Raw genomic sequence first — 56,851 nt, forward strand, 5'->3', positions numbered from 1 at the left:
GGTAGAGGTGGCCACAATATCAAATTAGCAGGACTATTGACAGGATACGAATTAGATGTTATCCGTGAAGGTAATATTGCAGAAGAAGAGGATGATGTTGAGTTGACTGAATTTTCTGATGAAATAGAAGCTTGGGTAATCGAAGAATTTGCAAAAATAGGTTTAGATACCGCAAGAAGCATCTTAAAGCAGGATGTGAATGACTTAGTAAGAAGAACAGATCTTGAAGAAGAAACGATCCTTGATGTGATCAGAATTTTAAAAGACGAATTCGAAGACTAAGCACAGCCACAACAACACAACAAAAAAGGTAATAATAAAAAGGTTATATGTCTGAAGAGAGAGTAATAAGAATAAACAAGGTTTTAAGGGAATTGAATATTTCGTTAGATAGAGCCGTTGATTATCTAAAAGATAAGGGAATTGCTATTGATGCAAATCCAAACGCAAAAATATCTGAGAATGAATTCAGTATCCTGCAAAGTCAATTTGCTGGCGATAAGGGTAAAAAAGAGGCTTCCATAGAGGTTGGGGAAGAAAAAAGAAAAGAGAAAGAAGCGTTGCGTTTAGAAAGAGAAAAAGAAATTGAAGAAAAACGCAAACAAGACGAGGAACGTCAACGTCAAGAAGTAATCAAAGCGAAGGCCACGTTAGCGGGTCCTAAGCAAGTTGGTAAAATCGATTTAGAGTCAAAAGCTCCAGCGGTTGCTCCAACGCCTAAAGCTGTTGAACCGACTCCGACTCCAAAAAAACCTGAAGAAAAACCAGTTGTTGAACCGGTGAAGGAAGTTCCAGTTGCAAAAGTGGAAGCTCCGAAAGTGGAAGAAACAAAACCAACGGAAGCTCCTGTAGTAAAAGCAGAAGCGCCAAAAACAGAAACTCCGAAAGTGGAAGCTCCGAAAGTAGTTGCGCCAAAAGCGGAAGCTAAGCCTGTTGTGGCTCCAGTTGCGAAACAAGAAGAAAAGAAAGAGGAGAAAAAAGAAACTCCTGCTCCAGTTGCAAATGCTCCAGAAGGTGAACAGCCGGCTGACGAAGCAATTACAACACAATATCAAAAATTATCTGGTACTACTTTTACGGGACAGACTATTGACTTGTCACAATTCAATAAGCCTAAGAAGAAAAAAGAAGAGCCAAAAATTGTTCCAAACAAGCCGGGAACTCCTGGTGCTGCAAATGCGAACAATAATAACAAAAACAAGAGAAAGAGAATTCCAGGAAAACCAGGCACTCCAGGTCAAGGTGGCGGTGTGGCGACTCCCGGGAATATCATTCGTCCAAATACTCAAGGTGGTGGAAACAATGCAAACAGAAGTGCAAGACCTGGTTTCGTAAAAGGGAACAGGCCGGCAATTGTTGCAAAAGTAGAGCCTACAGAAGAAGAAGTTAAAAATCAAATTAGAGAGACTTTAGAAAAGCTTCAAGGTAAAGGAAGCAAATCTAAAGCGGCTAAATATAGAAGAGACAAAAGAGATACGCACCGTCAAAAATCAGATGATGAGCAAAGAGCTATCGAAGAAGGAAGCAAAACAATCAAGGTAACAGAATTCGTTACAGTTGGGGAAGTTGCAACCATGATGGATGTGCCGATTACTAAAGTTATCGGAACGTGTATGTCACTTGGAATCATGGTTACCATGAACCAGCGTCTTGACGCAGAAACATTGTCTATCGTTGCTGATGAATTTGGATATGAAGTAGAATTTATTACTACTGATATTGAAGAAAACCAAGAAATCATCGAAGACAGAGAAGAAGATTTAGTATCAAGAGCTCCAATCGTTACCGTAATGGGTCACGTCGATCACGGTAAAACATCTCTTTTGGATTACATCCGTAAAGAAAATGTTATCGCTGGGGAATCTGGAGGAATCACGCAGCACATTGGTGCTTATGCAGTGACTCTTGATAACGGTCAAAAAATCACGTTCTTAGATACTCCTGGCCACGAAGCGTTTACCGCGATGCGTGCCCGTGGAGCTCAAGTAACAGATATCGCAATTATTGTGGCTGCAGCGGATGATGATATCATGCCTCAGACTAAGGAAGCAATCAGCCACGCACAGGCGGCGAATGTTCCGATGATTTTTGCAATCAACAAGGTAGATAAGCCAGCTGCTAATCCTGAGAAAATCAAGGAACAATTGGCAGGTATGAATTTGCTTGTTGAAGATTGGGGTGGAAAATACCAATCGCATGATATTTCTGCAAAAGTAGGAACGGGTATGAAAGAGCTTCTGGAGAAAATTTTATTAGAAGCGGAATTATTAGACTTAAAAGCAAATCCAACAAAACCTGCTGTGGGAACTGTAGTGGAAGCGCAATTAGATAAAGGTAGAGGTTATGTAACTACAATTTTAGTTCTAGCCGGTACCTTAAGAGTTGGGGATTATGTATTGGCAGGAAAAAATCATGGTAAAATTAAGGCCATGTATGACGAAAGAGGAAATGCGGTTAAAGAAGCAGGACCTTCAACTCCAATTTCAATCCTTGGATTGGACGGAGCGCCAACTGCCGGTGATAAATTCAATGTTTTTGAAGAAGAGAGAGAAGCGAAACAAATTGCTGCAAAACGTACGCAGTTGATTCGTGAGCAATCTGCAAGAACTAAGAAACATACAACGCTTGCTGAACTTGGACGTAGAATTGCTCTAGGTCAATTTAAAGAATTGAACATCATTATTAAAGGTGACGTGGATGGTTCGGTAGAAGCATTGGCAGATTCATTCTCTAAATTATCTACTGAGGAAATCGAAATCAAGATTATCCACAAAGGGGTGGGTGCAATTACAGAAACTGATGTCAACTTGGCGTCTGCTTCTGATGCAATCATCATTGGATTTAACGTTCGTCCTGCAGGGAATGCGAAGCAATTGGCAGATAAAGAAGAAATAGATATCCGTAATTACTCGATCATCTATGATGCAATTGACGACTTGAAAGATGCAATGGAAGGAATGCTTTCTCCTGAAATGAAGGAAGAAATTTCTGGAACTGCTGAAATTCGCGAGATTTTCAAAATTTCTAAAGTGGGTTCTATTGCTGGTTGTATGGTTATGGATGGAAAAATCCTTAGAAGTTCAAGAATCCGCTTAATTCGTGAAGGAGTCGTAATCCATACTGGAGAATTGATCGCCCTGAAACGTTTCAAAGATGATGTGAAAGAAGTGGCTAAAGGATATGACTGCGGTATGCAGATCAAGGGATACAATGATATTCAAGAATATGATGTTATTGAATCATTCCAAGAAGTTGCAGTGAAGAAAAAATTGAAATAATCAATTTATATAAATAAAAAAATCCCGAGCAATCGGGATTTTTTTTTGCCTGTTTTGAATTAAAAAAGACCTTCTGGATAGAAGGTCTTTTTTTTATTTGGTAGGCTTAATTACGATCGCATTTGGATATTTCTTCCGCAGATCATTAAGGTTCTTTTCGGCTTCAATTTTTGTTTTGAAGTTTCCGATCCATACTTTATAGGTTGGTGTATTAAAAACGATTGTACCATCTAAATTTCTAAACTCTTTCCTGAATTCAGCAAGTGTTTTCTTTGCGTTTTCACTATCGCCATTATAAACTTGAATTTTATAGCGTTCGTTTACGGTTAATGAGCCATTAATTTTTCTTTTTTCGGCTAGTAATTGCTCAAATTTTGGGTCTTGAGTAACTTTTATATTCTTTTCTTGTGAGTAAGCAGAAATTGATAAAAGTGCTATAAAAGAAACATTTAGCAGTGCTGATTTTGGACTTAAAATTCTCATAATGAAGTTAGTTTTGTGCAAATATAATATTTACCATTTGATTGAAATTTAAAAAAATTATTTAGAATTAGTATAAATTGGTATTAAGGCTTCTTTAGGTTTTTGATAATAGTTCTTTAGTCGTATTTTTGTGCAAAGTTTTAAATAAGGTATGCAATTTTTTAATATTCTTTAAATAGAAAAAACCATATCAAATTTAGTCGATAATCATTTTTAAATATGAAAAAGGTGGGTAATCCTAATTCGATTTCACGAATACTACTGTTCAGTTTAGCGTTAATGCTAACATTTTCCGTTTCGTCTTTTGCTCAAGAAACAGCTGCTATGCCAGCTGCCGAAACTGCGGCTCCTGCTGCTGGTGCCGGTGATGTTGCTGCGGGAAAAGCTCTTTTTAATTCCAATTGTGCTGCGTGTCACAAATTAGATGGCGCGATGACTGGTCCTGCTTTAAGAGGAGTGACCGAAAGACATGATACAAAATGGCTTCATGATTGGATTAAAGATAGTCAAAAGATGATCAAAGCAGGTGATCCTGCTGCGGTAAAAGTTTTTAATGAGTATAACAAGTCAGTGATGACTGCATTTCCTCAGTTGTCAGATGCGGATATTGATAATATCTTAGCGTATACTTCTGAGCCGAAAGCAGAAAAACCTGCTCCTGCTCCTGGTGAGTCTGCGGGTGCTGGAGGTGGAGAAGGAAGTGGAGTTTCTAACAATATTATTCTTGGTGCCTTGGCATTGGTAATGATGATGTTGGTTGTGATGCTTGTTCTTGTGAATAAAGTATTAGGTAAAGTGGCGAAAGCTAACGGTATCGAGCCTGCTCACAAAGAGCCTGTAACTCCGATTTGGGTTGCATTTGCAAGAAACCAATTTTTAGTTCTGGTAACTTCAATTGTTTTATTGCTGGCAAGTGGTTACTTTGTCTATGGTTATTTTATGCAGGTGGGTGTGGATCAAGGTTATCAGCCGATTCAGCCAATCCACTATTCTCATAAAATCCATGCTGGTGATAATGGTATTGATTGTAAATACTGCCACTCTTCGGCTAGATCAAGTAAAAGTGCAGGTATTCCTTCTTTGAATGTTTGTATGAACTGCCATAAGAATATTTCTGAGGTTGCTGAAGAAACAGCAACGCCAGAACACAGCAAGGCGTTTTACGACGGAGAGATCCAGAAGTTGTACAATGCAGTAGGTTGGGATAAGGCAACTCAAAAATACACAGGAAAAACGGAGCCGGTTAAATGGGTTAGGATTCATAATCTTCCAGATTTTGTTTACTTTAATCACTCGCAGCACGTAATTGTTGGAGGTATTGAATGCCAGACATGTCACGGTCCGGTTGAGACGATGGAAGTTATGGAGCAGCATTCGTCCTTGACAATGGGTTGGTGTATTGACTGCCACCGCAAGACTGATGTGAAAATGGAAGGCAATGCTTATTATGACAAAATTCACGCAGAACTTGCTAAAAAATATGGCAAAGAAAAGCTTACTGCTGCAGAAATGGGTGGTTTAGAGTGTGGAAAATGCCACTATTAATCAAATTTATTAAGATAATTTATATATAATATACATGTCATCAAACAAAAAATACTGGAAAAGTGTTGAAGAACTAAACGATAATAGTTCTATTGTTGAGACGCTCAGAAATAACGAATTCGCGGAGCCTATTCCGGTGGAAGAGTTTTTAGGAGATAAAGAATCATTATCAGCATCGTCAACATCACGTCGTGATTTCTTAAAATATGTTGGATTTAGTACAGCTGCTGCTTCTTTGGTAGCTTGCGAAGGTCCGGTTATTAAATCGATACCTTATGTAGTGCAGCCGGAAGAAATTATTCCTGGGGTTGCGGATTATTACGCTACAACTATTGCTGATGGTTTTGATTTTGCAAATATCTTGATCAAAACACGTGAAGGCCGTCCTATTAAAGTGGAAAACAATACGCTTGATGGCGTAAAGCTTAGTGCTAACGCAAGAGTTCACGCTTCTGTTCTTTCTTTATATGACAGCACTCGTTTAAAACAGCCAAAAATTGCAAAAAAATCAGCTTCTTGGTCTGATGTTGATGCAAAAGTTAAGGCGAGCTTGAATGAGGCAAGAACTGCAGGAAGCCAAGTTGTTTTGCTTACAAATACAATGGCGAGTCCATCTACTGATAAATTAATTGCTGAATTCATTGCTAAAAACCCATCTGCAAAACATGTAGTTTATGATGCGGTTTCTGAATCAAATGCTTTGGATGCTTTCCAGATGGCTTATGGTGAAAGAGCTTTAGCTAATTATGATTTTGCAAAAGCAAATACAATCGTTTCTGTTGGTGCAGATTTCTTAGGAGATTGGCAAGGTGGTGGATTCGACTCAGGATATGCAAAAGGACGTGTTCCAAGAAACGGAGTGATGTCTAAGCATATTCAAATAGAAGCAAATATGTCTATGTCAGGTGCAAATGCTGACAAACGTATTCCTTTGACTATTACTGACCAAAAGCATGCTTTGGTTAAAATATATAATGTAATTACAGGTGCTTCGGTTGGTACTCAAAAAGTAGCAAGGGAAGAAGAAGTGATGAAAGCGGCACAGCAATTAAAAGCAGCTGGTTCAAAAGGAGTTTTGGTTTCTGGTTTAGATGATGTAAATGCGCAGTTGCTTGTTTTTGCAATCAACAATGTATTGCAATCTCAAGCCTTCAATCCTTCAGAGGCTAGATTGACTAGAAAAGGTGATGCCAAAGCGGTTGCTAAATTAGTAGCTGATATGAAAGCGGGAAGTGTTCATACATTAATTATGAGCGGTGTGAACCCAGTTTACACGCTTGCTGCTTCAAAAGATTTTGCTGAAGGATTGAAAAAAGTAAAATTATCTGTTGCTTTTTCTTTGAAAGAAGATGAGACTGCAGTTCTTTCTTCAATCGCAGCGCCAGCTCCACACTACTTGGAGTCTTGGGGAGATGTTGCAATTTCTAAAGGAAACTTGAGCATCACGCAGCCGACTATCCGTCCTTTATTTGATACGAGACAGTTCCAGGAAGCTTTATTGCTTTGGTCTGATAATTCAACTGCTTATTATGATTACTTAAAAGCAGCTGTAACTTCTTCGGTAAGCGGTATTACTTGGAATAAATTAGTTCATGATGGTTTTTATACTACGCCGGTAACTTCTGTGGCTTCTGGATCTGCTGATTATGCAGCAGCGGCTTCTACTTTGGCGCAAGCTAAAAAAGCAGGAGATTTTGAATTAGTACTGTATACTAAAACAGGAATGGGAGATGGCCAGCAGGCAAACAATCCTTGGTTGCAAGAATTCCCTGATCCGATCACTCGTGTATCTTGGGATAACTATGTAACTATTTCAAAAGCGGATGCTGCGAAACTAGACCTTGAAAACTTTAATGTTGCAAACGGTGGTTTGAATGGTAGCTATATTACTATTGAAGTTGGTGGAGTAAAACTGGAAAAAGTTCCGGTTATCATCCAGCCAGGTCAAGCTGTTGGAACAATTGGTGTTGCTCTTGGATACGGACGTAAAGAATCTATGAAACAAGAAATGCAGGTGGGTGTAAATGCATATACATTGTATGCTAACTCAAATGCAAACCAAACTGCAAAAATCACAAAAGAAAGCGGAGATCACGAATTTGCTTGCGTGCAGCTGCAAAGAACGTTGATGGGCAGGGGTGATATTATTAAGGAAACTACTTTAGATGTTTTTGAAAAAGAAGATGCTGAAGTTTGGAATCCTTCTCCAATGGTTTCATTGGATCACAATCCTGTTAAGGCCAATACGGTTGACTTATGGACTTCATTTGACCGTTCAGTCGGGCACCACTTTAAATTGTCAATTGACTTAAATTCATGTACAGGATGTGGCGCTTGCGTTATTGCTTGTCATGCTGAAAATAACGTTCCTGTTGTTGGAAAATCTGAGATTAGAAGAAGCCGTGATATGCACTGGTTGCGTATTGACAGGTATTATTCTTCTGAAGAGACTTTTGCAAAAGACGACGAGAAAAAAGAAAATTTTGATGGTTTGTTCGGAGACAAAGGTTCTTTAGGAGGTTTTGGACAATTAGAACATCCATCAGATAATCCACAAGTAGCATTCCAGCCGGTAATGTGCCAACACTGTAACCACGCTCCGTGTGAAACAGTTTGTCCAGTTGCGGCAACATCTCACGGCCGCCAAGGTCAAAACCACATGGCGTATAACAGATGTGTTGGAACGCGTTACTGTGCGAATAACTGTCCTTATAAAGTACGTCGTTTTAACTGGTTCTTATACAGCAAAAACTCAGAATTTGATTACCACATGAATGACGATTTAGGTCGTATGGTGTTGAATCCAGACGTAGTTGTTCGTTCAAGAGGAGTTATGGAAAAATGCTCAATGTGTATTCAAATGACACAGGCGGTTATTTTGAAAGCGAAACGTGAAGGAAAAGCAGTTGATACAAATGCATTTGAAACAGCTTGTTCTGCTGCATGTACATCAGGATCAATGGTGTTTGGAGATGTTAATAATAAAGCAGATGAAATTGCTAAATTAGAAGAAGATCCAAGAATGTATCATTTATTAGAGCATGTTGGAACAAAACCTAATGTTTTCTATCACGTAAAAGTTAGAAATACCTAGAAATAAATAATTAATCAGAAACAAGATAAAGGATTATGTCGTCTCACTACGAAGCACCCATTAGAAAACCTTTAGTTATAGGTGATAAAACTTATCACGATGTAACAGTAGATGTAGCTGCACCTGTAGAAGGTAGAGCCAACAAACAATGGTGGATTGTATTTTCAATCGCATTAGCAGCTTTCCTTTGGGGAGTAGGCTGTATTATATACACCGTCTCTACTGGTATTGGTACATGGGGATTAAATAAAACAGTTGGCTGGGCTTGGGATATCACGAACTTCGTTTGGTGGGTTGGTATCGGGCACGCAGGAACATTAATTTCAGCAGTACTTTTGTTATTCCGCCAGAAATGGAGAATGGCAATTAACAGATCTGCAGAAGCAATGACCATTTTCTCTGTAGTTCAAGCAGGTTTGTTCCCAATTATCCACATGGGCCGTCCATGGTTGGCATACTGGGTTTTACCAATTCCGAATCAATTTGGTTCTTTATGGGTAAACTTTAACTCACCATTGCTTTGGGACGTATTCGCAATTTCAACGTATCTTTCTGTATCATTGGTTTTCTGGTGGACAGGTTTGCTTCCAGATTTCGCAATGCTTAGAGATAGAGCGGTAACGCCTTTTACAAAAAGAGTGTATTCAATCTTAAGCTTCGGTTGGAGCGGTAGAGCAAAAGACTGGCAACGTTTTGAAGAAGTATCTTTGGTTCTTGCAGGTTTAGCTACGCCCCTTGTACTTTCAGTACACACGATTGTATCTTTTGACTTTGCTACTTCTGTAATCCCAGGATGGCATACTACAATTTTCCCTCCGTACTTCGTTGCTGGAGCGGTATTCTCAGGATTTGCGATGGTAAACACCTTGCTGATCATTATGAGGAAAGTTTCAAACTTAGAAGCTTATATTACAGTACAGCACATCGAATTGATGAACATTGTAATCATGATTACCGGTTCTATCGTAGGTGTAGCTTATATCACAGAGTTATTCGTAGCTTGGTATTCAGGAGTAGAGTATGAACAATATGCTTTCCTGAACAGGGCAACAGGGCCATACGCTTGGGCTTACTGGGCGATGATGACTTGTAACGTTTTCTCTCCGCAATTCATGTGGTTCAAAAAATTAAGAACAAGTATCATGTTCTCTTTCGTTATCTCGATCGTAGTAAATATCGGTATGTGGTTTGAGCGTTTCGTAATTATCGTAACTTCGCTTCACAGAGATTACCTTCCGTCTTCTTGGACAATGTTCTCACCAACATTTGTTGATATCGGAATCTACATTGGAACAATTGGTTTCTTCTTTGTATTATTCTTATTATATGCTAGATCTTTCCCAGTGATTGCTCAAGCAGAGGTTAAGACAATCTTGAAATCTTCAGGAGATAATTATAAAAAATTAAGAGAAGAAAATAAACATTCACACCATGAGTAATAAAGTTATATACGCTATTTATAATGATGATGATGTGCTTATGGATGCCGTTAAACAAACACGTGCTGCTCATCACCATATTGAAGAAATTTTCACTCCATTTCCAGTTCACGGATTGGACAAAGCAATGGGAATCGCGCCGACAAGATTAGCAATTTGTGCTTTTATTTATGGAGTTTGCGGTTTGGCTTTTGCAACCTGGATGATGAATAACATCATGATTGCTGACTGGCCACAAGATATTGGTGGAAAGCCAAGTTTCAGTTATATTGAAAACATGCCTGCTTTTGTGCCGGTAATGTTTGAAATGACCGTATTCTTTGCGGCGCACTTAATGGTGCTTACTTTTTATATGAGAAGCAGGTTATGGCCGTTTAAATCAGCAGAAAATCCAGATGTAAGAACTACGGATGACCATTTTTTAATGGAAGTTGCGGTTCACGGAGACGAAAATGAAATGATTTCATTTTTTCAAAATACTGGAGCAGTAGAAGTTAAAGTAATAGAAAAGCATTAATACTAGATATGAAAAGTTTATATAAAATAACACTTTTGGTAGGAATCGCGATAACAGCAGTTTCTTGTCACAACAAGAAAAAGCCTAACTATCAATACATGCCAAATATGTATGAATCAGTAGGATATGAAACCTATTCTGAATCTAATGCTTTCGCAAATGGTAAAGAAGGACAGCTTCCTGCAGAAGGTTCTATCCCAAGAGGTTTTGAGCCTTATGACTATGAAAATTCTACCGCTGGTTATGAATTAGCAAAAGCTAACTTAAAATCGCCTTTAGATTCTGTTGCAAAACACTCTGATAAAGGTGCACAGCTTTATGGAATTTATTGTGCAGTGTGCCATGGTGAAAAAGGTGACGGAAAAGGGAATTTGGTTAAGAGAGAGAAATTTCTTGGTGTACCAAGTTATGCTGATAGAGTTATCACTGAAGGAAGTGTCTTTCACGTAGAAACATATGGGTTAAACGCAATGGGTTCTCATGCTAACCAATTGACTCAGCAAGAGCGTTGGATGGTTGCAGCTTATGTGATGAAACTAAAGAGTGAATTATAATTGTAGAACAAACTGATCTTAATAGATATGTACACATTTTCAAGCAAATTAAAAACTGTCGCGATCTTCTTTATGATTTTAGGAATCTTAGGGATAGGTTACGGTTTTTTAACTGCACCAAAAAATACTGCTGAAGTAGAAGAAATCTTAAAGAAAGAAGCTGAAGAACACGGAGGCCATCACACAGCAGCTGGACATGATGCTCACGCACATCCTGTTAAAGAAGCGCATACGACTGAAACTCATGATAACCATGATGCAGTTGCAGCTACAGAGGCAAAACCAGAAGCAAGTATGGCTGATTCGGTTCATATAGATACTATTTCTACCACAGAAGATACAGCTCACGCTGCAATTTCAGCTGAAGAAAGCCACAAGAATCATGCAGCTGTTGCGGCTCATGAGGAACACGAGGCTCATGCGGCACACACAAAACATGTGGAGCACGTTTTGCACCAATTGCAAAACAAGCCATGGGCAGCAGTCTATGTGGCGGCGTTATTTTTTATGTTTATTTCATTAGGGGTTTTAGCATTTTATGCAATCCAACAAGTGGCGCAAGCAGGTTGGTCTCCAGTTTTATTTAGAGTTATGCAAGGAATCACGGCTTATTTGCCTTGGGGTTCTGTGTTTGTATTTATTCTTTTAGCTTTGGGAGCTTTCCATTTCCACCATTTATTTGTTTGGATGGATCCAGAATTGTTAGATCCAGCCAGTCCTAAATTTGATAAATTAGTTTCTAATAAATCAGGATACTTAAACGAATATTTCTGGTTGCTCAGAGCTGCGATATTCATCATTGGATGGAACTTATACAGACATTTTTCTAGAAAAAATTGTTTGGCTCAAGATGAGGCTACCGATAATAGTTTCTACAAAAAGAACTTTAAATTATCTGCTGCATTCTTAGTATTCTTTATCGTTACTGAGTCTATCATGTCTTGGGATTGGATTATGTCTGTTGACCCTCACTGGTACAGTACATTGTTTGGATGGTATGTATTAATGAGTTTCCTTGTAAGTGGTGTTACAGTAATTGCTTTAACAACTTTATACTTAAAATCAAAAGGATATTTAGAATATGTAAATAAAAGCCATATCCACGATTTAGCTAAATTCATGTTTGGATTCAGTATCTTCTGGACTTACTTATGGTTCTCTCAATTTATGTTGATCTGGTATGCAAATATCCCTGAAGAGGTTACTTATTTCATTACAAGAATAGAGCAATACAACTTGCCTTTCTTCGGAATGCTTGTTTTGAATTTTGTTTTCCCAATCTTGATTTTGATCAATACAGATTTCAAACGTCTTACGTGGATTATCGTTATGGCTGGAGTTGTAATTTTAGCCGGTCATTATGTTGATTTCTATGTTATGATTATGCCAGCAACTGTTGGTGACCGTTGGTTCATCGGATTTGCAGAAATCGGTTCTGTACTTTTCTTCCTTGGATTATTTATTTTGGTGGTATTTACTGCTCTTACTAAATCTCCTTTATTGGCAAAAAGAAATCCATTTATTGAAGAAAGTAAACATTTTCATTATTAATATTTAAAGAAAGAACAGATGACAAGTTTGTTGGTAATAATAGTTTTAGTTTTATTAGCTGTTGCAATTTGGCAATTAACTAAAATCTTCGATTTGACTCAAGTTGGCGCAAAACGTGATGATTCACAAATTGCCAATGATAAGGATAATAATGTAAATGGATATTTGATGTATGCTTTTTTGGTATTCATCTACTTAACCACGATTTACTGTGTAGTTGAATTTGGACACTTTCCATTGATGAGCAATTCTGCTTCCGTTCACGGAGCTGATGTAGATAACTTAATGTGGATTTCGATGATCTTGATTTTTGTAGTTCAAACGATTACTCAAGCATTATTGCACTATTTCTCATTCAAATACAGAGGTAGAGAAGGACAAAAAGCATTGTATTTTGCAGATAACGACAGATTAGAGTTTATCTGGACAATTATTCCGGTAATCGTTTTAGCAGGTTTGATCCTTTACGGATTATATGCTTGGACAAACATTATGTTTGTTGACGAAGATGAAGATGTTATTGTTGTTGAACTATATGCAAAACAATTCTCTTGGGAAGCTAGATATTCTGGAGAAGATAATGTTCTTGGAAAAGCGAACGTTCGTTACATTGAAGGTGTAAATACATTAGGTGTTGATGTTACTGATCCAAATGCACAAGATGATAAAGTTGTAAATGAATTGCATTTGCCAATAGGTAAAAAAGTAGTTTTCAAAATGCGTTCTCAAGACGTTTTGCACTCGGCTTACATGCCTCACTTTAGAGCACAGATGAACTGTGTTCCAGGTATGGTAACTCAATTTGCATTTACTCCAAATAAAACGACAGCAGAAATGCGTCAAACTCCAGAAATGGTTGAAAAAGTAGCTGCAATTAATGAAATTAGAGCTAAAAAGAGCATTGAACTTGCTAAAAAAGGGGAGCCTGGATTAGATCCTTATACTTTTGACTTCTTATTGCTTTGTAACAAAATTTGTGGAGCATCTCACTATAACATGCAAATGAAAATTGTGGTTGAAAGTGAAGAAGACTACAAAAAATGGTTAAGCGAAAAGCCAACTTTGGTTTCTGTAGTAAAAGCTGAAAAAGAACCAAAAGCAGAAGAAGGTGCACCTGCTCCAGCAGATTCTGCTAAAGTAGCTGTTGATACTGCTAAAGTGGTAGCGGCTAAGTAATAATAAGTATATCTTTTATAATAAAATTTAAATTATAATATATGTCAGCAATAGCTCACGATATCGATCACGGACACGATCACGAACACGAACATCACCACAAAGATACTTTCATTACGAAATATATCTTTAGTATTGATCATAAGATGATTGCAAAGCAATACTTGATTACAGGTATTATTATGGGAATCATTGGAGTGGGGATGTCTTTGCTTTTCAGAATGCAATTGGCTTGGCCTGAAGAATCATTTGGAGTTTTCAAATTTTTCTTAGGTGAGAAATTTGCTCCAGGAGGAGTTATGAAAAATGATGCTTATCTTGCATTAGTTACCATTCACGGTACAATCATGGTATTCTTTGTATTAACGGCAGGTTTGAGCGGAACGTTCAGTAACTTGCTTATTCCATTGCAAATTGGTGCCCGAGATATGGCATCTGGTTTCATGAATATGGTTTCTTACTGGTTGTTTTTCCTTTCAAGTGTTGTGATGATCTCGTCACTATTTGTTGAATCTGGACCCGCTTCTGCAGGTTGGACAATTTATCCGCCATTATCAGCATTGCCACAGTCAATTCCAGGTTCTGGAACGGGTATGACACTTTGGTTGATATCTATGGCAATTTTCATCGCTTCCTCTTTGATGGGATCTTTAAATTACGTGGTAACAGTGATCAACTTAAGAACTAAAGGAATGTCAATGACAAGGTTGCCACTTACAATTTGGACCTTTTTTATCACGGCAGTAATTGGTATCGTATCTTTCCCAGTTCTTTTATCGGCAGCGTTGTTGTTGATTATGGACAGAAGTTTGGGAACTTCATTCTTCCTTTCTGATATATATATCGCTGGAGAAGTATTGCATTATCAAGGTGGTTCGCCAGTTTTGTTTGAGCACTTATTCTGGTTCTTAGGTCACCCTGAGGTTTATATTGTAATTTTGCCTGCAATGGGGCTTGTTTCTGAAATTATGGCAACAAGTTCTCGTAAACCTATTTTTGGTTACAGAGCGATGATTACTTCAATTCTTGCAATCGCTTTCTTATCAACAATCGTTTGGGGTCACCACATGTTTATCTCAGGAATGAATCCATTCTTAGGTTCTGTGTTTACATTCACCACTTTGTTGATCGCGATTCCTTCTGCAGTAAAAGCATTCAACTGGATTACCACTCTTTGGAAAGGTAACATACAGATGAATCCTGCAATGTTGTTTTCAATCGGTTTCGTTTCAACTTTCATCACTGGAGGTTTAACAGGAATCATTCTTGGAGACAGTACACTTGATATCAACGTTCACGATACTTACTTCGTTGTAGCTCACTTCCACTTAGTAATGGGTATTTCTGCTCTTTACGGAATGTTTGCTGGGGTTTACCACTGGTTCCCAAGAATGTTTGGAAGAATGTTGAACAAAAATTTAGGTTATATTCACTTTTGGGTAACTGCAATTTGTGCTTATGGAGTTTTCTTCCCAATGCACTTCATCGGTATGGCAGGTCTTCCAAGACGTTATTATACAAACACAGCATTCCCATTATTTGATGACTTGCAAAACGTAAACGTTTTGATCACGGTTTTCGCTTTAGTGGGTGGTGTATTCCAAATCGTTTTCATCTGGAACTTCTTCCACAGTATTTTCTTCGGAAAGAAATCAGTAATGAATCCTTGGAATGCAACAACTCTAGAATGGACTGCTCCAGTAGAGCACATCCACGGAAACTGGCCAGGAGAAATTCCAGAAGTCCACAGATGGCCTTATGATTACAGTAAGCCAGGTTTCGAAGAAGATTTTATTCCTCAAAACGTTCCTTTTAAAGAAGGAGAAGAGGAACTTCATCACTAAGATTTAAATATAAAAAAGACCGCTTTCCATAAGAAAGCGGTCTTTTTTTATGCAGTTTTAAATTTATTTAAAGCTATTCTTTTATAAATTTTAAAGTGGCTTTTGAACCATCTTCCATATTTAATTTAATCAAATAAACTCCTGTAGCGATATCATCAGTTTGAATTTTATTTGCTACTATTTTAGGACTTTTAACGAATTGCCCTGTTAAGGTATAAATGCTAGCTGAAATAGCATTGCCCGTTGAAGTAAGGTGTAAATTATCTTTTACCGGATTTGGATATACTGAAATTGTACTTGCCATGGATTGTTCTTTTATACCCAATGACAATCCATTTAATACAATTTGAGGTCTTGTAGTTTTAGCTTGGACAGATGTTGCGGGTGTTGATCCAGTATAGTTCAATGGTGGATTTAATGGATTGGCATTATCAGCAGCATTATCTGTTCTAATCATTAAGCACATTATATTGGCTGTCCCGGGAATTTGGTAAAATAAAGTGGAACTTCCATCATCATCAGGTTTATTAGCATCAACAGTTATTACCAAATTGTCTGTGCCGTTATACTCAAAAGGAGTTGTGAATGTAAATTTTAATGTAGTTCCTGTTTGAGTAAATGTACCGTTTGCCATCACTTGTTGGTGTGCAGCAACGCTTATCCAATCTGCACCTGTTGAGCTTACAACTGGATTATATGAAGCTCTGGTGGTATGGCCTATCCAGACATCAATCATTCCATTCGTATTTGTCAATGCATTGGTGTTGTTTACTTTAAAGTCAATGGAAGTTATTGTTCCAGCAACACCTATTTCTGAAGACAAATAAATAAATTGCGAGAGTGACGTAGAATAAAAGATGGAAATTGGTGTTGACAAACCTGCATTGCTGTCCACTGTTGTGCCTGTGCCTATAGTTACCTGCCCGAAGGTAACAGCAGTAGTCATAAAAGCAAATAAAAATAAAGTTTTTCTCATAATTTTAAATTTTTAAGATTAATTATGAGTAAATATATGTAAAATTTATTTTTTATTGTAATATTAGTAGTTTAAGAAAGAAAAGAGCCTCAGTTATGAAGCTCTTTTTTACAATGCCAATATAGGAATTAGGCAGTCGCATCTCTCAATGCTTTCACTCTATCATGGTCAGCTCTTAAAGCCGTTTTTTGTTGCGAAACCAATTGCGTTTGTTCTGCTGTCAAATCAGAACTATCGTTAAGTACAGCTTCATAGGTTTCTAATGCTTTGTCTTCACCAAATTCACAAGAATCTAAGATTGTGTGGCGGTCGTTTCCGGTAAATGCTGCTTTAACGTCCATCCAGGCTCTAAAGAATTTTCCGGTAACTCTTGTTCCTTCTTCAGGTGTGCCGCCAAGGCGTTTTACTTCTGAGCGAAGCTCAGATAAATTCTTATGGCTAGTTGCGGCCAATTCTCCAAAAAGGCTTTTTAAGTCTGATTCGTTTGCTTCTTTTGAAGCCGTTTCATAACCTTCGACTCTGTCGTTATTGATTTCAATTAACTTGTTTAATGCGCTGATGTTTTTTGAATTTTCCATGCTTAATTGGTTTTATAATTTAGTAGTATAAAGTTCTAAATTATTTAACGGAATATTTTATAGGATTAAAATGCAGAGTTACAAGTTTAGTCCTATTTCAAAGTTTGTGGTTTTTCTAAAATGAAAAAATGAAATTGCGCATCAGTAGTTGATCTTTTAAAATTTAATTTTTCCAATATTTTGACGGAACCTTCATTTGCGATCAAACATTTCGCAGTGATTTTTTTTACTTCTGATTGAGAAAAACCCCACTTTACTAAGGCTTCCGAAGCTTCCAAGGCATAACCATTTCTTCTCTCGCTGGCAATGATTCCGTATCCCAAATCAATTTCTCCAGCCAGATTCGGAATTCCCTTAAAACCGGCATCGCCAATAATTTTCATTTCGGCTTTTTTGATAATAACCCAAGATTCAAATCCGGTTGGACCATTTGAAGCTTCAATATTGGCTACAATTTTTGGCAGTGTTTCTAAAGTTTCCTGATCAGGATATCCTGCAGCAGTATTCGGGCCTTTGTTTTGTAAGGCTATGAAATTTTTGTCATTGATTAAATGGGTCAGCTGTTTTGTAAACGGAATAAGGAGCAATCGTTCCGTTTCTATTTTTTTACTATTCATTTGTTATCGATTATCCCAATCGCTCTTTTTAATTTTTTTCTTTCCCCAAGCTATAACTTTTACGCCTTCAGAATAATTAACCAAATCAGGTTTTCTTGCAATTAATTTTTCAAATCTTGGATAATGCAATTCGATATTTTCAATAATAGCTTCCCTAATTGGCCATTCTTGATGATGGATTTCATATTCGTTGATGAAGTTTTTGGTGTCTTGAAATAAAGCATATCTTTCGGTTAACCAAAGGTCAATTTCCGTTTTTTGTATCGCTTGACCGATTTTAAATTTGATGTCTAAAGCATCTCCAAATTCTGAGTTTGACGAACGATAATATTCCATTTCACGTTTGATACTTGAATAACGATACGGTAATTCAGAAATTAGTTTGGCAACCTTACATGACAAATCTTTTCCGCCTTCCATACTTAAAAAGTAAACGCCAGTTTTACTTTTTGTTTTCACATAAGTACGAACATTTATCTCAAAGAAATTAGAAATAGGAGCAATGGCAGGTAAAAACCTCGGACGAATTTCTTCCATTGCAAAAGCGACAACGGAAACCCAAGGTTTTCCTTCGAATAAATCAATTTCCAATTCCTTTGGAACAAATTTTTTTAATTCTTCGAGTTCGACTTCCCAATGCAAAAAAATCGCATCGTTCCATTCTTGATAAAAACGCCAGCGATCTTTCGGAATTTCCCAAGGTCGATGTCCATTTTGTTCTAAAATTTTCCGAATCATCGCAAGTTAAATTTCTTTTGGTTTTGTAAAATAATAAACCGGAATTCCGGCCAGCATGATCAAAACGCCCCAACCGCAAGTTTCAAATCTTGTGATTAATAAGGAAACGCACAATGCCGAAGCTGCTACAATATAAATCATCGGTAAAAACGGATAACCAAATGCTTTGTAAGGTCTTTCAATGTTTGGCATTTTTCTACGCAAGATGAAAATTCCGTAAATGGTTAAGATGTAAAAAATGATTACGATTATCATGACAAAATCTAGCAAAGCACCGTATTTTCCGGTCAAGCACAATGCCGAAGCCCAAATGCATTGTGCCCATAAAGCCCAAGCCGGAACACTTGCCGAATTTAAAACAGCGGCTTTCTTGAAAAACAATCCGTCTTTTGCCATCGTATAATAAACTCTTGCGCCAGCCATAATCAATCCGTTATTACAAGCAAATGTGGAAATCATAATCATGATGGCGATAATCAAAGTTCCGATGTTTCCGAAGATATAGTTGGCTGCAACAACCGCAACACGGTCTGATTTGGCAGTAGCAATTTCCTCAAATGGAACCACTGCCAAATACATTAAATTTGCTAAAATGTAAATGACGGTCACGATCAAAGTTCCTAAAAACAAACTCAAGCCCACATTTCGCTTTGGGTTTTTAATTTCACCAGCAATAAAAGTCACGCCATTCCAAGCATCGCTTGAAAATAAAGAACCCACCATAGCTGCAGAAATTGCGGTGATTAACGCCGAACCGCTGATTGGCAGCCAAGAACCTTCTTCTGTATTAAAAGATCTCGTATTCCAGGCATCAGCCCAATTGGCATCCCAAATTTCGGCTTTGGCGCCTAATGTAAATCCGAAAATTATTAATCCTAATAAAGACAAAATTTTAATCAGCGTCATCACCGTTTGGAGCATCTTGCTGTTTTTTACGCCCCTGCTGTTGATATATGTAAGAAGGATAATTGTAAATATCGAAACAATTTGCGACGCATTTAATTTGAAAAAACCGAGTTCAAAAAGAATGTTCTCATCGCTCAAAGGTTCATATAAATACGCGGCGAATTTTGAAAAAGCAACGCCAACGGCCGCAATAGTTCCGGTTTGGATGACCGCGAAAAAACTCCAGCCATATAAAAAAGCAACTAATTTATTATACGCTTCTTTTAGATACACATACTGGCCACCCGCTTTTGGAAACATCGAACTCAATTCTCCGTAACTCACAGCGGCAATCATTGTGATCAAACCAGAAATTATCCAAATCAAAGTCAGCCAACCAGCAGATCCTACTTGGCGCGCAATATCAGCACTGACAATGAAAATTCCCGAACCAATCATGGATCCAACGACAAGCATTGTTCCGTCTAATAATCCGAGTTCTCTTTTTAAATTGTCGTCTTCGTGGTGGTTTTCCATAAAAATTGGTTTGGATGAGTTGTTAATTTCTGTTAAAGGTATTAAAAAATCTGAATTTTGATGCAACTTGATTTTTAAGTATCTTTAGGCTTGACAATTTAAAAATTAAACTATGGGCGATAAATATTTAGACCTAAACTTGGTTAAAAACGAAGAAAAAAAGCGATTTGAAATGGTGGTTGAAAACCATACGGCCTTTGTAGAATATATCTTGACGAACGATAATGTGATGTTTCTGACGCATACCGAAGTCCCAAAATCATTGGAAGGAAAAGGAGTGGGCGGAAGCATTGTCAAAAAAGCATTAGAATATATTAAAGAAAATAATCACACTTTGGCACCGCTTTGCCCTTTTGTTGCTTCTTATGTAAGAAAGCATCCTGAATATAAGACACTTTTGGCAAAAGGGTATAATGTGGATTAATTTATAAAGTTTAAAATTTCAATTTTTAAATCTTGCAATCTTAATAGTATCTTTGCCACATGAATGAAAATTTAGATCCCACAAACCAAAACTACAATCACGAGGAACTTGATTTAGAAAAAAAATTAAGGCCGCTGTCTTTTGATGATTTCACGGGACAAGATCAGGTTTTGGAAAATTTGCAAGTATTTGTACAGGCGGCAAACCAAAGAAATGAAGCTTTGGACCACACGCTTTTTCACGGACCTCCGGGTTTGGGGAAAACGACGCTTGCCAATATTTTAGCTAATGAATTGGGTGTTGGAATTAAAATTACGTCAGGTCCGGTTTTAGATAAACCTGGAGATTTGGCGGGTCTGCTGACTAATCTTGAAGAACGTGATGTTTTGTTTATTGACGAAATTCATCGTTTGAGTCCGATTGTGGAAGAATATTTATATTCTGCGATGGAGGATTTCAAGATTGATATTATGATTGAATCGGGGCCAAATGCCAGGACGGTGCAATTAAATTTGAATCCGTTTACATTGGTGGGAGCCACCACGCGTTCTGGATTGTTGACCGCGCCGATGCGAGCCCGTTTCGGAATCCAAAGCCGACTGCAATATTACACGACAGAACTTTTGACTTCCATTGTAGAAAGAAGTTCGGCTATTTTAAAAATGCCAATAACGATGGAAGCTGCGATCGAAATTGCGGGAAGAAGCCGCGGAACGCCAAGGATTGCAAATGCTTTGTTAAGACGCGTTCGTGATTTTGCCCAAATAAAAGGAAACGGAAGCATCGATATTGAGATTGCGCAATTTTCATTAAAAGCACTTCACGTCGATGCGCACGGATTAGATGAAATGGACAATAAAATTTTGACCACAATCATCGATAAATTTAAAGGAGGTCCGGTTGGATTATCCACTTTGGCAACTGCCGTTTCTGAAAGCAGCGAAACGATCGAAGAAGTGTATGAACCCTTTTTAATTCAAGAAGGTTTCCTTATGAGAACGCCAAGAGGAAGAGAAGTTACTGAAAAAGCCTACAAACACTTGGGAAAAGTTAAAATGAACGTGCAAGGAGGGCTTTTTTAGAATTTAAGATTTATGCCGAAATGTATTGTGTAAGTTTTTAAAATCTGTGTCATCTGTGTTCCTACTTTATATAAAAATCTAAAATGATTTCCAATAAAGAAAAATATACCAAATTCATTAAATCCGAAGCCGTACGCCTCGGATTTTTGTCTTGTGGCATATCCCAAGCTGGGTTTTTAGAACAAGAAGCGCCTCGTTTGGAAGCTTGGCTGAAAAATAATGCACACGGTCAAATGGCGTATATGGAAAATCATTTTGACAAAAGATTAGACCCGACGCTTTTGGTTGAGGATTCAAAAAGCGTCATTTCGTTGCTGTTAAATTATTATCCCGAAGAAACACAGGCGGGATTATTGGGAGACGATACTTTTAAAATCTCCAAATATGCTTACGGACAAGATTATCATTTTGTCATCAAAGAGAAATTGAAAGAGTTTTTATTCTCAATTCAAGAAAATATTGGAGAAGTTTCGGGTCGTGCTTTTGTCGATTCGGCTCCCGTTTTAGACAAGGCTTGGGCTTCGAAAGGCGGTTTGGGATGGATCGGAAAAAACAGCAATTTATTAAGCAAGCAAGTAGGTTCTTTCTTTTTCATAGCCGAATTGATTGTTGATTTAGATCTAGAATATGACAATGCCGTGACAGACCATTGCGGTTCGTGCACCAAATGTATCGACGCTTGCCCGACGGAAGCCATTGTGGCGCCTTATGTTGTGGACGGAAGCAAGTGTATTTCTTATTTTACGATAGAATTAAAAGATAATATTCCTTCAGAAATGAAAGGCAAATTTGATGATTGGGCTTTTGGCTGTGATGTCTGCCAAGATGTTTGCCCATGGAACCGCTTTTCAAAATCGCACAGCGAACCGCTTTTTAATCCGCATCCTGATTTGCTGTCGATGACCAAAAAAGATTGGGAAGAAATTACCGAAGATACTTTTAAAGCGGTGTTCAAAAATTCCGCTGTAAAACGTACCAAGTTCGGCGGTTTGCAACGTAATATAGACTTCTTGAAATAGCAATTTACACCCTGTATTTTTTCCAACAATTAGTTAAAATTTTCATAAAATCTTAAAATGTGGCTAGCGCACAAATCCAAAGCATGGGCGCTCTCGTAGATTTATCTTACAACCACAAAAATAATTTATTATGAAAAAAAGGTATTTTGAATTTAGAAAGCTGTCAATGTTGGTGTTGGCAGGCTTAACAATCGTTTCGTGCAATGATGACGATAATGGAAATGGAAATGGGCCAGTAGTTAATCCGCCAGTTACAGTGGCTCCAGATGCGGCGTTCACGGCACTAACAAACAACAACACCATTGCCTATTTTAATGCAACCAATCTTGTTACGCCAACGTCAACTTTGTCAATTACTGCGCTGCCAGCTGCTGAGCAAATTGTCAGTATTGATTACAGGCCGGCAACGGGTCAACTTTATGCTCTGGGATCTTCAAGCAGGCTTTATTTTATCAATGAAGAATCAGGAGTAGCAACCGCTTTAGGTGCAGCCGCATTTTCTCCTGCCATTTCTGGTGAAAATGCTTCCATTGATTTTAATCCCACAGTTGATAGAATCAGGCTGGTTACGGCATCAGGACAAAATTTAAGACTGCATCCTGAGTTAGGTACCGTTGTTGCAACTGACGGTGAAATTAATGGAGGAACCAATCCTGAAATTGGAGCTGTAGCTTATACCAATAGCGTTGCAGGAGCTTCAAGTACAACGTTGTATGATATTGATTTTTCAGAAAATAAATTATACAAACAAACGCCGCCGAATGATGGAGGATTAGAACTTGTTGGAGACCTGACCGTTGATTTTGAGGGTTCAGGAAATTTTGACATCAATCCAGATAATAGCCTTGCGTTAGCGGTTACTCTTGATGGCGCGGTTTCAAGTCTTTTTACTATTGACTTAAGTAACGGTAAAGCCATAAAAGTCGGAACATTTGGAAGTTCAGTTATTGGTATCGCTTTTAAAACAAATCCTGTGGCTTTTGCAACAACTGCAGACAACCAGCTTTACCGCTTTAACCCAACAAGTCCACAATCTAATCCTGTGGCATTAATGGGGCTTCTTTCAGGAGAAACCATTGTAGGTTTGGATTTCAGACCGGCAAACGGATCACTTTATGCTATTTCAAACCAAAGCAGGTTGCTGACGGTAAATACGGCAAATGGACAAGTTACCCAAGTGGGGTCTGTTTTAAGCACGCCGTTAAACGGAACATCTTTCGGATTTGATTTTAATCCAACGGTGGATAGAATCAGATTGGTGAGCAATACGGGCCAAAATTTAAGATTGCACCCAGATCTGGGAACGGTTGCTTTTGTAGATGGAACCTTAAATCCAGGAACTCCTTCAGTAAGCGGTGCTGCCTATTCGAATAGTTTTGCAGGTTCAACGACAACAACATTATTTGTTTTAGATTCAGAAACAAATATGCTTTACACGCAATCACCGCCAAATGATGGAGTTTTGGTTCCGGTCGGTGCTTTAGGGATTGATGTGGCAGCAAACAATGGATTTGATATTGGAGGAAGCACAGGCAGTGCTTTTGGATTATTCAAAGTAGGTACAACTTCAGCTGTTTATACCGTTAATCTTACTGCCGGAACGGCTACAAAAGTGGCTGACTTCAATATCGAAGCGACTGCTATGGCTGTTGGTTTAGGATTCTAAGAAGATTTTTTTTAAAATATAAAAGCTTGGTGATAGTTCTGTCGCCAAGCTTTTTTTTATTTTCCGATAAATGAATTTCTTCTTCTTTTGCTTGCTGTACAAACATTGATTTTATTTTTTTAAAATTTTCAATAGGCGGACATCCAAAATCCAAAATTTGGTTGTGAAATTGTTTAATATAAAGTTTTTATGCTAAAATTTTTTTTTTTTTGATTTTGTTCGCAATTCTCTGATTTAAAAAATACTTTCACTTCGTATTGTGTTTTTGGCTTAAACTATTCGGAAGCAAATTAGTATGCTGGATATTTCTGGGCATTGCCGGTTCCGGCCGAAAGCGCATTATTGTCTCCGGATGATGATTTTCGAGGAAATCTTTCCATTTTTTTGTGGCGATTTGTAATGTCATTCCTGTTTTCTTCTTTGCACGATTGCAATGCAATGGCCATAAAACAAAAAAAAAACCAGTTTTCTCATATTTTTAATGAATTTATAAAAAGTCAATAGTTTTAGGCATAAAATTCCAAGAAAACACACAATATGAAACTTGCCAAAAAGAATGGCAGTAAAACTTTCTAAGTTTCATCGATACCTTTATCTTTGTAAATCGGATTAAAATCTAAAAAAATGAATAAATACAGCAAAAGAAGAGAAGCTCTTTTATATCACGCAAAACCATCGCCAGGTAAAATTGAGGTGGTTCCAACTAAAGCTTATGCAACACAAAGAGATTTGTCTTTGGCTTATTCTCCTGGCGTTGCCGAGCCTTGCCTTGAGATTGCGAAAGATGTAAACAATGTGTATAAATATACTGCAAAAGGGAATTTGGTGGCCGTTATTTCAAATGGTACTGCGGTTTTAGGATTAGGAGATATTGGTCCTGAAGCTTCAAAGCCCGTAATGGAAGGAAAAGCGCTATTGTTTAAAATTTTTGCTGACATCGATGTTTTTGATATTGAAGTAGATACAAAAGATATCGAGAAGTTTATTGAGACAGTAAAAAACATTGCGCCCACTTTTGGCGGGATTAATTTAGAAGATATCAAAGCGCCAGAATCTTTTGAAATTGAAAGACGTTTGGTAGAAGAATTGAATATTCCGGTGATGCACGATGATCAGCATGGAACCGCGATTATTTCTTCTGCAGCTTTGTTGAATGCCTTGGAACTGGCCAATAAGAAGATTGAAGATGTCACGATGGTCGTTTCTGGAGCAGGTTCTGCTGCTTTAGCGTGTGCTAATTTATATGTTCTGTTAGGAATTGATCCTAAAAAAGTGATTATGTTTGACCGAAAAGGAGCACTTTCTCCAGATCGGGAAAATTTATCAGAAGTGCAAAGAAGATACGCAAATGCAACTAGTGATGTTACCTTGGAACAAGCAATGGTTGGTGCTGATATTTTCTTGGGGCTTTCGTCAGGAGACGTTCTTTCTGCTGAAATGCTTTTGACCATGGCTGAGGATCCAATCGTTTTTGCGATGGCCAATCCAACACCAGAAATTGATTACAATCTTGCCATTGCAACGCGCCCAGATATTATCATGGCAACGGGCCGTTCAGACCATCCTAATCAAGTAAACAACGTTTTAGGTTTTCCTTATATTTTTCGCGGCGCATTAGATGTCCGTGCGACAAAGATCAACGAAGAAATGAAAATGGCTGCTGTGAAAGCGTTGGCCTTATTGGCAAAACAATCAGTTCCAGAGCAAGTAAATATTGCCTACGGCGAAACCAAATTAGTTTTCGGAAGAGATTATATCATTCCAAAGCCATTTGACCCAAGGTTGATCGCCATTGTAGCTCCGGCAGTTGCAAAAGCGGCAATGGATTCTGGCGTGGCGCTTAATCCAATTACGGATTGGGTAAAGTATGAAGAAGAACTTTTAGAAAGATTAGGTTCAGATAACAAAATGGTTCGACTTTTGGCCAATAGGGCAAAATCAGAACCAAAACGAGTGGTTTTTGCAGAAGCAGACCATTTAGATGTGCTGAAAGCGGCTCAAATTGTTTGGGAAGAAAAAATCGGAACTCCTATTTTATTAGGAGATAAAGAAATCATCAAAGAACTGAAAGAAGAATTAGGTTTTGATGCGGATGTCATGATCATTGATCCAAAAACGTCAGAAGAAGACGATAGAAGGCTGCGTTACGCAAACTCATTTTGGGAATCAAGAAGACGAAAAGGAACCAGCTTATTGGATGCCCAAAAGTGGATGCGCGAAAGAAATTATTTCGCGGCAATGATGGTGAACGAAGGCGAAGCAGATGCTTTGGTTACCGGATATTCCCGCAGCTATCCATCGGTTGTAAAGCCAATGATGTCATTGATTGATATGGCTCCGGGCGTTTCAAGAATTGCCACTACCAATATGATGATGACCAAAAGAGGTCCGATTTTCTTGTCAGATACAGCGATCAACCCAAATCCAACAGCAGATGATTTGGCAAAAATTGCCTTGATGACGGCAAAAACGGTTCGCTTATTTGGTATGGAACCGGTTATTGCAATGGTTTCGTTTTCAAACTTTGGTTCGTCCCAAGATAAAAGCGCTCAAAAAGTAGCCGAAGCGGTGGCTTATCTGCACAAATATTATCCAGATTTAGTGGTTGACGGAGAAATCCAAGCCGATTTTGCTTTGAATTCAGAAATGCTTCAAAATAAATTTCCGTTCTCAAAATTAGCTGGAAAAAAAGTAAATACGTTGATTTTTCCAAATCTTGAAGCGGCAAATATCAACTATAAAATGTTGAAAGAATTAGACAAATCAGTTTCTATCGGGCCAATTATGATGGGGATGGATAAGCCGGTTCATATCTTTCAATTAGGCGCCAGTGTTGAGGAAATGGTCAATATGGCTGCGGTTGCTGTTGTTGATGCTCAAGAAAAAGAGAAAAAAAATAAGGCAATAAAAGTTAATTTTTAGTATGTTTTCTGTTTCCTAAACATTTAAGCTATTATCAGTAAAACTTTTTCCCTACATTTGGGAATTATTTAACATTGATGATAGCACACATACAAGGGAAATTAGTGGAGAAAAATCCTACTGATGTAGTCATTGACTGCAACGGTGTCGGTTACCAGATCCACATTTCGTTACATACTTATTCGTTACTTCCAAATACAGAATACATCAAAGTGTATACGTATCTTCAAATTAAAGAAGATGCGCATACACTTTTTGGTTTTGCTGAAAAATCAGAAAGAGAAATTTTTAAGATGTTGCTTTCGGTTTCGGGTATCGGAGCCAGCATTGCCAGAACGATGCTTTCTTCGCTAGAACCTAAACAGATCATTCAAGCGCTTGCTGCGGGCGATGTGGCCACAATTCAATCTATTAAAGGAATTGGAAGCAAAACGGCACAGCGCGCCATCCTTGATTTGAAGGACAAAGTGTTAAAACTATATGATTTAGACGAAGTTTCTATTTTACAAGACAATACAAATAAGGACGAAGCGTTATCTGCTTTGGAAGTTCTTGGATTTAACAGAAAATTGGCGGAAAAATCCGTTGAAAAAATTGTTAAAGAAAATCCAGATGCCACTATTGAAACCATTATCAAACAAGCCTTAAAAAACTTATAAACACTTGAAAACAAACTATACTAATGGCGTTGCAAATAGCTTTAAAATTAGCTTATGGCTGATTTCGTTATTTTTTAGTGTAACACTGCAGGCACAAGAGGAAGAAGATCAGGATTCTATACCAAAGGGATATTCTTCTGGAAAAATAGAATTAAATACGCCTCCTTCTATTTTAGATGCTTACACGTATGATGCCGTTTTGGATCGTTATGTTTACACGAGCACAATTGGTGGTTTCAATGTGAACTATCCCGTAATTATGACTCCAGATGAGTATGAAGAACTTGTTTTGAGGGAGTCAATGCGCGCTTATTTCAAGCAAAAATCAGACGCTATTGAAGGTAAAAAAGACGGAAGTGATGCCAATAAAAAAGATTTGCTTCCAAGATATTATGTGAATTCGAGTTTTTTCGAAACTATTTTTGGAGGAAATACAATCGATGTAAAACCAACAGGTTCGGTTGAAATGGATTTGGGTGTTCGCTACACGAAACAAGACAATCCATCGCTTTCGCCAAGAAATCGAACGACAACAACATTTGATTTTGACCAAAGAATCAGTATGAGTTTGATGGGTAAAGTAGGTACAAGATTGGCGGTGAATGCCAATTATGATACCGAATCTACTTTTGCTTTTCAAAATTTAATTAAGTTAGAATATACCCCTACGGAAGATGATATCATTCAAAAGATTGAAGTCGGAAACGTAAGTTTGCCCTTAAACAGTTCTCTAATACGGGGAGCTCAAAGTCTTTTTGGGGTAAAAGCCCAATTTCAATTTGGTAAAACAACCGTTACTGGAATTTTCTCTGAACAAAAATCACAAACAAGAACCGTTACAGCTGAAGGTGGTGGAACCGTTCAAAATTATGAATTGTTTGCATTGGATTATGATGCTGACCGACACTTTTTCTTGTCTCAATATTTCAGGGATAAGTATGATGAATCTTTGATAAACTATCCGTTGATCAACAGTCGTGTTCAGATTACAAGAATTGAGGTTTGGGTAACAAATCGTCAAAATCGTGTTAGTACTACGGATAACAACTTAAGAAATATTATTGCACTTCAAGATTTAGGTGAAGCGCCAATAACAGGTTTAGATGTAAATCAAGTGGTTTCGTTGACGCCTCCGGGAAATATTTTTATAGCACCAGCGAACACGCCTTCAAAAAACTCAAACAATAGATTTGACCCTGAGAAAATTGGAACACCGGGTTATTTCTTGAATAATAATATTAGAGAAATTTCTACAGCAAGCACCGGATTTTCAAATTTAGGAGGAGGAGTTGTTAGTGAAGGAACAGATTATTCTAAACTAGAAAATGCTAGAAAATTATCTGCGAACGAATACACCTATCACCCGCAATTGGGTTACATTTCATTGTCTCAGAAATTGACAAATGATGAAGTTTTGGCAGTTGCGTATCAATATACCATTGGTGGTGAAATTTATCAAGTAGGAGAATTTGGTACGGATGGAGTCGATGCGACGCAAGTAAGCAACGGAATTCCGACTACACAAAGTTTGATCTTGAAAATGCTAAAAAGTAACTTGACTAACGTGAACAAACCCGTTTGGAACTTGATGATGAAAAACATCTATTCGCTTCCGGGAGCTTATCAATTAGAGCAAGAGGATTTCAAGTTGAATATTATGTACACCGATCCTTCGCCGCTGAATTACATTACTCCGGCAAATGCGGCATCTCCAATTCCTTATGATATTGACGGTATGCCAACTCCTTTATTGCGTGTTTTCAATGTGGATCGATTGAATTATACTAATGACCCGCAAGTTAACGGAGATGGTTTCTTCGATTTTGTGCCAGGACTAACGGTGGATCAGCAAAATGGTCGAATTATCTTTACAACGGTGGAGCCTTTTGGTAATCATTTGTTCAATAAATTAAATACGGTAGGATCTGGAGCCGATTATGATCAGCCGCTTACGTATAATGCCAATCAAACAAAATATGTTTACACAAGTATGTATCGAAGCACACAAGCGGCTGCGTTACAAGACAGTGAAAAAAATAAATTCCAATTAAAAGGAAAGTTTAAATCAACAAGTGGAGAAGGAATTGCAATTGGCGCATTTAACGTGCCGCAAGGTTCTGTAACGGTATCTTCAGGTGGTCGTATTTTGATCGAAGGTGTTGATTATACTGTGAATTACCAAAGAGGTTTGGTGACACTTTTAGATCCGTCACTTCAAGCATCTGGAACACCAGTTGAAATTTCTCTGGAAAATAATGCGGTTTTCGGACAACAAACACGAAGATTTTTTGGGGTAAATGTGGAACATAAATTTAATGAGAAATTTGTGGTGGGCGCGACGTTGTTAAAAATGTCTGAACGTCCTTTTACGCAAAAATCGAATTATGGTCAAGAATCAGTAAACAATACTATTTTTGGAGTAAATACGAATTATTCTACAGAGGTTCCGTTTTTAACCAGATTGGTAAACAAGCTTCCGAATGTGGATACCGATGTTCCTTCAAACATTTCGTTCAGAGGAGAAATCGCTTACTTGAAGCCAGATTCTCCTAAAGCGGATCAATTTGATGGAGAATCTACAGTTTATATTGATGATTTTGAAGGATCACAAACCACAATCGATATGCGATCTCCTTTTGCGTGGAGCCTTTCTAGTGTGCCCGTTTCAAATGCCCAAAGTGGTTTTGATTTTGGACAAATGGAAGGTGGCGTTTTTGCAGAAGGATTGGCTTATGGATTCAAAAGGTCAAAATTATCTTGGTATTCTATTGACCCAACTTTTTATGTACAGCGACCAAGTGGCGTTTCTGAAGATGACTTAAAATTATACAGTACAAGAAGAATTTACAGCCGTGAATTGTATCCAGAAACAGATATTGCTGTGGGACAACAAACGGTTATCAATACGTTAGATTTGACTTATTTCCCACAAGAAAGAGGTCCATATAACTTTAATCCTGTTGCGGCTCCATCAAATGGATTTACACCAACAGAAGCAGTGGAGAATTTTGGTGGAATCATGCGTGCTATTAATTCTACCAACTTTGAACAGTCCAATGTGGAATACATTCAATTTTGGATGTTAGATCCTTACAGTGGAGGAAGTCAAGAGCAATTAGGAAGTACGAGTGCGGCAAATTCAGGAAAATTAGTTTTCAATTTAGGTGAAATATCCGAAGACGTTTTAAAAGACGGAAGAAAGCAATATGAAAATGGATTGCCTGGCTCTGGTTCAACCCAGCCAACATATACTTCAGTTTGGGGTAAAATTCCAATTTCGCAATCTTTGATTTATGCATTTGATAGTGACACCGGAAACAGATCTTTTCAAGATGTTGGTCTTGATGGATTAAATGATGCTGATGAAGCGGTTAAGTTTCCACAATTTGCATCACAACCTGACCCTGCTGCAGATAATTATCAATATTTCTTAAACGCAACGGGAGATGTAATTCAGCGTTACAAAAATTATAATGGTGTACAAGGAAATTCTCCTGTAGAATTAGGTAATGACAACAGAGGATCGACAACTTTACCAGATACGGAAGATATCAATAGAGACAATACGATGAATGAAATCAATGCATATTATGAATATGCTATCGATATTAGTTCAAATATGACCGTAGGAAGTAATCCTTTTATTACCGACGTTAGAGAAACTACGGCAAGTTTGCCAGGAAGTGGAACTACCGGAGCGCGATGGATTCAATTCAAAATCCCAGTTTCACAGCCAACCAATAAAATTGGAACGATCGATGATTTCAGATCAATCCGTTTTATGAGAATGTTCGTGACCGGCTTTAATGAACAAGTTACTTTGCGTTTTGGAGCTTTAGATTTGGTAAGAGGAGAATGGAGAAGATATGTGAAATCGTTAGATCCAAATGAGATTGACGAAGATATTAACAATGATGATGACACGGCGTTAGATGTTTTGGCTGTAAATATCCAAGAAAACGGACAACGTTCGCCAATAAAATATGTAGCGCCTCCGGGAGTTACTAGAGAACAATTGTACAATAATAATACGATTATTAACCAAAATGAACAATCACTTTCGTTAAGAGTTACTGAAAGAGATCCTGCTGCGCCACTAGGCGGTTTAGAACCTGGAGATTCTAGAGGTGTTTTCAAAAACGTGAACGTTGATATGCGTCAGTTTAAAAAACTGAAAATGTTTTTACACGCTGAAGCTTTGCCAACAGGAAGTGATCCACAGCCCTTGGTAAGTGATCAAATGATTGCATTTATTCGTTTTGGTAATGACTTTACTCAAAACTTTTATCAAATAGAGATTCCTTTAAAAGTTACGGCTCAAAGCTCTTCGTTAACTCCGGAAGAAATCTGGCCAGAAGCGAATGAGATTGATGTTCAATTGGCGATTTTGACTAAATTAAAAATCTTAGCAATGAATCCAGCAAATGGATTGGTTGAAGATGCTCTTGGTATTAAATATGCCCAAGATTTTGAATTAGATCCAAGTCTTGCAGGAAGATCAAATGCAGTGAGAGTCGGTATTAAAGGTAATCCCAACTTTGGATTGGTTCGAACATTAATGGTAGGGTTGAAAAACGGATCGCCAGATGCAATCAGAGGAGAAGTATGGTTCAATGAACTTCGTGTTGCCGATATGGATAACAAAGGAGGAATGGCTGCTATTGCAAGTTTTGATGGAAATTTAGCAGATTTTGCAACAATTTCAGCTACCGGAAGAATCAGCACGCAAGGTTTTGGTTCTCTTGAGCAAGGCCCAAATGAAAGAAGTCGTGAAGATATTCAGCAATATGATATTGTAACAAATGTGAATCTTGGGAAATTGCTTCCGAAGAAATGGGGAATAAACCTACCATTTAATTATGGTATCGGAGAAGAAACGATTACTCCAGAATATGATCCTTTTAATCAAGATATTCGTTTAGATCAGTTACTAGAAAACACAACTGATGCGGCAGAAAGAGAAAACATTGAAAGCAGGGCAATTGATTATACAAAAAGAACAAGTATCAATTTTATTGGAGTTAAAAAGGAACGTGAACCTGAGCAGAAACAGCACTTTTATGATCCAGAAAACTTGACGCTTTCCTATTCTTATAATGAATTAGAACACCACGATTATGAAATTAAAGACTTGCGCGATCAGCAGGTTCGAACTTCTGTGGATTATAATTTTGCTTTCCAACCAAAAGCTTTAGAGCCATTCAAGAAGACGCAGTTCATGAAGAAAAGTTCTTATTGGAAGTTGTTGAGTGATTTTAATATTAATTATTTGCCGTCCACAATTTCGTTTAGTTCTAATATTTTACGTCAATATAACAAACAAACCTATCGTGATGTAGATGTTTTGGGTGTGGATATTTCTCCTTTGTACAGAAGAAATTACATGTTCAATTATCAATATGGTTTTAATTATAATTTGACAAAAGCATTAAAGATTAACTATACGGCTTCAACAAATAATATTGTTAGAAACTATCTTGATGAAAATAATATCCCAATGGATGATTTCTCTATTTGGGATGATTATTGGAATATTGGAGAAGCGAATCAACACGTGCAGCAATTGGTGGTGAATTATGATTTGCCATTAAATAAAATACCAGTTTTCGCATTTATTAAATCTACGTATTCTTACACTGGTGATTACAACTGGCAACGTTCAAATGATGCCTTATCGACAGTTCAAACCAACGAAGGAGTGTTTGATTTAGGAAACACAATTCAAAATGCAGGTTCGCACCGTTTGAATACGGCATTAAATATGGATGCATTTTATAAATACATCGGATTAACTAAAAAACCAAAAGTAGCTGCAAGACCAGGAACGGTTGCGCCTCCAAAACCAGGAGAAAAAGTAGCAGCACGAAATAAGCCTCAAGCCGGAGAAGGAAATGTTTTCATGGATGGGCTGATCGGAATAGCGACAAGTATTAAAAATGTTCAGATTAATTACACGCAAAATGAAGGAACAATTCTTCCTGGATTTACGCAAGGCGTTGGGTTTTTAGGAACAACAAAACCATCATTAGGATTCGTTTTAGGAAGCCAATCGGATATCAGATATGAAGCCGCTAAAAGAGGATGGCTGACGAATTATCAAGATTTCAACCAGAATTACACTCAGGTTTCGGCTAAAATATTGAAAATGACTGCAAAAGTAGATTTGTTTCCAGATTTAACTATTGACGTGATTGCAGACCGTTCTCATACAGAGAATTTCTCAGAACAATATGACGTTTCTGATGACGGAAGATATAATTCAAGGTCGCCATATAATTATGGAAACTTCTCGATATCAACGGTTATGATCAAAACTTCTTTTGGAACAAGTGATGAAAACTCATCAGCAGCGTTTGATAATTTTAGACAAAATAGGTTGACAGTTGCAAATCGTTTGGCTGCAAGTTATTATGGAACGCCAAACTTTCCAACAACAACTGACGGTTATCCAGTAGGATTTGGTAAAAACAGCCAGGCTGTATTGTTGCCGTCGTTTATGGCTGCTTACACGGGTGCAGATGCTGGAGGTGTTTCTTTGGGAGCATTTAGAGATATTCCAATTCCAAACTGGACGGTAAAGTACAATGGTTTGATGCGATATAAATTCTTTAAAGATAAATTTAAACGTTTCTCATTGCAGCACTCTTACAGGGCAGATTACACAATCAACTCGTTCAGATCGAACTTTGAATATGATGCAAACAGAGATGCGGTTGATGCAAGTGGTAATTTATTAAGCAAAACAATTATTTCAAATATCAATCTTGTGGAACAATTCAATCCGTTGATTCGTATTGATTTTGAAACTAAAAGCTCATTCAAAGTTTTGGCTGAGATGAAAAAAGACAGATCGTTATCGATGAGTTTTGATAATAATTTGTTGACAGAAGTTAAAGGTTTAGATTATACGCTTGGTTTGGGATACCGATTTAAAGATGTGGTGATTACATCCCGATTGGCAGACAATCCAACAAATACTATCCGAAGCGATGTCAATTTGAAAGCCGATTTCACGATGAGAAATACAAGCACGATTGTTAGGTATTTAGATTATGATAACAATCAATTGGCTGGAGGTCAAAACATCTGGTCGTTGAAATTGACCGCTGATTATGCATTCAGTAAAAACTTGACGGCGATTTTCTATTACGATCATACGTTCTCAAAAGCAGTGATTTCGACTTCGTTCCCATTGACAAATATCCGCTCGGGTTTCACATTGCGATATAACTTTGGAAATTAATTCCGAAAACATTTTAAAATCATAGAAGTTAATAATACATTTGCCCAAAACAACAAACAATGAATATACCAGCAAATTTAAAGTATACTAAAGACCACGAGTGGATTAGTTTAGAAGGAGATATCGCAACTGTAGGAATTACAGATTTTGCCCAAAAAGAATTAGGAGATATCGTTTACGTAGAAGTAGAGACTCTTGACCAGACTCTTGAGCAAGATGAGGTTTTCGGAACGGTGGAAGCGGTGAAAACGGTTTCTGATTTGTTCTTGCCTTTGGCTGGAGAAATCGTTGAATTCAATGAATCTCTTGAGACAACTCCAGAAAAAGTAAACTCTGATCCTTATGGAGACGGATGGATGGTGAAAGTGAAAGTAGCAAACGTTGCTGACTTTGATGCGTTATTAGATAGCGAAGCTTACAAAAGTCTAATTGGAGCGTAATAAAAAAATAATTCTATTTCTTGCGTTAGCGCTTTTCTGGACGATTTCCATCACAATAGCTTGCCTGGTTGATATGTCAACAGTTCCAGCGGCAAACGTTGAGAATATAGATAAATTTGCGCATTTAGCCTTTTATGGCATATTTTCAATTCTTTGGTTTTTATATCTTAGAAATAAAATTGAAAATACAAAAAAGCTCTTTTTGGTTGTGTTTTTGCTTTCGGTTTCCTTCGGGATATTTATTGAATTTTGCCAGTCAACTTTCACAGAAAATAGGCAGGCAGATATAAATGATGCCATTGCAAACACAATAGGAGCCACAATTGGATTAATCATAATGTCATTTTTCAATAGAAGAGTTAAAAAATAATCTGAAAAACATCCCGCTTCGGTGGGATTTTTTTATTTTTATCACATGGATATCAAACAATACTTAGATTCAACCTATCTCAAAACACCTGAACAGGCCGGATTGAGTGATTCAGAAAATGAAAAAGTAGCCAGGGGTTTTATTCAAGAAGCCATTGACGAAAAATTTAAGCTGATCATGATTCGCCCTGATAGGGTTTCTTTAGCTTCAAAAATGATTTCTGATGCCAAGTCAAAAGTTTTGGTCGGAACCGTTATCGGTTTTCCCGAAGGAAACTATTCGCTGGAACAAAAATTAGAAGAAGCTAAAAAAGCCATCGAAGACGGTGCCGATGAACTGGATTTTGTCTGCAATTATGAAGCTTTTAAAAAAGGGCAAATTGATTTTGTGAAAGAAGAAATTCTGCAAGGGTCAAAATTGGGGATATCTAGCCACAAAACAGTAAAATGGATTATTGAAGTGGCGGCTTTAAACAGCCAGCAAATCATGCATCTTTCATGTTTGGTGAAAAATGTGGTCATTTCAAATTTTTCTGAAGACCATATTCCTGCCGTTTTTGTAAAATCTTCTACCGGATTTTATAAGACCGAAAATGATTTGCCAAACGGAGCCACCGTTCCCACGATTATAATGATGCTTGAAAACGCATCGCCACTTCCGGTAAAAGCGGCTGGTGGCGTGCGGACTTTTGAAGAAGCACAAGAAATGATTCGTCTTGGCGTAAAAAGAATCGGGACTTCGTCTGCAAAAGCCATTGCAAACGGAGAGATTTCAAAAAGTGATTATTAAAATTTCCTGTATATTTTGCCAATGAAAAATTTACTGACGGTTGCATTTTTGCTCATAAGCATTTTTACTTTTCAGGCCCAAACCACAATTGGTGACAGGGAACAGTTTCCTGTTTTTTCAGCTTGTGAAGGTTTGCTGTCTAAAAATCTGGAAGCTTGTTTTTATAACCAACTGCAAGATTTTGTTTTTGATAATTTTAAAGTGCCCCAAGAAATTACGGCAAAAAACTATCAGGGAAATGTCATAGTCCTTTTTGAAGTGGATACCGTCGGCGCTTTTAAAGTGCAATATGTGGATGCTATTGAAACTTCTTTGGTAGATGAAAGCAAGCGTGTTTTTGCTTCAATTCCAAAAGTGAAACCGGCGACTTACAACGGAAATCCTACTTATGCAAAATATACGATTAAAATTGCGATTCCTCTGGTGAAGCAAGATTCGATAAATGCAAATCCGATAGCAGAAAAGACAAATTCTGTTTTTAGGGACAGAAAAAAAGAATTGACAGAATTTGACAGTATCATTTATCAAAAATTCAATAATCCGCAGTTAAAAAGCAACTTGAATATCCCGTTTTCGCATAGCATGTATGCACAATTTGATCGTGCTTTGAATCAAGTTGGGGCAAATAATCACACGGCTTCAAAACCGTATTCTTATGCAGAAGTTTCAAAATATTATGATTTAGAAGAAGCCAACCAACTTTTGATGAAAGAGAAGAAGTCATATGCCGGAAGAAAGCTGTGGAATGAAAATTTTGTTCAAATCCAAGGTGACGGCTATTGGTTTACGGTCAACCCGATTTTTGATTTAAGAGCAGGGAAAAGCAGTGATTTAGATGCGAGTACTTTTGTAAATACACGTGGAATCCAAGTCCAGGGTGAAATCGGAAAAGAGTTGAGTTTTACCACTACCATTTTTGAAAGCCAAGGAAGATTTGCAGGTTATTACAATGATTATATTGAAACTTTGGCGCCTTCGGGTGGAAATCCTGCGATAATTCCGGGTATCGGTATTTCAAAAAGATTTAAGGAAGATGCTTATGATTTTCCTTTAGCGGAAGCAAATATAACGTACACGCCAAGTAAATTTATCAATTTGCAATTGGGTTACGGAAGAAATTTTATTGGCGACGGATATCGTTCTTTGTTAGAAGGCGATGGGGTAAGTCCGTATCCTTTCTTTAAAATCAATACCAATTTTTGGAAAATAAAATATACAAATACCTACATGTGGCTGAAAGACGTTCGTCCAGATGTTACTGTTGACGGAACGTATGCCACAAAATTTATGGCAAATCATTACTTGAGTTACAACGTAACCAAAAGGTGGAATATCGGCTTGTTTGAATCGGTGGTTTGGTCCAATCAAAATGACAGGGGTTTTGATGCCAGTTTCATAAATCCGATTATTTTTTATCGCGCTGTGGAGTTTTCGTCTTCTTCAAAATCAGGAAATGCAATTTTGGGATTGACTTCAAAATATAAATTCACCAATCAGGTTCAGGGTTACGGGCAATTGATTGTGGATGAGTTTTCTGTAGGAGATATGAGTGGCGGAGAAAATAGCTGGAAGAATAAATTTGGGTACCAACTCGGAGCTAAATATTTTGATGCTTTTAATATTGACAACCTTTTGCTTCAAGTAGAGTACAATCACGTTCGCCCCTATGTGTATTCACACAGCAATCCGTTGACGAATTATGCCCATTCCAACCAAAGCATGGGGCATCAGTGGGGAGGAAATTTCAAAGAATTTATTGCAATTGCCCGATATTTCAAAGGAAGATGGTTTGCAGATGCGAAACTAACTTACGGACAAAGAGGTTTGGATTTTGATACTGCTGAAAATTCATTTAATTATGGTGGAAATATTTACAAAGATTATGATATTGATCGACCTTTTGATACGGGCGTGACACCGGGACAAGGAAATAAAACGACAATTTTAATTGCAGATTTGCAAGCAGGTTATTTGGTGAATCCGGCAACAAATTTAAAATTGTTCGGAAGTTTGATTTACAGAAACTTTGATCCGACGGTTGCAACAGCAAAAGATTTTAAGCAAAATACCACTTGGTTATCGCTTGGTTTTAGAGCTGATATTTTCAATTGGTATATGGATTATTAGAAAAAAAGCCCTATGGTTTTTAAATTGAGCTTTTTTTGTGAATACTTTTTTGTGAATTACTTTATGATGGAGTATCTTTGCGCCAGATTTCAAAATCCAAATGAGAACAGCATTGAATACTACAACAAATAACTTTTCCTTAAAATCCTTGTATATTGATTTTACAGAAATCACCAAAGCGAGATTGGCGGTTAGCGTTGTTTTTTCTTCTATCGCCGGTTATCTTCTTGGTTTTGATGCAGAGCACCCATTTCAATGGAGCGTTTTAATCATGCTTTGCATTGGTGGATATTGTATGGTTGGCGCGTCAAACGCGTTCAATCAAATTATTGAAAAAGACTTGGATGTTTTAATGGACCGAACTAAAAATCGTCCAGTTCCTTCGGGAAGAATGTCTGTGAACACCGCTTTTATAGTTGCAGGTGCGTTGACAATTATTGGTCTTGCTATTTTGTATAGCATCAATCCAAAAACGGCAATGTTTGGCGCAATTTCTATCTTTTTATATACCAGTATTTACACACCGCTTAAAACAAAAACGCCTTTGTCTGTTTTTGTTGGGGCGTTTCCAGGAGCCATTCCTTTTATGTTGGGTTGGGTTGCTGCAACAGATAATTTTGGGATCGAAGCAGGGACATTGTTCATGATTCAGTTCTTTTGGCAGTTTCCGCATTTTTGGGCAATCGGCTGGTTTTTATACGAAGATTATGAAAAAGCAGGTTTCTTTATGTTGCCTACGGGGAAAAAAGATAAATCAACTGCTACGCAAATTTTGTTGTACACCATTTGGTTGATTGTTGCGTCTTTATTGCCTTCATTAGGTTTTACCGGAAAATTATTTATCACTCCGTATGCTGCAGTTGCGGTTTTCTTATTGGGAATCTGGATGCTTTATTACGGAATGAAATTATACAAATCAAGAGATGCAAAAGCAGCGCGAACGTTGATGCTAGTTAGTGTTTCTTATATTACTTTACTACAAATTATTTACATCGCAGATAAATTTTTACGATAATGGCAACAATGACGGTTCAAGAGCATAAGGAAAGAACAGCGCGTTCTTATAAGCTGATTCTTTGGTTTGCAATGATCAGCATGATTATGATGTTTGCAGGTTTGACAAGTGCGTACGTGATCAGCGCTTCTCGACCAGATTGGCTTAATGATTTTGATCTGCCGGCGGCTTTTTGGGCTAGTACTGGTGTGATGCTGTTGAGCAGTCTTACCTTTCATTTGGCAAAAAAAGCAATTCAAAAAGACCAAAGAAGTTTGGTAACAACTCTTTTGTTGGTTACTTTGGGACTTGGTTTATTATTTGTATTTTTACAATATAAAGGGTTTTATCAGTTGATTGAAGCAGGTCTTTATCCAACGGGTCCGACGAGTACGGTGACCAGTTCATTCATTTTTGCAGTAGTGCTTTTGCACTTTGCTCACTTGTTTGGAGGCTTGGTATCGCTTTTAATTATAATTTATAATCATTTTAAACAAAAATACAATTCGGGTCAAACCCTTGGGATAGAGCTGGGTGCGATGTTTTGGCACTTTCTTGATTTCTTGTGGCTGTATTTGTTTTTGTTTTTATATTTCTTTAACTAAGAAAAAAACGGTAAATTTGGGAACTTTTTAACTAACAACTTTTATGGGAGCGACTGTTACTACTGCGAATAGTGAAGGCAAAACTTGGGCCGGAGGCAATGAGCCAATGGGAATTAATTATGGTAAAATGATGATGTGGTTTTTCATCGTCTCTGATGCCTTGACATTCTCGGGTTTTCTTGCGGCTTATGGCTTTTCAAGATATAAATTTATTGAGACTTGGCCTTTGGCTGATGAGGTTTTTAACCACTTTCCGTTTATGCACGGAGTTGATGCACCAATGTACTATGTGGCATTGATGACATTTATTTTGATTTTTTCTTCTGTTACAATGGTTTTGGCTGTAGACGCTGGGCACCACATGAAAAAGCAGAAAGTTGCAATTTATATGTTTTTGACCATCATCGGAGGAGGAATCTTCTTAGGTTCTCAAGCTTGGGAATGGAAGAATTTCATCAAAGGTGAATATGGTGCTGTAGAAACAAAAGGAGGAAGTATTCTTCAATTTGTGGATGCAACAACAGGAAAGAGGGTTAAACTTGCGGATTTTGCGGCAACAACTACTGAAGAAAGACAGCAATTAACAAGAGACAAGGGTTTTTGGTTTTCTAGCGAAAGCACGTTGCCAACGTATTCTGTGAATCAAGTTCTTGAAGGTTTTAAAGCGAATCCAAATTTGGTGGTAAGAACGGAGACGATCTATCATGCCAATGAAGCAACTTTAAAAGACCCGAAATTACACCCAGAATTAAACAAATCACCACTTAAGCATAAAACGGTTCTTACAAGAGAAGAATCTTTGAAAAGATTGGCTGATGTGCATTATGTGGTTGAAGGAGCTAATTTAATTAGAAACGAATATGGTCCAAAATTATTCGCAAACTTCTTCTTCTTCATCACAGGTTTTCACGGGTTCCACGTATTTACAGGAGTTTTAATCAATATTATAATTTTCTTAAACGTTGTTCTTGGAACTTATGAAAAAAGAAGAAACTACGAAATGGTCGAAAAAGTAGGTCTGTACTGGCACTTTGTCGATTTAGTTTGGGTATTTGTATTTACATTCTTCTATTTAGTTTAATCGAAAAGACTTATTATTATGGCACACGAACACGTTTCTAATACAAAAAGAATTTGGTATGTTTTCGCATTACTTTCTGCGGTAACAATTGTTGAAGTAGCATTTGGTATCTTCAAGCCAGCAATCTTGCACGATACATTATTTCTTCAAATGAACTTGCTGAACTGGCTTTTCATTATATTGACAGTTTATAAAGCTTATTTGATTGTTTGGGCATTCATGCACCTTGAAGGAGAAAAAAGCAATTTAAGATGGAGCATTGTTGCCCCGTTGGTTTTTTTAATTATCTATTTAGTGTTCATCTTACTAGTTGAAGGTAATTATATTTTTGATGTGTTTAAAAGTTCTCAGATAAAATGGAATTTTTAACAGCATATTAAATCACAAAAGAAGACGGTATTACACCGTCTTTTTTTATTTTTGCACTGCAATAATTTTTATATCAAAATGAAAAAATATTTTATTCTTTTTGCGCTGTTCATTCTCCCGATCGTTGCGTATCTTTTCTTTGCTTCGGGAATCAACAGCTTTGCCAAACTTCCAACAATTACTGAGAAAATACCTGATATAACTGAATTCAAAACTGCGGATGGAAAGACTGTTTCTCTTGATAATAAAATCACTATTTTGGGTTTTACAGGGAGCAAAATTATTTACAACGAAGGAAATTTTTTCAACTTAAATCAAAAAATTTACAATAAGAATAAAGATTTTAAAGATTTTCAATTTGTAATGGTTTCTCCGAAGGGTTCTGAATCTGAAGTTGCAGAACTGCTTGAGACACTAAAGCCGCTTGCTCACGGAAAAGACATGTCAAAATGGATATTTGTTTTTGCTTCTCCTGAAGAAATAACTAATTATTATTCTAAACTAAATCTTGTTGGCGGATTGGATAAAGATTTTGGAACGTCAAATGTCTATATTGTGGACAAAGCCAGAAATCTTCGCGGTAGAAAAGGGAAGAATTTAGAAGGCAAAGAAGAATATAAAGAAGGTTATAATACCATTTCAGCTGCAGATCTGCACAATGACATGAGTGATGACGTGAAAGTTATTTTATATGAATACCGTGCGGCGCTGAAAAAGAACAATAACGATTCAAGAATGAAAAGAAAAATTTAAGCGATGAAAAATAAATCATACATTGGAATTTCATTTATAATTTTAGTTTTCGGGATCATTTTCGTACCTAAGATTATTGATAGGCTAAAAGACGGAACCGTGACAGTGAATGACCGAATGAGTGTTCCACAGAAAGAAAAATTTGAAAAATTATTGGTCATCGGAAATGCACCTGAATTTTCTTTAACAGACCACAACGGAAAAACAATTACCAATAAAGATTATTTAGGAAAGGTGTATGTTGTGGAATTTTTCTTCTCGACGTGTCCTACGATCTGTCCTGTCATGAACCAAAACATGCTTTTGATTGAAGAGGAATTTGGGAAAAGGGATAATTTTGGAATAGCTTCTTTTACTATAAATCCAAAAACAGATACGCCCGAGGTTTTAAAAGAGCATGCCAAACAATTGGGTGTTACTGCTCCAAATTGGCACTTTTTAACGGGTGACCAAAAGTATATTTATGATTTGGCAAACAAAGGTTTTAATATTTATGCGGGTGAAAGTGCCAAAGAAGGCGATGCCGGTTTTGAGCATTCTGGATATTTTGCCTTGGTGGATAAAACCGGAAAAATCAGAAGCCGAAAAGACAAAAATGGCAACCCGCTGATTTTTTATACCGGATTAAATTATAATGACAAAGAAGGTTTTGAAGATGACCTGCAAGGAAAATACAAACCTGGAATTTTCATGATTAAAGAAGATATCGCAATTTTATTAGAAGAATAATATGGAAAGTAATTTGAATGCTACGGAATTAAAGTATAGAAAATGGATCATTATTTTATCTGTTGCAATACCGGTTGTAGTAGCGATTTTATTCGGAGTTAAACTAAAAGATTTTGGTTTTGATGTTGATCCGCTTTCTTTTTTGCCTCCAATTTATGCCACAATCAACGGAATTACGGCCGTGCTTTTAATAACGGCAGTATGGGCCATAAAAAACGGAAAGAGAAAGCTTCATGAAAATTTAATGAAAACAGCAATTGGCTGTTCGGTTGCCTTTTTAGGAATGTATGTGGCGTATCACATGACCGCTGACAGTACTTCTTTTGGCGGTGAAGGTTTTATTCGTTATGTTTACTTTTTCATATTATTGACGCATATTTTATTGTCAATTATTATCATTCCTTTCGTTTTAATAACGTATGTTCGTGCCTTGGCAGAACGTTTTGACAAACATAAAAAATTAGCCAGGATAACTTATCCAATGTGGGTGTATGTTGCCGTTACCGGCGTTATTGTCTATCTGATGATTTCTCCCTATTATGTACATTAATAAAGAAAATATGCAAAGTGCAATTGATAAAAATTTAGAATGTAAGAGTTTGAAGAAATTTGGATTAAAGAAACTGTCTTTTTTCTTTCTTCTGTTGTCTTTGTTTTATTCGGTAAACACAAAGGCGCAATGTGCCATGTGCCGTGCGGCTTTAGAAACGCAAGAAGGCGGTGTCAGCGGTGAAGCGGTCAACGACGGAATTATATATTTAATGGTATTTCCATACATCTTAGTAGGGGTTTTGTGCTTTGCCATTTATAGAATGAGATCAAAAATAAAAAAAAAGCCTGAAAATTAATTCAGGCTTTTTTTATTTTAATCCGTCGATGCTAACATCTACTTTTCCGTTAACCGTGATAAAAGCAATGATTGCTTTGTTGGTCAATTGAATCTTCTTGAATTGAATATCATCAATGTTTCCGTTGACAAAAACGCCCGGCATCGGTGAATAATTTTTCAAATACGTCAGCATATTCTTTTTGCCTTCGTCAAGATTGGGCTGGATGGAATAACGGCAAGCATCTTGCATTTTCTTTAAAACAACGCCTGAAGCCAACCAATTGGCTGTTTTAATCAATCGGCTTTTCGTGTCTAAAACATAATCCAATTGGTCAAAATAAATTTCTTTGGTGGTATCATTATATTGCGGAAAGCCTGAAAGGTAAATGGTTCCGTTTAAGCTTCCTAATAAATCCAAAGCTATAATCATCTTGTTGTTTTTCTGCCAGATCGCTACTTTTTGGACTTTGACTTTTTTGCTTCCCGATCCAAATTCTTGTCCCTGGAAGTTTTTTGTCATGATTCTCGAAGCGTCTTGATACGTGGAAACGGCGGCGATATTTGCTGATATTTTATCGGGCATTTTTGAAACCGGTTTCAGAACAATTTTATCTCGGTCTAATTTGTTTTTTGGCTGTTGGCCCACCACGGTTTCCATATTGCATTTCAATCCCATGTCAAGAGATATCGCTTCCTTTTGTAATTTTGCTTCTGTAGTATATAATTCTATCGGAACAATTCGCAACCAAGAATCATAGGTTTCGCTCATCTGAAAAGGCGTGCAGATCTTTTCTAAAGCGTCTAAAACATTCGGTTTAAAATCCATTGATTTTTTAATGGCTTCGTCAAGATTGTTCTCGATTTTTGATTTAAAAATTCGAACCGCAGGATTGATTAGATACGTTATCGCTACACTTTTTCCTGCAATATTTATCGTCGGGCTTTCGTTCCATTCTAGAGATTGGAGCATGGTGTCCGTGTTCATTTTCCAGTTCGTCAAGCCAACGCTGCTGCTTAAAGTTACAACTCCGTTCATGTTTATTTCACGAGTGTCGTATAGTTGAATTCCCATTTTGTTGATTCCGTATCTGTAGTTTACAGTAATCTTCAGTGGCAAAACCGTTTTGATTTTTCCTTTTTCGTTTGAAATTTTTATAGCTCCTAATTTCCAAACTTTCATCTGGATATCATCATCTTCGATATTGTTGTCTTCATAAATCAGGCCGTTCAAAAGTTTATTGGTTTGGTTTTCAATATCTTTTAACTTGATTTTTATCGGAAGGCTTATGAAAGAGGTGGAGTTTTCGTAAACTAGGGGTGAGGCGTCATCTGGTTCGGGTTTCAATGCGGCAATTTGGGTAGTGGTAGAACATCCGAAAATTGCAAATAGCGAAAATAACGGGATGTATTTCGCAATAAATTTATTCATAACTTTAATGATTTAATTTTGAAGTAAATGTAATTTTATTTTTTAATATCTTTTGAAAAAAATAATCTGTAACAGATTATTGATTTTACTGTCTAATAGTTTTTAGTAAGCCATTTAAAAAAGCTAAATTTGCATTGATCACCAACCCTTTTTTGCGAGTAATTATTTATGAAAAAAGAAATCATCAGTAAAATATTTTTCCTTGCCGTCTTCTTTATAGGCGTTTCTTCAAATGCTCAGGTTAAAAAATGGACTTTGGAAGAATGCGTTTTATATGCATTAGAAAACAATATTTCCATCAAGCAATCGCAACTCGATTTAAAAACTTCGGATGTTGAAAGGCTTGAAGCTGTCGGGAATTTTTTACCAGCAATTTCTGCGAATGCAAATTACAGCATGAATACGGGAGCGAATATTAACCCGGCAACAAACCAATTTAATAATGAAACCTTTAAATCTTTTTCAGCTCAAGCAAATGGGGGTGTCACGTTATTTAATGGTTTGCTGAATTGGAGAACCTACCAAAGAACAAAACTGAATAAGGTTGCAAATACCTATCGTTTAGATAAAATGAAGGACGATATTATGCTTTCAGTAGCGAATAATTTTCTGGAGATTTTATCATTAAAGGAACAACTGAGAGTTTTACAAAACCAAAATAGAATTACCAAAGAAAATCTGGACAGAACCAAGGCATTAATCGATGCCGGAAGTTTACCAGCTGGAGATATCTATGAATTAAGAGCTACAGATGCCGGTCAAGAACAGCAAATTATCAATGCGCAAAACAATTTGTTGATTTCAAAAGTGGCACTTTGTCAGATGCTTCTTTTGGAAGATTATGTAAATTTTGATATTGCGGATCAAGAATTTAACGCCGAACTTTCTTCGGTACTTGAAGAAAATCCACAGAGTATTTTTGTAAAAGCAAAACAAACGGTGAATGATATTAAAGTGGCAGCGCAGGATGTGGAAGTCGCTAAAAAAGATGTTCAGATTGCAAAATCGGCTTATTTACCAACATTGTCAGGGTTTGTAGGATACAATGCAAGATGGTCAGAAAGTACGCCCCTTCCGTTCAGTGACCAAATTTATCTTTTTGATGGTACTTCAATTGGTTTGCAATTATCAGTTCCAATTTTAAATGGTTTTTCAACTCGAACTCGCGTGCAAAGAAGCCAAATTTCTCAAGAAAGATCACAATATCTTTTAAAACAAGCCGAATTGGATTTAGAGACCAATGTGTATAAAGCGTATAATGACGTGGTGAATTCTAAGAAATTGTACGAAGCAGCTCAAAAAACTTCAGAAGCCAGAAAGTTTTCTTATGAGTTTTCTAAAGAAAGATTTGATGTCGGCTTGCAAAATTCATTTGATTTCAGCCAATCTTCAATAGCTTATGAAAATGCACAATCAGAAGAGGTTCGTGCCAAATATGATTATATCTTTAAAACAAAAATATTAGAATTTTATTTCGGAATGCCAATTATCCAAAAACAATAGTTTATGAAAAAGAAGACCGTAATTTTATTAATCATTGCAGTAGTTATCATTGTTCTTTTGCTAGTCCTTTCAAAGTCTGGCGTTTTTGGGAATAAAAATGTGGGGAAAGAAGTGGAAATCGCAACCGTAAATCAAATTACAGTGGTGGAAACCGTTTCGGCAACCGGAAAAATCCAACCTGAAATTGAAGTAAAAATATCATCAGAAGTTTCAGGAGAAATTATTGAATTGCCAGTTAAAGAAGGTCAGGTGGTGAAAAAGGGCGATCTTTTGGTGCGAATAAATCCAGATTTATATACTTCAGGATTGAATAGGTCTGTGGCAAGTTTGTCAGGATCAAAAGCCGGTTTAAGTCAAGCAGATGCCCAATTTGCAGAAGCAAAAGCCAATTATAATAGAAACAAAACATTGTTTGACAAGGGAATTATATCAAGATCAGACTGGGACAAAGCCGTTTCGACTTATGCCGTAGCCCAAGCTGCAAAACAGTCGGCGTATTATAATGTACAAAGCGCTGCAGCAACAGTCAATGAAGCAAAAGACAACTTGGGCAGGACTACAATCTACGCGCCAGCTGACGGAACTATTTCTTCTTTGGGAGTAGAGCTTGGAGAACGTGTTTTGGGAACCCAGCAAATGACCGGAACCGAATTGCTTCGCGTGGCCAATTTAAATAATATGGAAGTGGAAGTGGATGTCAATGAAAATGACATCGTTAAAATTTCAGTTGGGGATTCAGCCAGAGTAGAAGTGGATGCTTACCTCAAGAAAGAATTTAGAGGAACGGTAACCAGTATTTCAAATTCTGCAAGTGCTGATTTGACTGCCGATCAAGTAACAAATTTTAAAGTTAAAGTAAGAATTGTCAAAGAATCGTATGCTGATTTGACTGAAGGAAAACCAGAAAGTTATTCTCCGTTTCGACCAGGAATGACAGCTACTGTGGATATTATTACAAAACGAAAAGAAGATGTTGTGGCTGTGCCAATTAGTGCAGTTGTAGTAAAATCTGACACTTCTGCAACTGTAAAACCAGTTGTTTTGGCGGAAGACGGACAGGCGCCCGTTTCAAAATCGGATAAAAAATTCGAGTGCGTTTTTGTAAAAGACGGTGATAAAGCAAAAATCAGGGTAATCAAAACCGGAATTCAAGATGATACGAATATTGAAATTTCATCAGGATTGAAAAAAGGCGACATCGTTATTGTTGGCCCTTATGCAACGGTCACTAAAGATTTGAATTCAGGCGACGTGGTTTTTGTAAAACCAGACGAAGCTAAAAAAGAGACGAAGGCGAAAAAATAATGGCATACATTTTAAATATTGAGACGGCTACAAAAAACTGTTCGGTAAGTATTGCAAAAGACGGCGAAACGCTTCTTTGCAAGGAAATTGCTGAACAAGGATATTCCCACGCCGAAAAGCTCCACGTTTTTATTTCAGAAGCTTTGGCAGCACTAAATTTAGATTTTTCTGATTTGGATGCGATTGCAGTAAGTCAGGGCCCGGGATCTTACACCGGACTTCGAATTGGTGTTTCGGCAGCAAAAGGACTTTGTTATGCTTTAAATATTCCATTAATTGCTGTGGATACTTTGGAAGTTTTAGCTTCGGCTATTTCTGTTGAGAATGGTGTGGTAATTCCAATGATTGATGCCAGAAGAATGGAGGTTTACAGTGCTGTTTTTTCTTCTGATATGTTAAAAATCAGAGACACAAAAGCAGAAATTATTACCCAAGAATCTTTTGCAGAGATTACTGAAACCATACATTTTATTGGTGATGGCGCTTTAAAATGCCAAGAGGTTTTGCCTTCGGGCCAATTTGTATATCATCCGGAAATTATTTATCCTTCTGCAAAACAAATGAGCGCATTGTCATTTGAAAAGCACAAAAAAAGCGACACTGTTGATGTCGCTTATTTTGAACCTTTTTATTTGAAAGATTTTCTTGTTGAGAAAAAATTATAGTGTTGAAATGAATTGTGCAATTTTTGTTAACCCGTTTGCATTGCTAAATGATGGGTTATTTTGTTTTAGAAAATCGGTAATTTGATCTTTCTTTTCCGGAAATATCGCAATTAATTTCTTTTTGCTATTTGGAAATTCTGTAATTTCTTTATCTTTTAATTTTAGATAAAACTCATCTTTTCCTCTTACTAACTTAGGGTTAGAGTCGCTTGTGTAACTATTACTAGCTTCTTTTCCAGCTATGTAGTTGATTTTTTCTTTAAGAAAAAATGTTACTTCATTATTACTGAATTTGTTTTGAAGATATCCTTCTGTGTTGTTTCCTTTAGAGTCTTTATAGTTAACTAGATTATAACTTGATGCATTGTTTTTTAAAGTTATAGTGTTGTACTCTAGTTTTTTAGGAAGAATGTATTTTGTGTCATCTCCATTGTCAATCTCGAATTCATCAGATTCTGCATTGTATCTGACAAGAACTTGATTTTGAACTCCAGAAATTGTAGCATGTTTAAAAGCTTGATCAATATAAGGAGTTCCTGATGCTTTTGAATATTTAGATTCAGTTAGATGTTTTCTAAATAAATCAGAATTTGTTGGGCTCACCAAGTCAGAAACTCTCAATGTGGCTTGTGCAGAAGCAAAAATGGTAATTAATCCAAATGATATTGTAAATACTAATTTTTTCATTGTAATTTTAATTTAAATTTATAATAAATTTTGTCTTCACTATGACGTTATTTTTTAGTTTTGAAATTCTGAACTTTTTCTATATAAATATAATATAATAACAATATTTATGCCGCAATATGTTAATTTTTTGCTTCGTAACTTTTTAAAAAACTTAATTTTAATTTAAAGGTTAAATTTGGGATACAATTTTACCTTGTAATTAAAATCTGTTTTCTTCTGTGTAAGTAATTAAATCATAACTAATTCATGTGAAATTTCACATAAAGATGCTAGTGATTTAAAGGCAACTCAAATGTTGTAATAAATTTAGTATATTTTTATTGTTTTCAAAAATAATAAATTTTAAACAATTTAAATATTAGTCTGTAAATAAATTTACAAGAATTAAAGATTTATTATTAATACTTCGGTTAATGTGTTTTTTTTATTATAAAAATGATTATTTACTAATTTTTCAATTTTAAAATTGTGTTTAAAAGCGATTTTTTGGGCAAAGCACAAGTTCTATTTTGGCAGATATAAAATAAATTTTCTTTAGAAACATATCTGTTTTTTAAAAAAGGAAGCGATGATTGAGATTCAGAACCTGCAATAATGATGTTCGGTAAGTATTCTTTTTGAATTTCCCAAGCGTTTTTTAAAGCCTCGGTTCCGCAAATTGCAAGTTCTCGATTTAAATCTGAAAAATTCAAAAATAAATCAAGCCAATTTGCAAAAGCTGAAGGATAATCAATATTTGGAAGAATTTTTTCAATCATTCTTTTTGAAATTTCTTCATAATAGGAGTTTTCGAAATAAATGTGCAACTTAAAAAGATTATTTGCCATTACTGAATTTGAAGCTGAAATTACATTGTCCTCAATTTCAAAATGTCTTGTAATTAATTGTTCGTCTAAATTAGAGGTAAATGAAAACAAATTATTGTTTGAATCATAAAAATGATATAAACAGTAGTCCGTTAATTGCTTGGAATGAAGTAGCCATTTTTTATCAAAAGTGACTTCGTATAAAGAAATGAAAGATTCGATTACAAAGCAATAATCTTCTAAATAACCATTAATGGTGCTTTTTTCGTCTTTGTAATTGTGTAGCAGATTTCCATCAGAAGTCCATAGATTCGAAATAATAAAGTCCGCATTTTTTAAAGCTGTTTCCAGGTAATTTTGATTTCCTAAAGCTTTAAATGCGTCAATGTAACCTTTCATCATTAAGGCATTCCAAGAGGTCAAACATTTGTCATCAAGTCTTGGTTTGCTTCTTTTTTCTCTCTCGATGTAAAGTATTTGTTCCCAATCTTTTTTCTTCTGAGATAATTCAGAAACTTCTATTTGATTTTCCTTTGCTATTTCTTCTAAAGATTTATTTTGGATCAAAACATAATTCTGTTCTTCTTCCCAAAAACCAAATTGATTAATATTAAAAACTTGGCTGAATAATTTAAAATCTTCGGTTATTAAATTTTCCAGTTCCGGTTTTGTCCAAGTGTAAAATGCACCTTCTTCTAGATGATTTTCGGCATTTAAACTATCAGCATCTAAAGCAGAATAAAATCCTCCAAAATCATTTGTCAATTCATTTGAAACAAATTGTAAGGTTTTTTCAATAACTTCTTTATACAACGGATTTTTAGTCAATTTATAAGCATCGGCATATAACGAAACCAATTGGCCGTTGTCATAAAGCATTTTTTCAAAATGAGGAACGTGCCATTTCATGTCAACGGAATATCTAGAAAATCCTCCGTCAACAGTATCAAAAAGACCTCCGTAAGCCATTTTTGTCAAGGTAAGATTTACAAAATCCAGAAGTTGATCGTCTTTTTCTTGATGGGCATAACGCATTATAAATTTGTAATTGTTCGGCATCATAAATTTTGGCGCTCTTTCGTATCCTCCAAATTCGTGATCAAAACTTTTTTTCCATTTTGACAAAAGTGTTTCCAAGTTTGAAAAGTCAAATGAATTATGACTTTCTGGAATAAGACTGATTGAATCCATGCCTGCTTTTAGTTTTTCGGCATAATCAATCATTTTCTCAGGATTGTTTTCAAATAGATTTTGAAGTTGCTCCAAGGTTTCCATCCATTCATTTTTTCTGAAATAAGTGCCTCCCCAAACTGGTCGTCCATCCGGAAGACAAACCACATTCATTGGCCAGCCACCACGACCCGTCATGATTTGAATCGCCTTCATATATACCGCATCAATATCTGGTCGCTCTTCACGATCCACTTTTATATTGATGAAATTTTTGTTCATCACAAGAGCCGCTTCATTGTCTTCAAAAGTCTCGTGTTCCATGACGTGGCACCAATGACAAGCCGAATAACCTACGCTAACAATCATCAACTGATTTTGATTTTTTGCTATCGCTAAAGTAGTGCTGTTCCAAGCTTTCCAATGTACCGGATTGTTGGCGTGTTGCAATAAATAAGGACTGGTTTCTTTATGTAATTCGTTCATAATTTCGACTTGTTTTAAAAATAAAAAGCGCTCCAAAACGGAACGCTTAAAATTAATGATTTTGATGAGAAGTATTATCCGTTTATGGCTTCTACTTTAATGTCATCGTCGTTCAGCATGTCTTTTAGCATATTTTCAATACCACTTTTTAGTGTAAACGTGGAAGAAGGACAACCGCTGCAAGCACCTTGCAAAACAACTTTTACGCGTTTTTCACTTTCGTCATAAGAATCAAAAAGAATGTTTCCTCCGTCTGCTTGAACTGCAGGTTTTACATATTCTTCTAAGATGTTGATGATTTGCTGAGAAGTAACGTCAAGATTGTCAAAATTCTCGATTTTTTGTTTTTCCGTTTTTGGGTTTGAAGCGGCAATACTTTCGTCAATTACCGTTCCACCATTTTCAACATATTGTTTAATGAAACTTCTTAATTCATAAGTAATGTCTTGCCATTCGCTCACGGCGTACTTTGTAATAGAAATATAATTTTCATCAATAAAAATTTCTTTGACGTAAGGAAATTTGAAAAGTTCTTGCGCCAAAGGAGAAGCTGCGGCTTCATCAATATTTTTAAATTCGATGGCCGTTTTGGTCATCATCTTGCTTCCCACAAATTTTTGAACAGCAGGATTTGGAGTGCTTTCAGCATAAACGGTCAAAGGCTGTTTTTGAGCTTTTGTTTCGGTGATATTCAAAATAGTACCGCCGTCGTTTACAAAAGTTTCAATCTGCTCGGCAACTGCTTCTTTTACGTCATCCCACTCCACAATGTTGTAGCGTTGAATAGCGATAAAATTTCCCGAAATGTAAATTGATTTCACAAACGGAAGATAAAATAGCTTTTGCGCTAAAGGTGAATCTTTTGCGTCATCAATGTTTTTAAATTCAAAATTCTCATTTTGAGTTATGAAATCAGGCAATTCAAATTTTAATATAGTAGGATCCTGAGTCGGTCTTATTGTAACATTAATCATATATTTTGTATTTTTTTGCAAATTTAACAAAGATGTTTTGCGTGATATATTATATTTGGAAATTTAAAGGATAAATTAACAGTTCATTCATTTTTGCTTAACAAATTGAAATGTGAGCAAGGTCTGAAAAACATCTGTAAAATTAAGGATTTTTATAAAATAACGTCATATGAAAAGAGCATTACTTTGTTTATTTTTATTAATTTCTGCTTCTGTATTTTCTCAAGCCAATTTGGTGGTGGTCAATACAGACAATTCTGCTACTTATACTGCGGGACAAATCCGTACTTATACTGTGACGGTAACAAATAATGGGCCAGAAATTGCTACAAATGTTGTTGTTTCAGATGTTCTTCCTGTTGGGATTGATATGACTACGGTTTCGTGGTCAGGCTCAAACGGAACTACAGGAACTGGAGGGCTAAATGACACAATTGCTACTTTGGCAAATCAAGGTGTGGTTACTTATACGGTAAATATACCTGTTCCAAGTGATTATGATCAAGAAGAAAATTTGGTTTATGAAATTGTTTTGACAAGTACAAGTGTTGATCCGGTACCCGAATGTGAGTTTTGTATTGATACTGATACACCGGCGCCACTTGCTGATTTAGTTATTACAAAAACAAATGGGCAAACTCAATATTTACTTGGAGAAAATACAACTTATACTATAACGATAACAAATAATGGGCCTAGTGATGTAGTTAATGCAGTGGTTAATGATCCACTTCCTCTAGGGATTACTACAATGACTTGGTCTAGCAGTATGGGTACTTCTGGTACAGGTGCTATTAGTGATGCTATTAGTGCAATAACAAATGGCCAAGTGATAACGTATACGGTTGTAGTTTCTGTTCCTGTTGGATTTCTTGGAAATTTAACAAATGTTGTTTCTGTTGTAAGTGCCACTCCAGATCCGGTTCCTGGGTGTCCGCAATGTTCCGATACAGATACTCCAAGGCCTAAGTTTATTTCCACAAGTACCACTCAATATACTGTTCCGGAATTAGTAACAGATGTTTTGGTTGATTCTGAATGTGCATTGATTTCAAATATTACTTGGTCTTCTGGAACAGGAAATACGTCAGGAATTGGATATTTTCACAGACAAAACAGTGATTTTCCTTTAAAAAGTGGGGTTTTGCTTAGTACAGCTAGTGCTATAACTGCTCCTGGTCCGGCTACTAATACAAGCACAACAGGTGCAGCAGGGTCAGATGCTGAGCTTTTGAGCTATATGCAAAGTCTAGGACTTGATCCTACTTTAAGTAGTTATAATAATGTTACTAAAATCGAGTTTGACTTTACTCCGCTGACTGATAATATGAGTTTCAATTTCTTGTTTGCTTCAGACGAGTATGGGACTTTCCAATGTAATTGGTCTGATGCTTTTGCGTTTTTTTTGACAAATACTGTAACGAATACAACAACCAATTTGGCATTAGTTCCAAATACAGCCACACCAGTTTCGGTAATTACCATTCGTGATAATGTTAATAATACTACTTGTAATTCAGTTAATCCAGAATATTTTGGACAATTTAATGGCGGATCAAATATCTCTGCCATTAACTTTGAAGGGCAAACTGTTGTGATGAATGCTTCTTCTGAAGTAGTACCTTACACTGTTTATCATATTAAATTAGTGATTGGTAATAGAAATGATACTTCTTTTAATTCTGCAGTTTTCCTTGAAGCAGGAAGTTTTAATATCGGCCAAGCTAATATCGGTGATGACTTAACAATTGTTACCGGTCAAGCAATTTGTTTTGGCGATACAACTGTTTTAGATTCGGCATTAGATCCAACAATATATGAATTTGAATGGAGAAATAATGATGTTATTATACCTGGAGAAACAGGTCCAATATTGGTTGTTTCAGAAGCAGGTGAATACAGTCTTATTGCTTCTAATATTGGAACAGATTGTGAAATGCGAGATTCAATCATTATTGAGTTCAATCCACCGCTACCAGTTGAAGACCCAATTGATTTGATTCAATGTCAACCTCTTTTTAATTTAAGAGAAAATCAAGCGATAATTTTAGCGAACGTTCCGGTTGCTGAACAAGCAAATTATGAGTTTTATTATTATGCTTCCCAAGCTGATTTCGATAACTCTATCCTTATCGGAAATCCTGATGCTTATTTAAGCGCAGGTAACCAGACAATTATTATTAAAGTAGAAGATTTGGTTACGTCAACACAATGTGACGCAATCTTTTCTTTTGATCTTATTGTCGAAAGCTGTACACCACCACAACCTGCAGATATGTCAATTTGTGATGAACTGCCTAACGATGGACAAGCTGTTTTTGATTTGACAATAAATGATGCTTTGGTTTTAGACGGAGAGCCTGCTTCAGAAAATACAGTAACATATCACCTAACTCAAGATGATGCAAATAACGGAACTCCTTTTATTAGTCCGGCAAATGCTTATTTAGGGTCGAATAATCAAACTATTTATGTAAGGGTTCAAAATAATGATGATCCTTTAGCTGTTGGATTTACAAATTTTAATTTAATTGTAATTCCTACTCCTGAAGTGGTTGAAATGGCAGATGTAGTTATCTGCGATGAGTATATTCTTCCAGCAGTAACTGTTGGGAATTATTTTACTGGAGCTAATGGTTCAGGAACTCAGTTGCAGCCGGGAGCTTCAATTACAAGTTCTCAAACTATTTACGTATATGCGCAATCAGGAACAGTACCTAATTGTACTGATGAAGATAGTTTTACAGTTGAAATTAATATAACTCCAGTTGTGGATGAACCATTAGATGTTGTAAGATGTAATGAGTATGTTCTTCCAGAATTAACAGTAGGAAATTATTTTACAGCTCCCGATGGATCTGGAACGCCACTTTTTGCAGGAGATGTAATAACAACAACACAATTAGTTTATATTTACGCTGAAACCGGTACAGTTCCAAATTGCAGCGATCAAAGTAGTTTTACAATTTCAATATTTGAAAGCCCAGAAGCCGTTACACCATTACCTTTAGAGGTTTGTGACGACAACAATGACGGAATCGCTGCTTTCTTACTTTCATCGAAAACAGGAGAGATCGCTGCGGGTAATGCTGGCCTTGTGGTTACTTACCACGAGACGCTTACCAATGCGCAGAACAACGTGCTGCCATTAGGCGCAAGCTACACGAACATCAATGCTTGGACCCAAACAGTTTATGCCAGGGTAACCAATGCAGGTGCTACGGACTGTGCTACCATTGTAGAACTTGTCCTTGTGGTAAACCCGAGACCGGTCCCGAATGCAATTTCTAACTATGAACTTTGCGACACGGTAACTCCGGGCGACCTGATCGAGGAATTCCTTCTTTCTACAAAAACGGCAGAAGCTACAGGCGGTCAGGCTGGTATTTCAATTAGCTACCACGCTACGCTTGCCGATGCTCAGACCGGCGTTTCTTCCATTGATCCAAACGTTCCGTACGCTAACACGCCTGCAGGAACACAGCAAATCTTCGTGAGAATACAAAACGATGCTACAGGATGCTCGGCAGCGACTTCCTTCAACCTTATCGTAAACCCACTTCCTTCGCCAGTTGCTCCTACACCGCTTGCGGCTTGTAGCGACGGGGTGAATAATACTCAGGCTGTCTTCAACCTGACAACAAAAACCAATGAGATTCTTGGCGGTCAGTCAGGATTCTCGATTACCTATTACGAAAGCGCAGCCGATGCCGGTTTGGGGACTAATCCTATCAACCCTGCAAATGCCTATTTAGGACAAGACGGACAGGTCATCCATGTGAGAATGGAAAATGAGGACACGGGCTGTTCTAACACTACTGAGCTTACGCTTCAGGTAATCGTGGGACCAGTTGCCAATGATCCGCAGCCGCTTACTTACTGCGACCCGAACAATGACGGTTTTGGTACT

Annotated in this window: 43 protein-coding genes (1 of these 43 running past the window's edge); 33 read left to right on the forward strand and 10 right to left on the reverse strand. The window is 36.8% G+C overall.

Annotated features, from left to right (window positions below):
* Positions 1 to 282: the end of a transcription termination factor NusA gene (nusA, locus tag EG849_RS07810; RefSeq protein ID WP_125012519.1), read on the forward strand. Its footprint begins 963 nt before the window's first position; the window shows 282 of its 1,245 coding nt (coding positions 964–1,245); its start codon lies off the left edge, out of view; its stop codon occupies positions 280 to 282.
* 47 nt (positions 283 to 329) lie between these two features.
* Positions 330 to 3,278, forward strand: a complete 2,949-nt coding sequence (gene infB, locus EG849_RS07815; RefSeq protein ID WP_125012520.1) for a translation initiation factor IF-2 — start codon at positions 330 to 332, stop codon at positions 3,276 to 3,278.
* Positions 3,279 to 3,371: 93 nt separating this feature from the next.
* Here infB and EG849_RS07820 read toward each other — a convergent pair whose 3' ends face one another.
* Positions 3,372 to 3,761, reverse strand: a complete 390-nt coding sequence (locus EG849_RS07820; protein WP_125012521.1) for an SPOR domain-containing protein — start codon at positions 3,759 to 3,761, stop codon at positions 3,372 to 3,374.
* Positions 3,762 to 3,980: 219 nt separating this feature from the next.
* Here EG849_RS07820 and EG849_RS07825 point away from each other — a divergent pair, with 219 nt between their 5' ends.
* The 8 genes from EG849_RS07825 to EG849_RS07860 are packed head-to-tail and all read left to right on the forward strand — an operon-like array spanning position 3,981 to position 15,481.
* On the forward strand, positions 3,981 to 5,306 hold the full coding sequence (locus EG849_RS07825; protein WP_125012522.1) for a c-type cytochrome: 1,326 nt from the start codon (positions 3,981 to 3,983) through the stop codon (positions 5,304 to 5,306).
* A gap of 34 nt (positions 5,307 to 5,340) precedes the next feature.
* Positions 5,341 to 8,400, forward strand: a complete 3,060-nt coding sequence (locus EG849_RS07830; protein ID WP_125012523.1) for a TAT-variant-translocated molybdopterin oxidoreductase — start codon at positions 5,341 to 5,343, stop codon at positions 8,398 to 8,400.
* A gap of 35 nt (positions 8,401 to 8,435) precedes the next feature.
* Positions 8,436 to 9,839 (forward strand): NrfD/PsrC family molybdoenzyme membrane anchor subunit, encoded by a 1,404-nt coding sequence (nrfD, locus tag EG849_RS07835; RefSeq protein WP_125012524.1) that lies wholly within the window; start codon positions 8,436 to 8,438, stop codon positions 9,837 to 9,839.
* Positions 9,832 to 10,356 carry a DUF3341 domain-containing protein gene (locus EG849_RS07840; RefSeq protein ID WP_125012525.1) on the forward strand — a complete coding sequence of 175 codons (525 nt, stop codon included), beginning with the start codon at positions 9,832 to 9,834 and terminating at the stop codon, positions 10,354 to 10,356. Before nrfD ends, EG849_RS07840 begins: the two co-directional genes overlap by 8 nt.
* A gap of 8 nt (positions 10,357 to 10,364) precedes the next feature.
* A complete protein-coding gene (locus EG849_RS07845) occupies positions 10,365 to 10,910 on the forward strand; it encodes a c-type cytochrome (protein WP_125012526.1) in 546 nt (181 codons plus the stop codon).
* A 27-nt stretch (positions 10,911 to 10,937) separates the two neighbouring features.
* Complete coding sequence (locus EG849_RS07850) at positions 10,938 to 12,461, forward strand: quinol:cytochrome C oxidoreductase (RefSeq protein WP_125012527.1); 1,524 nt, start codon at positions 10,938 to 10,940, stop codon at positions 12,459 to 12,461.
* Positions 12,462 to 12,479: 18 nt separating this feature from the next.
* Entirely contained in the window at positions 12,480 to 13,637 is a 1,158-nt protein-coding gene (locus EG849_RS07855; RefSeq protein ID WP_125012528.1) for a cytochrome c oxidase subunit II, read from the forward strand.
* Positions 13,638 to 13,678: 41 nt separating this feature from the next.
* Positions 13,679 to 15,481 (forward strand): cytochrome c oxidase subunit I, encoded by a 1,803-nt coding sequence (locus tag EG849_RS07860; protein ID WP_125012529.1) that lies wholly within the window; start codon positions 13,679 to 13,681, stop codon positions 15,479 to 15,481.
* Between the two features lie 73 nt (positions 15,482 to 15,554).
* On the opposite strand, the gene EG849_RS07865 is transcribed toward EG849_RS07860, so the two are convergent.
* The 5 genes from EG849_RS07865 to EG849_RS07885 form a co-directional block, all read right to left on the reverse strand.
* Positions 15,555 to 16,457, reverse strand: a complete 903-nt coding sequence (locus tag EG849_RS07865; RefSeq protein WP_125012530.1) for a T9SS type A sorting domain-containing protein — start codon at positions 16,455 to 16,457, stop codon at positions 15,555 to 15,557.
* 128 nt (positions 16,458 to 16,585) lie between these two features.
* Positions 16,586 to 17,035 carry a ferritin-like domain-containing protein gene (locus EG849_RS07870; RefSeq protein WP_125012531.1) on the reverse strand — a complete coding sequence of 150 codons (450 nt, stop codon included), beginning with the start codon at positions 17,033 to 17,035 and terminating at the stop codon, positions 16,586 to 16,588.
* A gap of 92 nt (positions 17,036 to 17,127) precedes the next feature.
* Complete coding sequence (locus EG849_RS07875; protein WP_125012532.1) at positions 17,128 to 17,652, reverse strand: GNAT family N-acetyltransferase; 525 nt, start codon at positions 17,650 to 17,652, stop codon at positions 17,128 to 17,130.
* A gap of 3 nt (positions 17,653 to 17,655) precedes the next feature.
* Complete coding sequence (locus EG849_RS07880; protein ID WP_125012533.1) at positions 17,656 to 18,390, reverse strand: YqjF family protein; 735 nt, start codon at positions 18,388 to 18,390, stop codon at positions 17,656 to 17,658.
* Positions 18,391 to 18,396: 6 nt separating this feature from the next.
* Complete coding sequence (locus tag EG849_RS07885) at positions 18,397 to 19,812, reverse strand: APC family permease (protein WP_125012534.1); 1,416 nt, start codon at positions 19,810 to 19,812, stop codon at positions 18,397 to 18,399.
* Positions 19,813 to 19,924: 112 nt separating this feature from the next.
* Between EG849_RS07885 and EG849_RS07890 the strand changes: the two genes are divergently transcribed.
* The 19 genes from EG849_RS07890 (at position 19,925) to EG849_RS07980 (ending at position 43,932) form a co-directional block, all read left to right on the forward strand.
* Positions 19,925 to 20,236: a GNAT family N-acetyltransferase gene (locus tag EG849_RS07890; RefSeq protein WP_125012535.1), complete on the forward strand. Its 312-nt coding sequence runs from the start codon at positions 19,925 to 19,927 to the stop codon at positions 20,234 to 20,236.
* Between the two features lie 59 nt (positions 20,237 to 20,295).
* On the forward strand, positions 20,296 to 21,318 hold the full coding sequence (ruvB, locus tag EG849_RS07895; protein ID WP_125012536.1) for a Holliday junction branch migration DNA helicase RuvB: 1,023 nt from the start codon (positions 20,296 to 20,298) through the stop codon (positions 21,316 to 21,318).
* An 83-nt stretch (positions 21,319 to 21,401) separates the two neighbouring features.
* Complete coding sequence (gene queG / locus EG849_RS07900) at positions 21,402 to 22,337, forward strand: tRNA epoxyqueuosine(34) reductase QueG (protein WP_125012537.1); 936 nt, start codon at positions 21,402 to 21,404, stop codon at positions 22,335 to 22,337.
* A 130-nt stretch (positions 22,338 to 22,467) separates the two neighbouring features.
* Complete coding sequence (locus EG849_RS07905; protein ID WP_125012538.1) at positions 22,468 to 24,003, forward strand: DUF4394 domain-containing protein; 1,536 nt, start codon at positions 22,468 to 22,470, stop codon at positions 24,001 to 24,003.
* Positions 24,004 to 24,627: 624 nt separating this feature from the next.
* Positions 24,628 to 26,925 carry an NADP-dependent malic enzyme gene (locus EG849_RS07910; protein WP_125012539.1) on the forward strand — a complete coding sequence of 766 codons (2,298 nt, stop codon included), beginning with the start codon at positions 24,628 to 24,630 and terminating at the stop codon, positions 26,923 to 26,925.
* A 77-nt stretch (positions 26,926 to 27,002) separates the two neighbouring features.
* Positions 27,003 to 27,584 (forward strand): Holliday junction branch migration protein RuvA, encoded by a 582-nt coding sequence (gene ruvA, locus EG849_RS07915; protein ID WP_125012540.1) that lies wholly within the window; start codon positions 27,003 to 27,005, stop codon positions 27,582 to 27,584.
* 4 nt (positions 27,585 to 27,588) lie between these two features.
* On the forward strand, positions 27,589 to 34,827 hold the full coding sequence (sov, locus tag EG849_RS07920) for a T9SS outer membrane translocon Sov/SprA (protein WP_125012541.1): 7,239 nt from the start codon (positions 27,589 to 27,591) through the stop codon (positions 34,825 to 34,827).
* Positions 34,828 to 34,886: 59 nt separating this feature from the next.
* On the forward strand, positions 34,887 to 35,267 hold the full coding sequence (gene gcvH / locus EG849_RS07925; RefSeq protein ID WP_125012542.1) for a glycine cleavage system protein GcvH: 381 nt from the start codon (positions 34,887 to 34,889) through the stop codon (positions 35,265 to 35,267).
* Between the two features lie 73 nt (positions 35,268 to 35,340).
* A complete protein-coding gene (locus EG849_RS16065; RefSeq protein WP_394336487.1) occupies positions 35,341 to 35,637 on the forward strand; it encodes a VanZ family protein in 297 nt (98 codons plus the stop codon).
* A 45-nt stretch (positions 35,638 to 35,682) separates the two neighbouring features.
* Positions 35,683 to 36,426, forward strand: coding sequence for a deoxyribose-phosphate aldolase (gene deoC / locus EG849_RS07935; protein WP_125012544.1), 744 nt, complete (start codon positions 35,683 to 35,685; stop codon positions 36,424 to 36,426).
* Positions 36,427 to 36,447: 21 nt separating this feature from the next.
* Entirely contained in the window at positions 36,448 to 38,553 is a 2,106-nt protein-coding gene (locus EG849_RS07940; RefSeq protein WP_125012545.1) for an energy transducer TonB, read from the forward strand.
* Positions 38,554 to 38,653: 100 nt separating this feature from the next.
* Complete coding sequence (gene cyoE, locus EG849_RS07945; RefSeq protein WP_125012546.1) at positions 38,654 to 39,568, forward strand: heme o synthase; 915 nt, start codon at positions 38,654 to 38,656, stop codon at positions 39,566 to 39,568.
* Positions 39,568 to 40,152 carry a cytochrome c oxidase subunit 3 gene (locus EG849_RS07950; RefSeq protein WP_125012547.1) on the forward strand — a complete coding sequence of 195 codons (585 nt, stop codon included), beginning with the start codon at positions 39,568 to 39,570 and terminating at the stop codon, positions 40,150 to 40,152. Before cyoE ends, EG849_RS07950 begins: the two co-directional genes overlap by 1 nt.
* A gap of 43 nt (positions 40,153 to 40,195) precedes the next feature.
* Positions 40,196 to 41,233 carry a cytochrome c oxidase subunit 3 gene (locus EG849_RS07955; protein ID WP_125012548.1) on the forward strand — a complete coding sequence of 346 codons (1,038 nt, stop codon included), beginning with the start codon at positions 40,196 to 40,198 and terminating at the stop codon, positions 41,231 to 41,233.
* Positions 41,234 to 41,251: 18 nt separating this feature from the next.
* Positions 41,252 to 41,602 carry a cytochrome C oxidase subunit IV family protein gene (locus tag EG849_RS07960; RefSeq protein ID WP_125012549.1) on the forward strand — a complete coding sequence of 117 codons (351 nt, stop codon included), beginning with the start codon at positions 41,252 to 41,254 and terminating at the stop codon, positions 41,600 to 41,602.
* Positions 41,603 to 41,680: 78 nt separating this feature from the next.
* Positions 41,681 to 42,355 carry a hypothetical protein gene (locus EG849_RS07965; RefSeq protein WP_125012550.1) on the forward strand — a complete coding sequence of 225 codons (675 nt, stop codon included), beginning with the start codon at positions 41,681 to 41,683 and terminating at the stop codon, positions 42,353 to 42,355.
* Between the two features lie 3 nt (positions 42,356 to 42,358).
* Entirely contained in the window at positions 42,359 to 43,084 is a 726-nt protein-coding gene (locus tag EG849_RS07970) for an SCO family protein (protein ID WP_125012551.1), read from the forward strand.
* A gap of 1 nt (position 43,085) precedes the next feature.
* Positions 43,086 to 43,634: a DUF420 domain-containing protein gene (locus tag EG849_RS07975; protein ID WP_125012552.1), complete on the forward strand. Its 549-nt coding sequence runs from the start codon at positions 43,086 to 43,088 to the stop codon at positions 43,632 to 43,634.
* Positions 43,635 to 43,644: 10 nt separating this feature from the next.
* Positions 43,645 to 43,932, forward strand: coding sequence for a hypothetical protein (locus tag EG849_RS07980; RefSeq protein ID WP_233581761.1), 288 nt, complete (start codon positions 43,645 to 43,647; stop codon positions 43,930 to 43,932).
* Between the two features lie 12 nt (positions 43,933 to 43,944).
* On the opposite strand, the gene EG849_RS07985 is transcribed toward EG849_RS07980, so the two are convergent.
* On the reverse strand, positions 43,945 to 45,342 hold the full coding sequence (locus EG849_RS07985; protein ID WP_125012553.1) for a DUF4403 family protein: 1,398 nt from the start codon (positions 45,340 to 45,342) through the stop codon (positions 43,945 to 43,947).
* Between the two features lie 168 nt (positions 45,343 to 45,510).
* On the opposite strand from EG849_RS07985, the gene EG849_RS07990 reads away from it, so the two are divergent.
* Genes EG849_RS07990 through tsaB form a run of 3 tightly spaced genes read left to right on the forward strand, consistent with a single transcriptional unit; the run spans position 45,511 to position 48,815 of the window.
* Positions 45,511 to 46,845: a TolC family protein gene (locus EG849_RS07990; protein WP_125012554.1), complete on the forward strand. Its 1,335-nt coding sequence runs from the start codon at positions 45,511 to 45,513 to the stop codon at positions 46,843 to 46,845.
* Between the two features lie 3 nt (positions 46,846 to 46,848).
* Positions 46,849 to 48,150 (forward strand): efflux RND transporter periplasmic adaptor subunit, encoded by a 1,302-nt coding sequence (locus EG849_RS07995; RefSeq protein ID WP_125012555.1) that lies wholly within the window; start codon positions 46,849 to 46,851, stop codon positions 48,148 to 48,150.
* On the forward strand, positions 48,150 to 48,815 hold the full coding sequence (gene tsaB / locus EG849_RS08000) for a tRNA (adenosine(37)-N6)-threonylcarbamoyltransferase complex dimerization subunit type 1 TsaB (protein WP_125012556.1): 666 nt from the start codon (positions 48,150 to 48,152) through the stop codon (positions 48,813 to 48,815). Before EG849_RS07995 ends, tsaB begins: the two co-directional genes overlap by 1 nt.
* Here tsaB and EG849_RS08005 read toward each other — a convergent pair.
* The 3 genes from EG849_RS08005 to EG849_RS08015 all read right to left on the reverse strand — a co-directional run bounded on the left by EG849_RS08005 (position 48,810) and on the right by EG849_RS08015 (position 52,941).
* Complete coding sequence (locus EG849_RS08005) at positions 48,810 to 49,502, reverse strand: hypothetical protein (protein ID WP_125012557.1); 693 nt, start codon at positions 49,500 to 49,502, stop codon at positions 48,810 to 48,812. The two genes, tsaB and EG849_RS08005, sit on opposite strands and share 6 nt — an antisense overlap.
* Positions 49,503 to 49,951: 449 nt before the next feature.
* Positions 49,952 to 51,967 (reverse strand): thioredoxin domain-containing protein, encoded by a 2,016-nt coding sequence (locus EG849_RS08010; protein ID WP_125012558.1) that lies wholly within the window; start codon positions 51,965 to 51,967, stop codon positions 49,952 to 49,954.
* 74 nt (positions 51,968 to 52,041) lie between these two features.
* Complete coding sequence (locus EG849_RS08015; protein ID WP_125012559.1) at positions 52,042 to 52,941, reverse strand: NifU family protein; 900 nt, start codon at positions 52,939 to 52,941, stop codon at positions 52,042 to 52,044.
* Positions 52,942 to 53,110: 169 nt separating this feature from the next.
* On the opposite strand from EG849_RS08015, the gene EG849_RS08020 reads away from it, so the two are divergent.
* Positions 53,111 to 56,851: choice-of-anchor L domain-containing protein (locus tag EG849_RS08020; RefSeq protein WP_148096058.1), on the forward strand; the 3,741-nt coding region annotated here is incomplete at its 3' end.

Origin of the sequence: Flavobacterium macacae, from assembly GCF_003865365.1 — a bacterium.
GTDB lineage: Bacteria > Bacteroidota > Bacteroidia > Flavobacteriales > Flavobacteriaceae > Flavobacterium > Flavobacterium macacae.

What these genes read in the sequence shown, in the direction of transcription:
- EG849_RS07845 (WP_125012526.1), top strand. Translation starts at nt 10,365, where the DNA reads ATGAAAAGTTTATATAAAATAACACTTTTGGTAGGAATCGCGATAACA.
- nrfD (WP_125012524.1), top strand. Translation starts at nt 8,436, where the DNA reads ATGTCGTCTCACTACGAAGCACCCATTAGAAAACCTTTAGTTATAGGT.
- EG849_RS07865 (WP_125012530.1), bottom strand. Translation starts at nt 16,457, where the DNA reads ATGAGAAAAACTTTATTTTTATTTGCTTTTATGACTACTGCTGTTACC.
- EG849_RS07875 (WP_125012532.1), bottom strand. Translation starts at nt 17,652, where the DNA reads ATGAATAGTAAAAAAATAGAAACGGAACGATTGCTCCTTATTCCGTTT.
- queG (WP_125012537.1), top strand. Translation starts at nt 21,402, where the DNA reads ATGATTTCCAATAAAGAAAAATATACCAAATTCATTAAATCCGAAGCC.
- EG849_RS07955 (WP_125012548.1), top strand. Translation starts at nt 40,196, where the DNA reads ATGGGAGCGACTGTTACTACTGCGAATAGTGAAGGCAAAACTTGGGCC.
- EG849_RS07970 (WP_125012551.1), top strand. Translation starts at nt 42,359, where the DNA reads ATGAAAAATAAATCATACATTGGAATTTCATTTATAATTTTAGTTTTC.
- EG849_RS07855 (WP_125012528.1), top strand. Translation starts at nt 12,480, where the DNA reads ATGACAAGTTTGTTGGTAATAATAGTTTTAGTTTTATTAGCTGTTGCA.
- ruvA (WP_125012540.1), top strand. Translation starts at nt 27,003, where the DNA reads ATGATAGCACACATACAAGGGAAATTAGTGGAGAAAAATCCTACTGAT.
- EG849_RS07890 (WP_125012535.1), top strand. Translation starts at nt 19,925, where the DNA reads ATGGGCGATAAATATTTAGACCTAAACTTGGTTAAAAACGAAGAAAAA.
- EG849_RS07850 (WP_125012527.1), top strand. Translation starts at nt 10,938, where the DNA reads ATGTACACATTTTCAAGCAAATTAAAAACTGTCGCGATCTTCTTTATG.
- EG849_RS07995 (WP_125012555.1), top strand. Translation starts at nt 46,849, where the DNA reads ATGAAAAAGAAGACCGTAATTTTATTAATCATTGCAGTAGTTATCATT.
- EG849_RS07980 (WP_233581761.1), top strand. Translation starts at nt 43,645, where the DNA reads ATGCAAAGTGCAATTGATAAAAATTTAGAATGTAAGAGTTTGAAGAAA.
- infB (WP_125012520.1), top strand. Translation starts at nt 330, where the DNA reads ATGTCTGAAGAGAGAGTAATAAGAATAAACAAGGTTTTAAGGGAATTG.
- EG849_RS07905 (WP_125012538.1), top strand. Translation starts at nt 22,468, where the DNA reads ATGAAAAAAAGGTATTTTGAATTTAGAAAGCTGTCAATGTTGGTGTTG.
- EG849_RS08010 (WP_125012558.1), bottom strand. Translation starts at nt 51,967, where the DNA reads ATGAACGAATTACATAAAGAAACCAGTCCTTATTTATTGCAACACGCC.
- ruvB (WP_125012536.1), top strand. Translation starts at nt 20,296, where the DNA reads ATGAATGAAAATTTAGATCCCACAAACCAAAACTACAATCACGAGGAA.
- EG849_RS07860 (WP_125012529.1), top strand. Translation starts at nt 13,679, where the DNA reads ATGTCAGCAATAGCTCACGATATCGATCACGGACACGATCACGAACAC.
- EG849_RS07990 (WP_125012554.1), top strand. Translation starts at nt 45,511, where the DNA reads ATGAAAAAAGAAATCATCAGTAAAATATTTTTCCTTGCCGTCTTCTTT.
- cyoE (WP_125012546.1), top strand. Translation starts at nt 38,654, where the DNA reads ATGAGAACAGCATTGAATACTACAACAAATAACTTTTCCTTAAAATCC.
- EG849_RS08015 (WP_125012559.1), bottom strand. Translation starts at nt 52,941, where the DNA reads ATGATTAATGTTACAATAAGACCGACTCAGGATCCTACTATATTAAAA.
- EG849_RS07880 (WP_125012533.1), bottom strand. Translation starts at nt 18,390, where the DNA reads ATGATTCGGAAAATTTTAGAACAAAATGGACATCGACCTTGGGAAATT.
- EG849_RS07910 (WP_125012539.1), top strand. Translation starts at nt 24,628, where the DNA reads ATGAATAAATACAGCAAAAGAAGAGAAGCTCTTTTATATCACGCAAAA.
- EG849_RS07825 (WP_125012522.1), top strand. Translation starts at nt 3,981, where the DNA reads ATGAAAAAGGTGGGTAATCCTAATTCGATTTCACGAATACTACTGTTC.
- EG849_RS07940 (WP_125012545.1), top strand. Translation starts at nt 36,448, where the DNA reads ATGAAAAATTTACTGACGGTTGCATTTTTGCTCATAAGCATTTTTACT.
- gcvH (WP_125012542.1), top strand. Translation starts at nt 34,887, where the DNA reads ATGAATATACCAGCAAATTTAAAGTATACTAAAGACCACGAGTGGATT.
- EG849_RS07885 (WP_125012534.1), bottom strand. Translation starts at nt 19,812, where the DNA reads ATGGAAAACCACCACGAAGACGACAATTTAAAAAGAGAACTCGGATTA.
- EG849_RS16065 (WP_394336487.1), top strand. Translation starts at nt 35,341, where the DNA reads ATGTCAACAGTTCCAGCGGCAAACGTTGAGAATATAGATAAATTTGCG.
- EG849_RS07830 (WP_125012523.1), top strand. Translation starts at nt 5,341, where the DNA reads ATGTCATCAAACAAAAAATACTGGAAAAGTGTTGAAGAACTAAACGAT.
- EG849_RS07840 (WP_125012525.1), top strand. Translation starts at nt 9,832, where the DNA reads ATGAGTAATAAAGTTATATACGCTATTTATAATGATGATGATGTGCTT.
- EG849_RS07870 (WP_125012531.1), bottom strand. Translation starts at nt 17,035, where the DNA reads ATGGAAAATTCAAAAAACATCAGCGCATTAAACAAGTTAATTGAAATC.
- EG849_RS07985 (WP_125012553.1), bottom strand. Translation starts at nt 45,342, where the DNA reads ATGAATAAATTTATTGCGAAATACATCCCGTTATTTTCGCTATTTGCA.
- EG849_RS07950 (WP_125012547.1), top strand. Translation starts at nt 39,568, where the DNA reads ATGGCAACAATGACGGTTCAAGAGCATAAGGAAAGAACAGCGCGTTCT.
- EG849_RS07960 (WP_125012549.1), top strand. Translation starts at nt 41,252, where the DNA reads ATGGCACACGAACACGTTTCTAATACAAAAAGAATTTGGTATGTTTTC.
- tsaB (WP_125012556.1), top strand. Translation starts at nt 48,150, where the DNA reads ATGGCATACATTTTAAATATTGAGACGGCTACAAAAAACTGTTCGGTA.
- EG849_RS07975 (WP_125012552.1), top strand. Translation starts at nt 43,086, where the DNA reads ATGGAAAGTAATTTGAATGCTACGGAATTAAAGTATAGAAAATGGATC.
- EG849_RS07965 (WP_125012550.1), top strand. Translation starts at nt 41,681, where the DNA reads ATGAAAAAATATTTTATTCTTTTTGCGCTGTTCATTCTCCCGATCGTT.
- deoC (WP_125012544.1), top strand. Translation starts at nt 35,683, where the DNA reads ATGGATATCAAACAATACTTAGATTCAACCTATCTCAAAACACCTGAA.
- EG849_RS08005 (WP_125012557.1), bottom strand. Translation starts at nt 49,502, where the DNA reads ATGAAAAAATTAGTATTTACAATATCATTTGGATTAATTACCATTTTT.
- EG849_RS07820 (WP_125012521.1), bottom strand. Translation starts at nt 3,761, where the DNA reads ATGAGAATTTTAAGTCCAAAATCAGCACTGCTAAATGTTTCTTTTATA.